This is a genomic window from Sinorhizobium sp. 7-81, assembly GCF_030124405.1.
GTDB lineage: Bacteria > Pseudomonadota > Alphaproteobacteria > Rhizobiales > Rhizobiaceae > Sinorhizobium > Sinorhizobium psoraleae.
The window spans coordinates 1-57,671 of sequence record NZ_JASKLT010000016.1 but is presented as its reverse complement, the minus strand read 5'-3'; the positions used below and the strand labels follow the sequence as shown (position 1 = coordinate 57,671).

Here is a 57,671-nt window from a genome sequence, read left to right as displayed (position 1 = left end):
GTTAAACGCTGCAATGAAGGCGTCCTTGTCGACTTCCGAGGTCGTGGAAGTCCAGGACAACAGCGTTGGCATGGGCCATAGGTCGGGATGGTGGGACATGAATTCGTCCCGTCCAGCCGCACGGCTAGCCGACCTGCTGGCACACCGCCGGCTCCCGCTTCCGAGCAGGGCTCAAAGCGTCGGCGAATTACGTCCTGCAGCATCTCCCCAAGTCCAGCGTCAGTTGACGTCGAGGTCAAAAAACGTCGAAACGCTGAAGCATCTTTTTAAGCTGGACGTTCTGCAGATAAAGCTTTTGGGCCAGCAGGCGTCGCAGCTCGTTAATTTCCTCGTCGAGGATTGCCACTTCATCGAAGAACGGATCCCCGGCGGACGAGGGTTGTACGCTTTGAGACTCATTTGTGGCGACAGCGCTCTGCGCAATCACGTGGGCGCGGGCTTTCTTCGCACGCTCTCGACGCCTCATCCCCGGTTTTCTTTGGGACGGTGTGCTTGCCTCGCCTTTAGCCCCCGATGCATCCGCCTCGACACCCGAATGATGGGCTTCACTGGACGCAGGGGATTGAGCCTTTTCAATATCAATCGGCAGGCCCGTTGCCTCTCGACAGCGGCATCGCCGTTCGCCTTACCCGATACCATTGGTACTTGATCAACAGCGATATCCGCATCGTGATCAGGTGTGCTGGACGCTTCCGTTGGATCATCGGACGGAAGTGCTGAGCTGTTCCGCTTCGCTTTCAAGAGCCTCGGGATCAGTGTCGTGTCCAATCGAATTCTCTTGCACTTTCGTCGGTTTTCGCCGCGACGTCAGTTGAGCAAGGAACTTCCAAGGTGTTTTCATAGTGTTCCCCCCAACCTTGAGCAAAACCTGGACTGCAATCGCGCTGCAGCTATCGTTTCCTCACACGCCCTTCGGGCCGGGCACCATGACGTGACTGCCGGCGAATATCTCCCCTGCTGAGGGTGGACTGAGGACATCCTCTCTACAAGCGCCTTTTCGATGACGGTCGCGTGGCGGTGTCCACGACCGGCTTGCTCTATCGAAGGGTTGAACCAAATGCGGGGGGAGCGAAAGATGTTCGTCAATGCAAGGGAGCGGTTTTTGCCCAAACGGGCCGAGTTCGTCCTGGAGCGGGAACATGCACGATCGGAAACGTCCCGTTTCCGGCCTCATGATCATTCGACGGTGACCCACTTTGCCAGGTTGCGCGGCTGGTCGACATCGGTGCCCATGAACACGGCCGTGTGATAGGCAAGAAGCTGGATCGGCAACGCGAAGATCATCGGCGCGATGATCTCATCGACGTTCGGCAACACGATCGTATGCATCGTGTCGAGCTTCGACGCCGCAGCTCCCGCTTCGTCCGTGATAAGAATGATGCGCCCGCCACGGGCGGCGACTTCCTGCATGTTCGAGACCGTCTTGTCGAAGAAGCGGTCGTGCGGCGCTATGACGATGACGGGCATGTTCTCGTCGATCAACGCGATCGGGCCATGCTTCAGTTCGCCGGCGGCATAGCCTTCCGCGTGGATGTAGGAAATCTCCTTGAGCTTCAGCGCGCCTTCCATCGCCAGCGGAAGCTGGTGCCGCGGCCGAGGTAGAGCACGTCGCGGCACTTCGACAATTCGCGCGACAGGCACTCGATCTTCGGCTGGATGCTGTTCAACACCTGGCCCATGATGCGTGGCATCTCGGCAAGGCTTTTCACCAGCGCCTGTTCTTCCTGCTCGCTGACCGTGCCCCGCGCCCGGCCGGCGCCGACGGCAAGCGCGGCGAGCACGGCAAGCTGGCAGGTGAAGGCCTTGGTCGATGCGACGCCGATCTCCGGACCGGCGAGGATCGGGAAGACAGCGTCGGACTCCCGTGCGATCGTCGATTCGCGGGTGTTGACGACGGCACCGATCTTCAGCCCGTGTTCCCTGCAGTACCTGAGCGACGCCAGCGTATCGGCCGTTTCGCCCGACTGCGAAATGAAGAGAGCGGCCGATTGCGGCGAGAGCGGGATCTCGCGATAGCGGAACTCTGAAGCGACATCGATTTCAACCGGCAAGCGCGCATAGCGCTCGAACCAGTACTTGCCGATCAGCCCGGCGAGGTAGGCGGTGCCGCAGGCCGAAAGCGCAAGGCTCGGCACCTTGGCGAAATCGATGGCATCGGAAACAGCGGTCACGCGGTTTTCGATGAAGTTGATGTAATGGCCGAGCGCGTGAGAGATGACCTCCGGCTGCTCGTAGATTTCCTTCTCCATGAAATGGCGATGGTTGCCCTTGTCGACCAAATAGGCCGCAGCCATCGAAATCTGACGCGGCCGCGTGACGACATTGCCGTCAAGGTCGAAGATGTGTGCGCCGCTCCTGCCGATAACGGCCCAGTCGCCATCGATCAGATAGGTGATTTCATTGGTGAACGGCGCCAAGGCAATCGCATCCGACCCCAGGAACATTTCGCCGTCGCCATGGCCGATCGCGAGCGGCGGCCCATTTCTGGCTGCCATGATCGTCGATGGTTCATCCTCAAAGAGCACGGCAAGCGCATAGGCACCGGTGACGCGCTTCAGCATCGCGTGCATCGCTTCGCGGCGTCCCATACCATCGCGATGGTATTTCGCCAGGAGATGTGCCACGACTTCCGTATCGGTATCAGTGCGGAACTCGACACCCGACGCAGCAAGTTCATCCTTCAGTTCGGCGAAGTTCTCGATAATGCCGTTGTGGACTACCGCAACACCATCGGTGAAATGGGGATGTGCGTTGCGCTCCGTCGGCGCGCCATGCGTCGCCCAACGCGTGTGGGCGATGCCGATGCTGCCGGCCAATGGCTCCTCTTTCAGCTTCGCTTCGAGATTGAAGAGCTTCCCCTCGGCGCGGCGGCGCTTCAACCGGCCCTCATCGATGGTCGCAACGCCGGCCGAATCATAACCGCGATATTCGAGCCGCTTCAGCGCATCGACCAACCGCTCCGATACCGGCTGACTACCCACGATGCCAACAATCCCGCACATAACCCTCTCCGCGCCCCTTCCACGCCGATCGCGGCGTACTCAAATACCGCACGTGAGCAAGGCTACATCAGTAGCTCGCGTATCGCCCCCAGACACGCGATGACTTCTTCGATGCACATCGCCTGCCACCGTCAATCGCGACGCTGGCGAAATGCCGGTGGTAGAATTTTCGTGCCGAGAATCAAGCTACCGGCGATACACTTGATTTCTGACCAGCGCTTTCTAATGGCACTCACCAGGCTGGTGAAAATTGATTCTTTGGATCACACTCATTCGTGCAATTAATGCACCGGGATAACGCGTTTGAAGGGCCTTGATCTCCGACTCTTCGTTTCTATCGACGCATTGATGACTGAACGTCCCCAGGGCGCCATGCAGCCGCTCAGACAGGGAAGCTGCCGCTGAGAAGTAAGATGCGCATCGGCCCCCTCAGCAATCCTGGGCAATTGCTCGAACATATTGATCTGGCCATGAAGGGGCTCTTGTGAAGTTAGCCGGCGTTACGCTTTCAGCCGCTAACCGCTCATCATGAGGCCCGATTCCGGTTGAGCATTCAAACCATCTGTAGCAAACCATTACTACCCATCGGGCTTGCGATTTGTTAAGTTGACGATTGCGGCAAGGCATGTTGCCAGACTTGAGGAGTGATCGAGAGACACTCCGACCAGCGAGATCTTTGGGAGGAGGTTCAATGGTCGAGATCATTTCGAAGCGGGATGGGCCACGCCGTGAAGACGCTGAGATCAAGCAACTGGTCGAGCGTAACCGCGGGGTCATAACACGTATTGCCGACCACATCAGCGGGGGCGCCTATTCGGTCAACAGGATGGCCCGGCCGGAGATCCCAAAAGCGCGAGGACTAATCATCCACCACACGGGCGCGGGCAGTCCCTCTTCCGAGGAGGCCTGTCCCTACATTCGTGTCAGTCTAAACGGCCGCGTGGTGGTAGTGGATAGGAACACCGCGCGACAAATCCAGTATCTCGGTGAGATCAGACGAAGAAATGGCGCGGACGTCTTCGTGCTCGCCACGAAAGAGAATGGCTTCGTCTCCCCATTGGACGCGACCTCTGCCGTCGCACTCGCCGAATTCGACGGCAGGCCCCTTCGGCCGGACTACACCGAAGAGCAACTCGCGGGGGAACTCGGCTCGACGCTCGGGATCGCCGAATAGACTGCCGTTAGCTCCTTCAGAAAGCATTCCGGTAAACATGGAGTCAACGTCAACTCGATCGATTGCAGGTCGGGCCTCAAGCCACCAAGAAATGGAAGGACCAAGCGCGCTCGGATGCCGTCAGGGAAAAAAGTCAGAACATCGCTTTTGCGGGTGGATGGTTACAACGAATATGCGACGATGTCCGCCTGGGAAAATCTGTTGGCCGGAAAAACTGAAGAGACCCGTCTCCGTTTTCCTGTTCGAGGCCTGATACATGATTCCTGGGAGCGCTGCATTTCCGGCGGTACCGACGAGCAGCGGCACGAAGCGCCCCTCAGCAATAGCAAGGATGATATCGAGCACCTGACGCGCAACAGCGGTGAGTTGCTGGCAGCGGCACGACGCTCCTTCGCCGTCGTCGGAAGCCTACTTGATGGCACCGGAGCGATGATGGTACTGGCCGACGAGGATGGGGTGTTGATTGATGTGATCGGCGATAAGCGCACGATCCACAACGGCATGGATATCCACCTGGGCATCGGCGGCAAATGGACGGAAGACGTCGTCGGCACCAATGGCATCGGCACCGCACTTTGGGCCGGAGAACCGGTCTTCGTACACGCTGCGGAACATTTCTGCGCCGGGATCAAGTCGTGGACCTGCGCAGGCGCGCCGATACGCGACCCCTTCGACGGCAAGATCATCGGCGTGGTCGACCTGTCCGGACACCCTGACATTTTCCGGCCGCACAATACCGCGCTGGTCGCGGCCGCTGCGCGGGAGATCGAGAAGGCGCTCGCCGAACATCAGAACGAACAGCGCACCCGTCTTCTTGAGGCCTTTATCGCCGAAGCCCCTTCTTACCGCCGCACGGATGGCCTGATAATCGTCGACCATCTTGGACGGGCTATCTACTGCAGCAAGGTGCCCCCGCCGGGCGTCGACGTATTTTCCGACCCCGCGGCAGGACGGGGCCGCCGACTTCTGCCGGCGTCTGGTCCGCGCAACATCGCCGAGCTTACTGCAGCACTTCCCGATCGGCTACGCGCCTGCCACGTGAGCCCCCTCACGCTGGAAGGTGAGTTTCGGGGCGCAGCCCTTGTTTTTCCGGCCAGCGCGAAAAGTGGGGCCGTCCCTGCCCCTCGCCGGCCGCGATGGCCCTCACGAGAGGCCGCGGACCTGATCGTCGGGCAAAGTGACGCAATGCTCAGCGCCATCGATATAGCCTGTAGGGTAGCCCAGTCGAGCGAAGTCACCTCGCTACTGATCGAGGGCGAGACCGGCGTCGGCAAGGAGCTCTTCGCCCGGTTGGTTCATCTTGGCAGTCGCCGCTCGGAGAATGCACCGTTCATCGCCCTAAACTGCGGCGCAATCACGCGGGAACTTTTCGGTAGCGAGCTTTTCGGCCACGTCGCGGGTGCTTTCACGGGCGCGAGCCGAGATGGCAAGGCAGGCGCGTTCGAGCTGGCCAACGGCGGGGTTCTCTGTCTTGACGAAATCGGCGAGATGCCCCTGGACATCCAGCCCTTCCTGCTTCGGGTTCTGGAAGAACGTGTCGTACATCGCCTTGGAGACAATCGCGGCCGGCCGGTTGATGTGCGTTTGATCGCCTCAACGAACCGCGATTTGAAACAGGAAGTTGCGGCCGGTCGGTTCCGCCGTGATCTTTATTATCGAATAAGCACTGTTGTGGTCAGCGTTCCCCCGCTCCGCGAACGGGAGGGCGATATTCCCCTCCTGCTTGACCATTTCAACCGCAAAATCGCCAAACGGACGGGAGCGCAGCCCCTTGAGTTTTCCGCTGACACCTTCGACATGCTCCTCGCCTATTCGTGGCCTGGCAACGTGCGCGAGTTGAAGAACCTCGTCGAAAGACTGCATGTGCTGGCTGGAGGCGAACGAATATGCGTTGCCGATCTGCCTCGCGAGATCGCGGCCGCCCCAGAGCGCACTCAGTCTGCTTCGGTCGGCGTTCCAGCGGGCAACTTCAGCATCGAGAAACCTTGCAATAGCCCGGGTTCCGAAGAGCGAGCCCTCCGGGCCGCGCTCGAAGTTGAACACGGCAATCTGAGCCGGGTCGCCGTGAGGCTCGGAATCTCCCGCCCCACCCTTTACCGGAAGCTCGATCAATACGGCATCCGACGCAGCTTCACGTAAAGAATGCGTCTTCGGCGAACTGCTTGGCTTTCTTCCCCATATCTCGGCACGCCACATCGCTCCCGTGTCCGGGGATGCGCAGATGTTCGACGGCGGTTCCTGAAACGTCGAAGCGGCTCGAACCCAACCGCGCCCCGACCCAATTTTCCGGACATGCAAGGGCCCCTCGGTCGAGTCCGACGAACGAACCATGCAGGGGCACCCATCAGGCTTGATCAGACGAGGTCGAAGCGATCGGCGTTCATCACCTTGTTCCAGGCGGCCACGAAATCGCGCACGAACTTCTTCTGCGAATCCTCTTGTGCGTAGACTTCCGCGATCGCACGAAGCACGGAGTTCGAACCGAAGACGAGATCGACGCGGGTGCCGGTCCACTTCGCTTCGCCGCTCTTGCGGTCGCGTCCCTCGAAGACGTCCTGGGCTTCCGCAGACGCCTTCCACTCCGTGCCCATATCGAGCAGGTTGACGAAGAACTCGTTGGTGAGTGCCCCGGGGCGCTTGGTGAAGACGCCGTGCTGGGACTGTCCGACATTCGCGTTCAAGACGCGCAAGCCGCCGACGAGGACGGTCATCTCCGGCGCCGTCAGCGTCAGGAGTTGCGCCTTGTCGACCAGCAGCTCCTCGGGCGAAACCGCGTACTGGGCCTTCTGGTAGTTGCGGAAGCCGTCGGCGATAGGCTCGAGGACGGCGAAGGATTCCACATCGGTCTGCTCCTGCGATGCATCGGTGCGGCCCGGCGCGAAGGGAACGTCGACATCGTGCCCGGCGGCCTTTGCGGCCTTTTCGATCGCGGCGGCGCCGCCGAGCACGATCAGGTCGGCGAGGGAAACCTTCTTGCCGCCGGACTGCGCCTCGTTGAAGGCCTTCTGGATGCCTTCAAGGATTTCCAGCACTTCTGCAAGCTGGGCAGGCTGGTTGGCTTCCCATTCCTTCTGCGGCTCAAGGCGGATGCGCGCGCCGTTCGCCCCGCCACGCTTGTCGGAGCCGCGGAAGGTCGAAGCCGACGCCCAGGCCGTCTAGACGAGATCGGAGATCGAGAGACCCGATGCGAGGATCTTGGCCTTGAGGCCGGCAATGTCAGCCGCGTCGACCAGGGGATGATCGACGGCGGGAACCGGATCCTGCCAGATCAGTTCCTCTGCCGGGACCTCCGGGCCGAGATAGCGTGAGCGGGGACCCATGTCGCGGTGCGTCAGCTTGAACCACGCCCGGGCAAAGGCGTCGGCGAACTGATCCGGATTCTCGTAGAAGCGCCTTGCGATCTTCTCGTAGGCAGGGTCGACCCTCAGGGCGAGGTCGGTGGTCAGCATCGATGGCGCGTGACGCTTCGACGGGTCGTGCGCGTCCGGTATGGAATTGGCGCCCGCACCGTGCTTCGGTTTCCACTGATGCGCGCCGGCCGGACTCTTGGTCAGCTCCCACTCATAGCCGAACAGGTTCCAGAAGAAGTTGTTGCTCCACTTCGTCGGCGTCGAAGTCCACGTGACTTCAAGGCCGCTGGTGATGGTATCGCCACCCTTGCCGCTGCCGTAACCGCTCTTCCAGCCGAGACCCTGCTCCTCGATGCCGGCGCCCTCGGGTTCCGGGCCGACAAGTGCGGCATCACCGGCGCCGTGGGTCTTGCCGAAGGTATGGCCGCCGGCGATGAGGGCGACGGTCTCCTCGTCGTTCATCGCCATGCGGGCGAACGTCTCGCGGATGTCGCGGGCGGCCGCGATCGGATCGGGGTCACCGTTCGGTCCTTCCGGATTGACGTAGATCAGACCCATCTGCACGGCGGCAAGGGGATTTTCGAGTTCCCGGTCACCCGTGTAGCGCTTGTCGCCGAGCCACTCGGTCTCCATGCCCCAATAGATGTCTTCCTCCGGCTCCCAGACGTCGGCACGGCCGCCGCCGAAGCCGAAGGTCTTGAAGCCCATCGATTCCAGCGCACAGTTTCCGGCGAGGATCATCAGGTCGGCCCAGGAGATGCTGTTGCCGTATTTCTGCTTGACCGGCCAGAGCAACCGGCGCGCCTTGTCGAGGTTGGCATTGTCCGGCCAGCTGTTGAGCGGCGCAAAGCGCTGCGTGCCGGACGACGCGCCGCCGCGGCCATCGCCGGTGCGGTAGGTGCCGGCGCTATGCCAGGCCATGCGGATGAGAAGCGGGCCATAATGGCCGAAGTCGGCCGGCCACCAGTCTTGGCTGTCCGTCATCAGCGCGTAGAGGTCCTGTTTGACGGCATTCAGGTCAAGCCTCTTGAACGCCTCGGCGTAGCTGAACGCCTCGCCCATGGGATCCGAAAGCGAAGAGTTCTGGTGCAGGATCCTCAGGTTGAGCTGGTTCGGCCACCAGTCGTGGTTCGACGTGCCGGCGGATTGAGCGCTCGTCTGGGCTCCATTCATGAAAGGACATTTACTCGTTTCGTCGATTTTGGCGTCCATTTCTATCTCCCTCTGCGATGATGGGGTTTGTGCCGTTCAAATGAATGGCGTCGTTTGATCTCTGGATGGCGTCCCGGAGCCGTCGCTTGCAAAACTGCGCTGAATGCCCCGGAAACCCTCCTCAAGTTCGGCTCCCCGGCGATCCTTTCTGATAGCTCTGATGTCTTAGACGTTACGAACAACTGCGACTTTCACCCTGTCAGTGATCGGCCGCAGACACCGTCTAAAGTGCCGTCCAGGCCATCGCAAAACCGACAGGCCGAAGGCGAAGGCAACACCCCAGAAGGCTGCCGCGCATGAAGAGCACGGTGGCGCACCCGAGGAAGGCGAGCGCGAAAGTGCCGATGGAGTCGCGGACGTAGTTGTTCATTTCCCTCTCCCAGTGCTGTGGTAACCCTCGCGGGCCGTCGCCCGCGAGGACATGTATTCTCTCGCCTGGGCAGCACATGCGGCCCGGTGACGATTGCGATGAGCTCCGACGGCACAGGCGCCGCTCAAGCTATGGGCATTCCTATAAGTCTTTCCTCTCGCCGGCTCCGCTCGAGGAAACACGAAAATCACGGCTACGGACGGCCGAGCTTTTCCGCGCCCCCGCCGAGCGCCGGCCCTGCGGTTGGGTCTTCGTCCTCGGCGAGATCGCCGACAAGCGTTTCAGTGGTCAAAATAAGCTTTGCCACCGAGGCCGCATTCTTGAGCGCGGTGCAAGTCACCCGTACTGGGTCGATGATGCCCGCCTCGTACATGTTCTGATACTCGCCGAGGGCCGCATTGTAGCCAAAGCCGCCGTTGACACTCGAAACCTTGGCCACCACGGCCTCCGGGTCGCCACCCGCGTTCTCGACAATCCGCCATAGAGGTCGCGACAGCACCGCGTGGACCAGCCGCACACCCTCTGCAACGTCGCCTTTCGCCTCGGCGAGAACGCCGTCCAGAACGGGGGCGATCTGCGCGAGAGCGGTTCCGCCGCCGGCGACCACGCCATCCTCGATGGCAGCCCTGACCGCATGCAACGAATCTTCGATCAGCTGAATCGCCCGCTTCTGCTCGACGGGCGTGACACCACCCGCATAGAGGACGGCCGAGCCGCCCGATAATTTGGCGAGGCGCTCGCGCAGCTTGTCCTGTTCGATGTTGGGTGGAGCGACGTCATATTGCCGTTGCACCTGCGCCCGCCGCGCGGTGATTGACGAGGCGTCGCCGCCGCCGCCAATGATTGCCGTATGCGTCGCACTCACGCGCACGCGCTCCGCGCTCCCAAGATCATCGGCCGTCACATCCTCCAGCCGCCCGCCGAGATCGCGAGCGATTACCCGGCCGCCCGTCAGGATGGCGAGATCCTCCATCATTGCCTTGCGCCAATGACCGTATTCGGGCGGATGGACAACCAGGTATCTGCCCGGGCCCTGCTTGCCCAGCAGCGTGACGACGACATCCGGCGACATTTCCTCGGCAATGATGAGCAGTGGCCGACCAGCTTTATCGGCAAGTGCGCGTACAGTCTCGAGCGCGTCGGGCTCACGGATCTTGAGATCCGTCATCAGGATGAGCGGTCGCTCGAGGACGGCTTCCATCTTCTCCTGGTCCGTGACCATGTGATGCGAGAGATAGCCACGATCAAAGGACATGCCCTCGACGACATCAAGTGTCGTTTCGGTCGTCACGCTGAAGTCGGTGGTAATCACCCCTTCGATACCTACCCGTTCATACGCTTGGGCGACGAGCGCTCCCAGTCTCGGATCGGTGGCAGCAATGTTGGCGACCGCAGCGAGGCTGCCATTGCGGGCAGGTTTGGCGGACTCCTTTAGCGCCTCGACAACTTTCGTTACGGCGAGGTCGATACCCTTGCAAAGATCGACGGATTTCGCACCACGCTCATTGGCCTCGATCCCCTTCTGCACGAGAGCGTTGGCAAGAACAATCGCCGTCGTCGTGCCATCGCCGGCAATCTCATTCGTCTGCATCGATACTTCGCGAACCACTTGCGCGCCCATGTTTTCGAAGCGGTCATGAAGCTCGATTTCCGAGGCAATGCTGACGCCGTCACGCGTGACCATCGGCGTGCCGATGGGACGGTCGATCATCGCATTCATGCCTTTCGGGCCGAGCGTCGGCTCGACCGCGGCTGCGAGTTGGTAGACCCCCCGGGCAAGCGCGCGCCGAGCGTCTGAGTTGTGGATCAAAAGTTTGGGCATATCTCCTCCTTCCGCCCGTGGGCGGCTCCTCCAATGGTCTAGCTTGGCAAGGCTATCGCCTTAAGTTGCGAGCAGGACGGCTTGCGCATTCGCGCGGCGGTACCCGGTCGAGAATAAAATCGACCAAGGTCGGCTCTCCGTCGACGACGTCCATTTCCTTGTATCGCGTGGTTTTGAGGCCGCGACACAGCGCACCGTTGAATTCCATGTTGATGCGCAGCGTTCGCAGTCCCGCGAGGTAGGCTCCCAGCGCCTCCGATGGGATCGTCTCGCCTTCCCAAGTCACGAAGGCCGGATCGCCACCTCTTCTCCCCGGCCAACGCTGCATCACGGCCTCCCGGTACCGCACCTTTTGCACCTCTGTCTCCTCGCCGCCGACGCGAGCGGTATCCAGGGAAGACAGGTCCATGCTCAGAATTTCGCGGTCCGTTAGTCCCTGTCGCCGAAGCCCCAGCAGGACCGCCTCCTGGCGCCGTTTGAAAGCCTTCATGCGAAAGGTTATGCGCAACGTCTCCACATCGTGGTCGCCGGAGAGTTCGTCGAAGATCAAGCTGAACGACTTACCCGCAGCAATGCCACGATTGATTTCTTCGGCGAACATGTGGTCGTGAAGCCGGATCGTATAGGCGGGCGCCCAGGTGAGTGCATCGAGCGCCTCGCGGATGCCATCGAGCATCAGGAAGGCGAAGTTCGGCGAGCACCAGTAGGTTGGCAGGCGGAAGTCCACCTCTACGCTACCCGATTGCAACACCTCGGCGCGCTCCACGAATCCCATTTCTGTCACGGGCTCGTCCAGCTCCGGATCGTTGACCTGCGCGAGGCGAGCCCATAGCTCGCCCCGCCGGTCCACGGTAAGGCTGACCGTGTCCATGACCCCTACTCCGCGGCGACGCTGGAGGGCGAGCCCGCAAACGCTGCCTTCCTGGCAGCGATGTCGATGTCATAGAGCCGCGCCGCATTCAGGCCGAGGATCTTTTCCTTGACTTCCGAGGTCAGCTCGACGCCGCGCTCACGCGCGATATCTTCCGGCAATTCAAACGCCCAGAACTTCTCGACCAGCCAGCGCGGCGTCCAGATCGCATAGTCCGAGCCGAAGAGGAGCTTGTCCGGGCCAAGCCAGAAGAGCAGTTCGGCAATCACTTCGGCGAAATAACGCGGTCGCGAATGAATGAACGGCAGTGCTACTGCCAGCCCGCCATAGACATTCGTCTCCTGGACCGCGATCCAGCAGAAATCGTCCAGCCGCGGCAGGCCGCAATGCTCGATAATCCAGTTGAGGTTCTGGAAATCCGTCGCCGCGTGGTCGACATCGTGAACGTCGAAGGCGTCCTTGCTGAGCGGGATGATCGTCGGACCCTTGTGGACATGGATATTCCGGATGCCGAGCTTCTCGCAAAACTCGAAGCACTTGTAGGCCTGCGGGTCCGTGAGCTTCCATCCCCTGGAGGCGCCATTCCATTCGGCCGTGTACATCTTCACGCCCTTGATGTCGTAAGTCTCCTTCATGAAATGGATGTATTCCAGAGCCTTCTCACCGTCGCGCGGATCGAAGGAACCGTTCACGATGAAACGGTCCGGGTAGCGCTTGGCCATCTCTACGTTGCGCTCAATGGTGTTGAAGCCGTCCTTGTAGAAGTCCTTGAGATACGTGGACTGCACGATGGCCACGTCGTCCGGACCCTCGATGAACAGGTCGCGATAGAGGTCGTCGGCGGTGTATTTCTCGAATTTCTCTTTCGGCCAGAGCTGGTCCTTGGGACTCAGCGCCGTGTGATAGGCGTAAAAACAGTCGACGAACTGCTTGCCATGGATGTTACGCTGGTTTTCGGGGCTGCCGTCCCAGAAATGGGTATGGCCGTCGACTACGAAAATTTCCTTGCCGTCCGGTGTCTTGTACATGATTTCCTCCTCAAAACAGGTGGTGGGTGACAGTGCGTCGCAATCAACGCACTGTCGGACTCCTCCTGGGTCAGATGTATTCGAAGACCTCGTCCATGTCGCCGAACAGGATCACCGTATTGTCGTCGATGCGAACCATCCGGCCGTAGTGGGTGGAAGTGTTCACCTCGAAGATCTCGGCCGTCATCTCCCGACCGAGAAACTCGCTGATCTCATCCATCTTGAAGATCAGTTTGCCGTCGCCGTCGATGCGGATCATCGCAGGCTGGTAGGTGACGGTTACGCCCGGCTTCTGGCCCATGAACTCGGCAATGGCTCGCGCCTCGACGGAATCATTCATGGTGACACCACACTGGTGCGAGATCGTCTGCTCGAATGTGATGTCCTTCATCGATTTAAAGATGTTGGAGTTCGAGGCATCGCGTGCTGCTGTCGACATATCCATTTCTCCTGTTTCAGGCATCAAGGCCGAGTTCACCGACGATCTGCCCGATCCGCTCCTGGGACTGCGCACGCACGTCCTGGAACGAGATCGGCTTGGAATGCGGCATCGACCAGATCGGCTGCAGCCCGAGAGCGGCTTTCTCGGCGAGCGCTCTGTGTTTGGCGAGCCAGCCTCGGAAGAGCTGCCGGTTGTGGGCGCCGTGCTTCTCGTCGTGGGCGAGCAGGTAGATGAGGTCGATCGTGTTCGCGAGATTGCGTTCGTAGTCCGCCTCGGCCGCTGAAATGACCGGCGGAGTGATGAAGTCGTGGTTGGCGGCGGCCGCCTGCATCAGAAAGCCGGAGCGGAAGAGCTCCCCAACCAGCGGTTCGAACACGATGTTGATGGCGAAATACTGCTCGAGATAGTCCGCCGAGCCCATAATGGTCTCGATCGCTTCGCGCGTGCCCTGCCAGGCACCATCCTCCAGCCAGGCCTGCTTGCCCAGGGTGTCGTCCCATCCGGGTATGTCCATGCCGATTTCGGCAAGATAGAGCGTGATGTCCTGGGCAAGCCGCAGTTTGTAGGAAGAGTTGGTCAGCGTGGCATTGTTGATCATCTGCGTATAGCCATAGCGCTGCGCCTGCATCAGCGATGTGCCGAGGCCGAATTCGGCGTGTTTCCAGGCACCGAGATGCACCTGCAGAATCTTCACCCACACCTTGTCGAAGGCCTTTGGCGCCCCGGACTTCCGGCCGTTGGCGATGACGCTCTGCACCATCGTCTCGATCTTCGACTGCCGCTGATAATGGGTGCGTTCCCACTCCTGGTCCGGCGCGCGGAAGGCGTGCCAGTTGGAGCTCAGCGCGGCGGTGTTGTCCTTGACGTAGGCGCCCTTGCCGTTCGGGAAATTGATGATCCAATCCTGGAGCAAATAGCGCTCGGGATCTGGCTGAACGTCAACGGTCACGTCCTCGTAGTGCGTGGCACGCTGACCGCGCGGATCGTAGTACCGGTACTTCCGGCTGTCGGAATCCACGAAAATCGCGGCACCCGCAGCTCCCGAACCGACGGAACTCGAAATTGCTGGCATGTTCTCACTCCCTTGTTGCAGTTGCTCTGAATGTCAGCCACGGGTACTCCTCAATGTCCCGTTGTGGCGCCGGACGACGTAGTGAACTTGTCAAAGAAAATGCGCTCCGACTCGAAGCCGTTCATGAACAGAACGGGCTGCAGCGCGTCGATCATCGGCGGAGGACCGCACGCATACACGTCGCCCTGACCGTCCACTCTCAACTCCTTGAGCGTGGCGTCGACGGCTTCATGCACAAAGCCCCGTGCGCCTTCCCAAGCGGCGTCACCGTTGGCATGCGACAGCACGGGAATGAAGTTCACGCTCGGATGACGCGTAGTAAGATCGGCGATCCGGTCGAGGTGAAAGAGGTCCTCGCGTGTCCGGGCTCCGTAAAAGAAATATACGGGCCGTTCTTCGCCGCTTTTCAGATGATCGTTGAGAATTGACCAGATCGGCGACATGCCGGACCCAGCCCCGACGAGCACCAGGGGTCCATCCCTCCCCTCCCGCCGGAAACAGGTCCCATAGGGCCCGACGATGCTGACCTCGGCTCCAACGCGGATTCCTCCGGAGTCGAGCTCTCCCGAGAACTTGCCTTCGGGGTATTTCTTGATGATGAAGGAGAGTTTTTCGGTTTGGTCCGGCGTATTTGCCATGGAGAACGAGCGCGTAATCGTCTCCCCTTTTTCCGTGGTGACTGTGATGTCGACATATTGACCGGCCCAGAACTTGATCGGCGCTTGGAGTTCGATCTCAATCCCGCGGATGTCGTGTGTCAGCCGCTCGATGTGAGAGATCCGGCCGCTGTACGCCTTGACGGCGATCGATTTGGAGAGGACTTCCTCGTCGTAGTTGAGCAGTTCGACTTCCATGTCAGAGTAGGCGAGCGTCCGACATAAAAGAATGTGACCAGTGTCTTTCTCCATGTCATTGAGCGCGAAGGTTGAATACCTCAGCATGTCGACCTCGCCCTCGAGCAGCACGCATTTGCAGGCTGAACACTGGCCTTCCTTGCAACCATGCGGCAAGGCGATGCCTTGGCGAAATGCCGCGTTCAGAACCGTCTCGCCCTTGTCGACCTCGAATTCCACGCCGACCGGCTCAAGGCGCACTGTGTGAGCATCACTCATGTTATTAGCCTCCCGGTAGTGAATACCTTCGCGCGTATCGGAGGCTTCTGGCCGAGCGCGCCCTTGTAGCCGGCTGTAACCTTCCTCCAGTCGTCAGTCGGCGGTTGTGCTCCGGTGACGGCGAATACAGGCGTGGCAACGGCCGCCCAAACCGCAATTGCGATGGGCAGGATGTATCGAGCGCGTGACATTTGAAGCCACCTAGTGTCGGGAGGGCCGACCGAAGTCGGCCCGCCTGGTCCTTAGTTGAATGGCCGGACCTGGAAGCCCGCCCTGTACTCGGCGAGATGCTTCTCGCGGGCGTCAGGAGTCATCTCACGCAGCAGCGTTAGCGGCGACTGCAGCGTGTGGCCCCGGACATCGTCGAGGGTCCACAATTCCTTGTCGTCGAAACGCAGATGCGGTTGCGGAACGAGCGTCTTGCCGTCGGAGCGAATGAAGTTGAGGTCCTTTATCGCGTCTGCAAGATCCCAACCGTGATAGAGCGTCTCCCACTCGCGCTTGCCGCTGAAGCGGCCCATCGCGGGGGTCGGGCGTCCCTGATACTCGTCGGAGAAGGCTTCCACCGCCGTCCAGCGGTCGAGTTCGTGGGCGAACGTGTGAAGCTGTCCGTCGATCACATCCGTGACGATGTCTTCGCGCACGACGCAAGGCACCAGGCTCGACCAGCAGCGATGCGGATAAACGTAGCCAACATCCTCGTTGAAGGTGATGATCTTCTCGCCGCGATGGCTCAGCTTGTCGTACCACTTCCAGAAGTCGCCGAACTGGGCGTACCAACCCGGATACTTGTGCTCGAACCATTCGAAATCCTGTTCGCGCTGGGCTTCAATGCGCCAGAAATTGACAGGCCAGCCGACTGCGAAGAACTGTGCGATCTTGTGGACGTAGAACTTCTCGGTGATGCGCTTCCAGGCTGTCTGGACGTCGTCGTGGTGGATCTTAATGCCGTACTTCTCAAGCGGCAGCATGTAGGTGCGGTAGTAATCCTCGAAGATCCAGCGATGCCACATCTCCGCGTAAGACTCCTTGGTCTTGTCACGGTTGGTGGTGCCGTATTCGATGAAGGTACCGATGGCGGCGTCGACGATCGCGTGGTTCTGCCAGAAGGCATAACGCATGTCGCGCTCGAGAAGCAGGTGGTTGTCCGGCTCCTTCAGCGCTGCCATAAGCAGCGAGTGGCCATTGCCGATATGACGGCTCTCGTCGGATTGCACCGAAAGGAAGACAGTCGGCAGGGCGTAGTCACCGTTGCGGGCGGCTTCTGACGGCATCGCGACGAAGAGGGTATTGGTGAAAGCGGTCTCGGCGACGACAGTGAGATACATACAGGCGGCCGTCATCGTGTCGCCGGTGATGAAACCTTCGCCGAACTGGCGGCCAATCGTCGTGGCGTAGCATTTGCCGAAGGCTTCCTCGGTTATGTCGAAGCCAGCCGGGTCAATGTAGTTCTCCATGTACCATTTCTTCAGGTTCATCTGAATCGTGGAATGGCGGAACTCGTCGACCATCTGCATGGTAAAGCCAGTTCTGAGATCCTCCCCCGGCGCAAGGCGCGCCACCATCGCCATGGAGCGGGCGGCGGAAATTTCCGGGAAAGGTATGATCGCCAGGAAGAGCTTCATCCACTCCACCCAGCGCGGCTCGACGTTACGGAACATGTCGCCGCGCAATGCCGCGTCGAGAGCGCCGTAGACGCGGTTGTCCTTTTCTTCCTGCATCGGGAAATAGGACCTGAGCACCTGCTTCATCGGATCACGCGGTGCCTTTGTGATCTTGTAGTCCGTCGGGAAAGTCATCGCTTCCTGGACATAGGTCGGGTTCCAGCCCAGATCGGAAATCTTCTTCGTTGCCTCGCCGACAGATATGCCGCGCTGCGAGGTAATCTTGTTGAGCGTCAAGGACGTCATCTTGCTAAGCCTCCACCATTTGCGCCCCAGACCCCCTTGGCCTGGGCGGAAGCGGCACACACTGCCGCGGTTGAGTTCAAGTCGGCAGGGTGCGCCTCCTCAGCGCTGCCGTCCGGCCGTCAGTGGATCGCGGCAAAGGTTTTCGGGGAGAAACACGGGTCTTCACCGGTGCGTCGCGCGGGTAGCCGTCTGACAATCGGCGTCTGTCCCTTTTTCCTCCGTTCCCTTCGTTCTTGTGGCACCGCATCGAGGCGGTGGGCTTCTTATACGAAAGGATGAAGCAAGGGTCGTGCCAAGTTTGAAGACTTCTAGATAACAGGAAGCATTGCCCCAATTCTGAGCGATATTGCAGAACAGGGCGTTCGAGCGTAAAGCTCGCCCGTTACAATTGTAATTTACAAATGTAAATCTTTACACTGAAACTCAATGCCCGGAGCTATACTTTTATATACATAAGCTTCGAAGTTGCAAAACTTCGCTATCCTCGCATACTTACTTTCCGGGGCGCGACTGAGGCGAACCGGGAGGCGAGGATGTCAAAAGACGAGAAAGACCCTAGCAGGCTAGAAGGCCGCGACAACGACGTCACCGGCGATCTGGTGCGGCTGATGCCCCGCGACCCTTTCAGATGCGGTTTCTCGGGGAAAGCCAATATCTGCTTCAGCGCCATTTCCAGACCTTCATGGAAGCCGAGATGGCTGCCTCGGGTTTGACGCGGGAAACGCATCCGATGATTCAGTCCTTCATTGACACCCACGCGGTCCTTCTGCGCGACTTCGTCTTCTCAGGAGTCTCTTTGTCCCACCAGTTTCCCCTCGAGGAGATCGAACGTCTGCTCGGGGATGGCGCAGAGCTCATGCGTGTCGATATCTGGGATCAGTTCAGGAGCCACATCGAAGCAGCCGAAAGACAGTTCCGCGCTCAGCTTCCCAGTTTGCCAGCGCAGCTTTCCGCGTGGGAAAAGCCGAAATCCGAGCCCGGGGCAAAGTGATGATGGTTGCTTCAGCGCTTGATTCCACGCGGCTGCCAGCCTTCGAGAATGGCCGCCGGATTCTGCCTGACCGCGCTGTGTGCATCCGCCATGAGAAGCGCTACCAAGTCGGCGCCGAGAGCATTGAGCGCGTCTTGGACCGCCAATGTCGCATCAGCACCGCCCGTGTCGATGGCGCGGTCGACAACAGAAAGACATGGATGGTCCCTTCCGAGCCGCGTCACCACGGCATCGCGCAGAGCCTGGAAGAACATCTTTCCAGCCGTCTCGAACATGTGCTCCACCTTCTTTCAGCGCAACCCTCTCGGATGTGTCCGAGCTAACGATAGGACGTTCCCTTGACGAAGCAAGGACAATTCAAGGCCGATCTGCTCCAGCGGCGGCTGACGCTTGTGAGCCAGGTCGCCGGGCTCAACACCGAAATCTTGAAGTTGACGCAGATGCTCGGCGGAACGGAGATGGAGGCTTTGCGCCTCGAGCTGGAAATCGGCCGCGAGGGCGCAGAACCACAATTGGTGCGGAACTTGCATGAGGTGGACGAGAGAGCAACGGCGATCCGGTCGCGGCAGAGGATGTACGAGGATCAGATCGCCAGCGCCGAGGAAGCCATCGCGGAAATCGATCGCCTGCTGGAGGAGAGCGCAGGCAGTTGAAGGAGGAGCGAGATGAACCAGCAGAGTGCCCGCAACCTGACAATGTTCGATCTGTTCGCGCGAAGCTGGCAACGATCGGCCGCGGTAATGGACCTGCGCTTCAACGCCGACGGTACCGCGGTCGCTTTCGCCGGCGCTGACGGCAGCTTGGCGATAGCACCGCTTGCCGACGCAGAATCGCCCGAGAAACGCATTCGTGTCAGCGCGGACCTCGGCCAGACGACGATCAGGCCGCGCAAGGCACCAGCGCCGCCGCTGACCGAGACCGCGCCCCTTGCCAAGGGCACGCCCCCGCTTGCCGCCGGGCCGACCGATCGTTTTATCGTCGCGAGCGGCGGGGAGGAACTGCTGAATATTGACGCCAGCGGCGAGATCGAAAACACCGGTATCCGGCTTGGCCGCCCCGTCACGGCGCTCGACCACCAGGCGGCGGATGGGATCACCGCCATAAGCGATGGCACGTTCCTCTATCTTTCCCGCGATCTCGGTCCATTGAACCGACTCGAGCCCGCCGCTGACGGGGGTATCGAAGCGATCGCGCTGTCACCCGACGGGCTGCGCATCGCGGCCTCCTCGGCAGACGGGTTGAGCCTGTGGCAAACGACCGGTACCAATCACGAATGCTTTCACCTTCCCGGCCGTGCGGTCTCAATCCGCTGGACAGCGGACAGCCGCTGGATAGCCTGCGCTCTCGGGAAGGGCGGCGTCGCGTTCGTCGATTCGGCGAGCAAGCGCACCGGAATACTGCCGGACTTTCCCGCCCCTGTGAAGTCGGTCTGCTGGAGCAGACCTGCCAATGCCGTTATCGCCTCTGGCGCATTCCGGATCGCGGCGTGGTCGATGGAGACTCCACCGCTCATCGACAACAGATCGGGCGCACTGACGACCGGACGAGCGGGTCATGTCGCCATCGAACAGGTGGCGGCGCATCCCCTGAAGAACCTGGTTGCCGCCAGCTATTCCGATGGCCAAATCGTCGTCGCTCGGATCGGCAGCGGCGACGAATTGCCGGTCCGCCATGCCGGAGGACCGGTCATGGCGCTCGAATGGTCGGCTGACGGACACCATCTCGCCATCGGAACGGCGGACGGCACTGCGGCAATTGTCACCTTCCCACCGCAAATCTTCAAGTCATGAGGAGGATATCATGCAGACCGAACAGACCCCTGAAGAAAAGAGCAAGGACGACTTTTTTGCACGCCTCGCCAGCCTTTCGGAAGAAATGATCGCTAAGCATGGCAAGGAGTTCAGCTTGGGCGCGCTGGTGCTGGCGGCACGCTGGATCGCGCAGGACCGCATCAACCAGAAACAGACGTCCTGAGTAACTGGCCTGCGCCTTGTGACAGGTGTCGCCAGGCGCGGGGCCGTTAGCCGAATTCGGATGCAGCATTCACCGTCCGCTCTCGTGCAGAAGACAGAGGGTTCGTAGTACTGAGGCGAAATTCGGCAGGTCCTCGTGCATTTGGGCCGCCTCCTCATGCAGGACAGAAATGAGCTTCGGCGTTGACAGACCCTCGGCCGCGGCCATCGCGTCAAGAACCTGCCAGAAGGCGGACTCCAGACAGATGCTCGTCGAATGACCCGCAATCCTCAGCGGCCGGCTGATTTTCCGGAAAGGCTGCGGGTCCCTCGCAGTAAGGGTTTTACACATGCTGTTCCCTTCGGTTTGTGGTAGCGAACGATCAATCCCTGCCCATGGCGGCCGGCGCCCGGACGTCAGGCGTGCAGGCCGAAGGCGGAGCGCTCTTCCGCCCGCACTATACGGCTCAAGGGATGAGCACGGCCCGTCCATGGATGCGACCGCTATTGAGATCCTGCAGCGCCCGGTTCGCGTCGGCGAGACGGTATTCGACCGTTGTCAATTCGACCAGTCCCCGATCCGCGAGCGCCATCAACTCCACCAGTTCAGCCCACGTGCCCACCAAGTTGCCGATGATGTTCTTCTCGGTGATCACCATGTCGACGGTCGGCACGCGGATGTCCTCGCCGTAGCCCACGACGTAGTAGCTGCCCATCGGGCGCGTCATGGCGAGTCCCTTAGTAGTCGTGCCTCTTTCGCCGACAAAGTCGATCACGGCTTCCGCGCCTTGCCCACCGGTCAGGGCCAGCACCGCCTCGACCTCATTGCCATCCGCCTTGACGAGCTTGTCAGCTCCGATCTTGCCCGCAAGCGCAAGGGAGTCATCAGATTTGTCGACGACGATGACATCGGCGGCGCACATCGCCTTCAGGCACTGGATACCAATGTGGCCGAGTCCGCCGGCGCCAATGACGACGCAGTTTTCGCCGGGCAAAAGATGACGCGTTGCCTTCTTAACCGCCCGATAGGCGGTCAATCCCGCGTCGGCATAGGGCGCTACCTCCTTCGGCGCGAGTGTCTTCGGCAGCGGCACAATATTGCGCTCCGACGTGCAAAGATATTCCGCGTAGCCGCCGTTGCAATCGAGACCCGGAAACTTGCCCGGTCCATGCATGTCGAACCCGCGTCTGCAGGCAAGGCAGGTTCCTCCGGAAATCTTCGGATGCACAATGACCGGATCGCCGACTTTGATGCCTTCCACGTCCTTGCCAACCGCCTCAACCCAGCCGGCGTTCTCATGCCCCATGATCAGGGGAAGGAGGTGGTCTCCATCAGGATCCATGTGGGGACGCCAGACGCCCTCGATGATGTGCAAGTCTGTCCGACACACACCTGCGCCACCAACACGGACAATGACATCCGTCGATTTATCGATCTTTGGATCGGGGACCTCCTGCAGCGAGACCCATTGTCCCGCGGTAAGGCTGTGGTCGTATCGGGTAAGCACTTGCGCTTTCATGAGAGCCTCCTCCTTGGCAAACCTAAGAACTGCCAACCGAAAGGAGCAACCTTCATGCCACTCTCTGAAGATTTGGAAAAACAACGACTTGCCCCCGTTTTTTCGCGTGTGGCGCGTTCATCAACTGAACAGTGCGAGCAGCGGACTGTTCAGTTTCTAGCTATTGCTGCGCTGCCGTAGTGGGCCAGGCGTTTCCAGAGGAGGACCATGGGAGCCATGCAACATCTTTCGGGATTGGAGCGGGCGCGAGCCGCTCTCGAACAGGGGAGAAGCTTTCCGGCCGGCGCAGTAGCGCCACTCGTCGCTGACAGCTGGCAACGGTGCCGCGAACTGGGGCTCGATCCGGCCGGGGTGCCGCGCGACGTCGTCGTTCCCTTCAGCGACGTGCGCCACCGACGCGATGTGAATGCCGTGTTGAGATCGCTGGCGCTCGCGGAAATGCAGCTCCTCCACACGCAGATCGCAGGTTCGAACTTCATGATCGCGCTTGCGGACGCGGAGGGCGTGGTGCTCGACACGATCAGCGACCCGCATTTTGCCGAAAGCTCGGTTGGACGCTCCATCATCCCTGGCAGCATGTGGAGGGAAAGCGAGCGCGGCACCAACGCGCTCGGCCTCGTCGCGCGAGAGCGCCAGCCGATCGCCGTGTATGGACGTGAGCACTATTTCAACTGCCATGGGCACCTGAGTTGCATGGCCGCGCCCATCCTTTGCACAAACGGTGAGGTCCTTGGACTGCTCGACGCCTCTTGCTCGAACGACGCACGTCAGCAGCATACACACGCGCTCGTACGGATGGCGGCCGCGCAGATCGAGAATGGGCTCATCTTCCGCGAGAACGCCGGCAGTTTCATCTTCGCCTTCCACCCGCGCGCGGAGTATCTTGACACCCTTTCCGCGGGACTTATTGCGGTTTCGAGCGACGGCACTGTCGCCTTGGTCAACCGGCCGGGCTTGGCACTCCTTGCCGGGTTGCCGACGGCGCAGGGCGTGCATTTCGACCGTCTCTTCGAGGCGGGCTTCGGCGCAGCTTTGGATGGGCTGCTGGGCGGTGGCATCATCCGCGTACGGGACCGGGCCGGTAGCGGTGTGTTCATGGTCTGCCGCCAAATCGGAGAGGGCATGGCGATGCGCCCCCTGACGCGGCCCGCTCCCTCCTTTCCGGCTCTCATCAGCGATCCCGAAAAGCCGGACTTCGTCTGCGAGGATCGGCTGCTCAAGCGCGCCATGGCCGAACTGGCAGATGCCACGGCACTGAGAATGCCGGTCCATATATGCGGAGACACTGGGACTGGCAAGGAGCTAATGGCGCGCCATCTGCACAGGTTGAGCCGGCGCAAGGGTGAATTCGTCGCTCTCAATTGCGGCGCCGTACCGGAGCAGTTGTTCATCGCCGAAATTTTCGGTCACGAGCGCGGCGCCTACACGAATGCACGCGACGACGGTGCGCCGGGGCTCGCGCGCGCCGCCGATGGCGGCACCCTGTTTCTTGACGAGGTGGCCGACATTCCACTTGCCTCCCAGACGGCACTTCTACGCTTTCTCGATTCGATGGAAGTGCGCCCCGTGGGCGGGCAGAAGGTCTACAAAGTCGACGTTCAGATCGTCTCGGCCACAAACCGGAGCCTGCACGATATGGTGAGGGGTCGCGCGTTCCGGGCCGATCTGCTTTACCGGCTCAACGCCATCACGATAAATCTTCCACCGCTGAGCGAGCGATCCGATTTCCCGCTCATCGTCGAGCATTTGATGAAGAAGCTGGCGCCTGGAACGGCAATCACGGACGCCGCTATTACCCGCCTCGCACAGCGATCTTGGCCTGGCAACATCCGCGAACTGAACGCAGCGCTCCAACTCGCGCTCATTCGACGGCATATGGACTATCTCGATGAGGATTCTTTCGATCATGGGGTTGAGGATGCCGTCACCGATTGCTGCAAGGGCTGTCTGAATAATACCTTCAGCAGGCGCCGATGCGCCGAAATCCGCGCGACTTATCGGCAGACCGGCAACAATGCGTCTGAGACTGCACGTTTGCTCGGGCTGTCTCGAACGACGGTCCACAAACACATCCGATGAAAGGATGGTTCCACAAGGCTTGAGTTCTCGCGATCTGCCGAGAGAAGCCGCACTCAGCGTACCAGAGATCGTCCCCGATCGCGTCGTCTAGCGAGCAAAGACCGATCCCCTGCAAAGCTCTTCGAAGTAGCCGATCGGTTTGGCTTCGAGACCATCACGCCCGTCATTGACCGACGACAGCGACTTCGAGGTAGAATTTACGATCAACAAGGAACGCGAAGAGCCCGATGGGGCTCGGCGAGGGATTCGGCCACCTCGCCGTTTCTGTGATGGACCTCGATGCCGAACATGCAGACTATCGCAGGCGGGTGTCGCTCGCAGGAAAACTATCGCGTTCCGAACGCGATCTGGCCTGTTCGCGCGCTTCTTCTTCATCACCGAGCCAAAATGGCTACGAGGTCGAAACCCTACACGGGCGCTTCAAATAATTTGCATCCACACGAGAAGACGGCCAGGGCACAAGCGCGCAGCGCCGCAATTTAGCTCGCAAGAATCGGTCCCTCCCGTGTGGCGATCACGGCAAGGTCCAGGTGCTGGGAAACACCTCGATGGACCAGAATAATGGGTGCACCACGCGCCGCGAGAATGGGCAGGGATTCCGAACATCTTTCACTCCGTCGACGCGTTGTCGGCTGGTGCGTCGTCGAATTGGGGCAACCTGAAACTGTCGCTGAACAGCTGGCCGAGGTCGAGCGTCGAGCGGACGCCAAGGTCGTCGAAATGCTGGTTGAGGAAGCGTTCGGCCCACTCCCGTCCACGCTCCTTGAGATAGAGCAGATAGCTCCATTCAGCCGCGAATTTGCTTGACGCGCTAAGGTGCTGAATCTCCTCGTGGGCATGGATCAGGTGAAGGTAGCTGTCACGATAACGCTCGGCTTCCAGCCCCTCCAACTTGATCAACTCGTGCAGGAGATGGATTGAACGCAATTCCTTCAGGAGCGCTGCATTGAAGGTCACTTCGTTCAGCCGGTTGATGATTGCTCGGCCGGTGGTCGGCAATTCCTCCCGGACAAGCGGGTTGACTTGGACGATCACGATGTCTCGGGTGGCGGGGTCGTCGAAGAGCGGATAGAGCGCGGGATTACCGATGTAGCCGCCATCCCAGTAGGCCTCACCGTCGATCTCGACCGCTTTGAACATGAACGGCAGGCAGGCGGACGCCATGACAGTTTCAACGGAGAGGTCGGGCTGCGTGAACACCTTGGCCCAGCCTGTGCGCACATTTGTAGCGGTGACGTATACCTTGAGCCTGCAGCACCGATTCACTGCGTCGAAGTCGACTGCGCCGGCAATCAGGTCGCGCAACGGATTGATGTCGAACGGGTTCAGTTCATAAGGAGAGAATTGCCGCGTAACCTGTTCAAACCAGAAGTAAGCTGGGGAGTGGTCGAGGCTGAAATTGTCGAACATGCGGTCCCATGGCGTGCGGTGCAGCGGAGACCAGCGCCCGGCGTCGCTCACTGCTTTCCAGAATGCTGCCAGCGCATCGCGTCCACCCTCCGCACCCGCCTTTTCTATGCCGTCCGCCAGCACGACGGCATTCATCGCACCGGCGCTCGTCCCGCTGATGCTGCAGATGTGGATGCGACCGTCTTCCAATAGCCGATCCAGCACCCCCCAAGTCAGAGCGCCGTGGGACCCGCCACCCTGAAGCGCCATATCGACCCGTTTTTGTGTCACTTGGTCGGGCATGAGATTGCCTCGGCTCTCGTGATATCGGTAACCTGAATTCAAGCCGTCTGCGTTTCCGCCAGATAGTCGTGAACAACTGTGCCGAGGCCTAGTGTCAGATCGGCGACGAAATGAGCGGCTGAAACGACCTCCAGAACCGGCAGTTCAGCAACGGGCGCCAGCGCGTGGGGCCGCAAGTCCAAGCCTGCGGGTCCACCCCATGCGCCCTTCAACATCACATCCTCCATCTTAAGGCGTACGAGTTCGCAAACTCGCAGGCTGCCATCTACATGCGGAATAATCTTCAATAGGAATGTCGGCTGGCACAGCGAGGCCAGCATCTCGGTGTGGTCGAGTGCCCAATGTTTAAAACCCATGGTCCCCGTTGCGATCCGGACCGGGCCGTAGTCGAGGGTGCCGACCAGCGTGTCCCTATGGACCTCCAATGCAGGATGCGCATATTTCTTCGGGAATCCCCACAACTCTCGGCCACCAAAAATTGGCGGTCCGTCGTCCAAATACATGGTATGCGAATAGCCGCCGATCATGCCGTTAAACCGTACGGGAATGACCTGACCGGACTCCACATAGCTCCCGAAACCCGCACAGTCGGGCATGCGAATGAACTCAAACTTTACCAAAGGATCATCGAATTCTAGCGGCTGAGGGACCACGCCGCGTAGCCGGTCGGGGTCCGTCCGGTAGGTGATGATAAGGTACTCGCGATTGACGAAGCGATATGGGCCCCTCGGGCAGGCGGGGCTTGTCAGCGGCATCGAATAGGCTTGGGCACGCACATCTTTGGACTTCAAGGCCTCTATCTCCTTGGCTGTGGGCTAATCTCCAACAAGGACACTCGCACAGCAAGGAGCATGCCAACGCGGTAATCAATTGTTTGGATAAGCTTTCAGGCTTCCCGCGACGGCCGCTCAGCTATCGGATCGGCATGATTTGTTTTCGTTTGTAAGAATCCCGTCACTGGCGCCATCGCCGACCGGCTAGCTTCTGAGATCAAGATGGACCTTCATTTCAGCTAACGATTTGACTGGCAGCTTGTAGTTACAATTGCATAAAACGGACCAGAAGCGCCGATCTCTCGGACTTCTTGATGCTTGGGATTTAGGGTCTTTCTCAATTTGTGTGGTTCATTCGCGGTTAGCGACGATGCCGCGCTGCGTAGGCATGCGAACGAACGCGAATTGGCCACCTGGTCCGGCGCAGGTGTTTGCTCCGATTGCGGACGGCGGACCCGAAATCGGGACGGCTGTTCAGCCGCAACATTCTGGTGTGCATATCGAATTACGACAAAACATCCACCGAGCCATTGCCAGCGGTTGCTGCTCCCTATGCGCCGGACAAAAAGGGTCATCGAGATTGTCGGTCTGCTCGGACACAGCGCCGGCGGGCGTCCTGCAGTCTGATGAAGCGTCTTGGCATGCCGGTCAGCGACGATACGATCCTGCGGCAATTCCAACGACATGCGCCACGCAACGGGCCAAGCTCGCCCCGGACGGTATCGATAACTGGAGTTGGCGCCCTGCTGGCGTTATATGGTCCATCATCGTGAGCTGGAAAACCGCGAGGTTGACCTGTCCCATGAAATCGGACTACGCGGCGTATACCCGCAGCTTCTCTAACCTGGAGCGGCTTCTTGCCAGTTGGCGGCGCACCAACAAGGCCGACAGCACGGTTGCTCGGCTGCGCCCAACTTCTCTGCGTGCCACCCGCAGCCTGGATCCAGCGGAGGGGCCAGGTAATCTCGTGTCATGGCTGCCGCCTTGTGCATCAAGTCGAGGTGAATACTCTCCGGAGACCAGGCTAGGAAGGTGACATCCTTGATGGTGAGTTCGACCTCGAATTCGCACTCATCATTGCTCATGTAGACGAGCGTGAAGGTGTCGAAGTCCGGTCGGTCGGCCACCTTGAGTTCGAAGGCCTTGTCATAGAAATCGATCGAAAGCGCTTCGTCGAGAACGCGAATCATCGAATGTATTGCCTTTGCCAACGTCGTGCCTCCCTTTATGAGGGGATGCTAGTTCGCGATCGAAACGCGTTGGTAGCAACGGATTACCGCAGGCAAAAAAGACCGTCAAAATGCGATAGCTGGGCGTGAACGGGGCGATCTCCCCCACGGCCGAGGTTTGACATCAACTACCGGCGAGCCATACTGGAATCACAAGAATAAAGGGAGGAACCATGTGCGAGATCTATGCGGGCCAGAACCCTGAGCGGTACCGCCCGATAAACCGTTCCGTCCACATTGGCGGCCATTCCACGAGTATCCAGCTCGAAGCGGCCTTCTGGGTGCTGATCGACGAGATTGCCGAGAAACAGGGCCTTTCGACTGCCCGGTTTCTATCGACCCTTTATGACGAAGCGTTGGAGCTGAACGCCTCGATTTCGAATTTCAGCTCGCTGCTTCGCACGAGCTGTCTGATCTACCTGATGAATGGCGACAATTCGCAGGCATTCCGGGTCGTCGCCGCCGAATAGGCTTCCCCATTTCTACCGCGACGCCTGTTCGCAATGGCTTCGTTCGTTCAGCACCAGCGCAACCGTTTCGAGCTCTGGCCGATATGCGGGTTGAAACAGTTGCACGGGTCGAGTTCGCGTTAGTGGGCCACCACGGCATCCTCGGCTTTGTAGAGATGACCGACATTGTGCTCGGGCGGCTAGCGCGCATTGCGCCGGTCCAGGAGTTCGATGATCTTCCGCTTCCAACCAGTCGACTCCCCGCTCGACGATATAATCCTGATGGAAGACGAAGAAGTGCCATAGTAGAGTTTTTTCAGGATCAGTTGCTCGATTTTGTCGGGGAGCGTTTCCATCCGATCGGTTTCATTCCTTGGCAATGCGATGTCCAGAGCGACGATACCCCTAGCCGTCGCGGTGTGGATTGCGCGGTAGCGCACGGCTGCCCCGGCCGTTGGGAAACGGTGAAGGAACGCGGCATGCCTCTTGCGGGGTGCATTCGAAGAAATCGCCGGCTTCGGAAGCGAAGAGGGCCGCAAGAAGGATCCACGTTTCGTCCACCACTGAACCTGCTACCTTGATCATCAGATAATGCTGGAACCGTGCGCGAAATTCCTTGAGCCGCAGAGCAAGGTGAGACGGAAAAAGACCGCTGAGAGCCTGCATGACCCGGTCACTCAAGTACGCCGGCAGGAATGAAAGCCGTTCCCCAGATGCATCGATCCGGCTCTTTATGGCAAAGCGCTTCGGCAGGCGTCCGGTCCCTAACACCCAAGATCAATACCAAGGTGATTGATAAGGCTAGCCCTCCGTCCGCATCAAATCGGGCGTAGAGCGCGAGCTCAGTGTAGGCGAGACCTCTTTGGACGAGGGATCCGCCGGAGTATCGCAGATGCCGCCAATTACGGAGGCGCAAGTCAGGATGATCCGATAAAATACGGCTCGCGTCCGAGCGGCTTCAGCGCCCATTCCAGTTCGTCCAGAGTCGTTTCAGGAAACGCGATAACCTGTCGACCCTCTGCCAGGAGATGAAATGACTTGATCCGCCTCGTGTTGATGATGACCACGTCGCGGCGTAGCGTCGAGCCTCCGGTCAGCCCGTGTTCGCCGCCTGAGCGATAACGGCGTTGCCGCCGTTCATGCAGGCCTCGAGCACTTTCCAAAACTGCGCAAGGTCCCCTGTAGGACAACTGCAATCGCCTTTCCATCGCCGAGGCGGTAGCCGCGTGTGAACCGCCGCATTCGCTCAAGAGAGGGGGCGTTCCATTTCATGTGGCAGTCATGTTGAAATGTCCGCGGTTGCGAAAAGGTGGAGGGACGGGAATGACAGTGAACTTCAGCGAGCTTCGGGATGCGTTCGAATTCGTGAGCTCCGGTGGAAGCGGCGAAAACACCGCCTATCTGTGCAAGGAGACAGGCAAGATCTACTGGGAGGACTGGTTGGATGACGTCGAGGAACTGCCAGACGATATCGAGGACAGCGCGAAATACATCACCATTCCGGACAAGAGAGAGCTCGATCTCGGCATGCCGCTGGTGCTGAGCTTCGCGCGCCGCCAACTGCCAGCTGATTACGATAAGGTTCGGCAGATTTTCAGTCGCGGGGGTGCCTATGGCCGCTTCAAGGACCTGTTGGAGCACCGGCACGCCTTGGATCGGTGGTACGACTTCGAGCAAAAAGCAACGGAAGAAGCGTTGAAGGCCTGGTGCGACGATAATGACATCGAGGTCAACTGACGCAGGCGCCGCCTCCCGCCCGACCCGCTGCGAGTTCGTCGAGCCCGACCGTTATCAGCTTCCTCGACGTCTGCTTAGGCGCCGACGGCCGCGAGTTCAATCGCTGGCTTGTCGATAACGGCAATGTCGATCGGTCACGGTGCAGCAAGGGCACCTATGCAGATGCGCAGGACGCTGCGCGATCAAAGGCTGCGGCGTCTGGCGCGGCAGGTATCAGTAGCCTTGCCAGGCGCCGCGCCGAACGTGCAAAGCGTCAGCCATCTTGCTGAACAGAGGCGCCATGCGGACGCACACTGCAGAAAGACGGCGACAGGTCGATGGACCACGAAATCGGCGGGCGGACGGGCGCGGTCATTGTAGTCAGCCACCAACTGCTGGCAACGGAAGTCGACGTCACATTCCAGCAGATCCAGAAATACGAAAAAGGGCATCAATCGCGTCTCCGCGGCGATGCTCGTGAAGATCTGCCAGGCCCTGAACGCCAGTCCCATGGAGATGATCGGCGCCTACTTCCCGCAGAAGCTGGTTGGATTGGCTACAGGAAAAAGCTCCTGAGCGGAGAAAACTGGCCGGAATACGGCGTGCGCTGCGGGACGGATAGTCAGCACGTCGCGAGCGCCCGCCATTGCGAGTGGCTGGGCCGGCAATTGCCGGCCCAGCGATCGCTCCTACCACCAGGCTGTGTAGAAGACGACAAGTCCCGCCGCGACCGCTTCGCGCGCCTTGGCGATGAAGGCGAGGTCATCGTCCAGTTCGCTGCCATCGGAGACGCCGAAGAAGAAACCTTCGGTGTGCGGCAGACGCCGATTGCGGATCGCAACCTCCAGGCGGTCGAGGTCCTCGGCCGAAAGCTGAAGATTGACGCAATTGAAATCCGCCTGGGTGCCGCCCTTTTCGCGATAAAGCGCTTCCATCCAGCCGTGCAGGTTCGGGTGCTTGCGCCAATAATGAAGCGCCACCGCATCGCCGACGTCGAAATCCACCGGCACGGCGGGCGATTGGCGAAGAGTGCAGGCGTACATGTCGAGTCCCATGATTTTCTCCTTTCGTTGCTCGGTCCCGAAGGACGCTGCGCGAAAGGCCGGACGGCCGCAGCCGCAGCCGTCATGGCCAACACGGGTGCGCCGGCATCATTGCCGGCGCAGGCTGGCGCGGGCGGGCCATTGACGGCGAGGCGTCGTCCGGCAGGAGTGCAAAAACCGAAGGGACGGCAGCGAAAGGGCGAGAGGGCCGACATCGTCCTGCGCAGACAGCAAGACCGCGCGCGGAATTCTGACCGTGGGCGGCTACAAGGCGATTTCTGAAGTTAACAATGCTCTCTCGTCGCGAAAGGCTGGCGCGAGAAGGCGTGAACGGCGCGACGCTGCGGAGCAAATTCGGCGAGCGCTGCCACTGGTTGGACCTGCAGAAGGACACCGCCGCCGGCAGGCGATCAAGGAGGCGCATCGGGGACTAGCCCGCCTGGTGATCGGTTCTTGCTGAGCGCCATCTACAACCGCAATGGCGCGGTCGAGGGAACGACACCTGCTCGATGCAGTCGCGCCGCTCGGCTACCTGGCGTATCCTCGAAACCGCCCGCGATCCCGGCTGAAATACGGCATCAGCCTGAGGCTGATGTTCCAGTCGAATGGGCCAGATGAGCGAGGCCTAGCGGCTGTGATGCAACGAGCAAATGGTTTGAATCGGCGTCATGATCTCGCTTGCCGCGATCAACGATCGGGAGACGGCCAACTATATCTCGAAACCTTGCGGCGACATGACGGTCGAGGTCGACCAGGCAAACCGCTCAACGGGGATAGAAGGATCGTCACAGTCGCGCCGAAGCAGCTCAGCCGCCGATTGCTGATCATGCCGCACGAGGTGCTGCGCATGCTCAGCGGCGAGCAGATCGTCTTCATGGCCGGCAATCCACCGCTCAGATGCGGACGCGCTGTCTGGTTCCGGCCCGCGGACATGAAGGCATGCCTAAAGCCCGATGCAGACTTCCGGGACAGCGCGGAGAAGCAGTGGAGCTTCTTGCTTAAGGCGCGTCATGGTCTTCGGGAATTCCTTCCTGCAGCCCGTCATGAACTTCGAGCAAAACGTTCGTGATCGCCTGACCCAGAGCATTGCCGGCTGCCCGGACGTCGTCTTCCGTGCCGTCACGCGCCCCCTTGGCGAGCTCAAAACGCTGTTCGCCGACAATTTGCTTGGCAATTTTCAATCGCCAAGCGGCCGAAATCGCCACGGCTTCCGACTTGAACCGTTTCTTCCGTGATGAAGCTTCGAACATGTTTCACGCGCCATACATCCTTGCCGCGGTAAATGCCAGTGCGTGAGTCTTGCCGCAAAGCGGAATACAGCCTTGTGATACACAAAGCATTCCCGAAGGCGCGCGCGACAAGGCAACAGCTTTCGAACAGATGCTTTAACCCGCCACCAAGTTGTGGAAATAGATGCGATTGTGCGGGCGGCGCGCCCGCGTCGCGTGACAAGGGATGAATCCGGTGAAAATGTTGCCGTGGGAGATAACGAGGACTCAATCATGACCACCACCAATGAAATCGCTGACAAGATCGCCGCCGACCATGGCCTGACGAAAGCTCAGGGCAAGACGATCGTTGAGGCGGTCTTCGCCGCTGTTGCTGCGGCGGCAACGGCAGGCGCCGAGACGGCTATTCCCGGATTCGGAAAATTCAAGGTCAAGGACACGCCGGAGCGCGATGCGCGTAATCCCGCAACCGGCGCGACGATCAAAGTGGCTGCCGCGAAGAAGTTGACCTTCCAGCCGGCGAAGGCGCTTAAGGACGCGATGAACAAGTAATCCGCGCCTGAGCGGAAGCGCCCGGTTCGACCGTCATCGAACCGGGCGACCTCGGTTTGGCGCACGTCGCTCGGATCGGCGAACAATCCGACGCGCTTGGCACAGATGCTGTGATCCCTGATGACGACGCCGCTTGCGAAAGAGCGGAGAATGGATTTGACGTCTGCGTTGTTCTCGAACTGGATGGGCTGCTTCTGGATATGGAACGGCTGCAGGCGGAAACAGGTCCAGAGATCCTTCGGGAATTCCGGTACGACCTCGCGCAAGACTTCTTCTACCGGCTTGCTGGCCTCGACCACAGCAAAGCAACGCGTCTCATCAATATTCAGAGTTGCGCTGACGCTCTCCATGTCCTGGGCCTTAGTCCAGGCGATGCTCTAGCGGCGGCATCAAGATTGCCATCAGTGTGATCGCGACCGCACAGCCGGAGACCGTTTGCGGACTCCGGTCGCATCGCGACGAGAGCTGTGCGCCTGAGCCATCTCGCTCAATCCGCCTGACGGCTCCGCACTCATCACGATCATGAATCGTTTGACGCAGACCGATTCATAAGTCTTGTTGGACGCCGACGACGAAATTTCCGACTCTGTCGGCATGATCGCGCAGCCGTATCAGCTCTATGTCGAACGAACGGATCCCTCGAGGAACATGGCCCGTTATTACGCCATGTCGATCGAGCCGACCTTGTTCGGCGATGCCTGTTTAACGCGGCGGTGGGGACGCATCGGCTCCACGGGCCAGCAGAAGACCCATCATTTCGACCGGGAAGAAGAAGCGGTCCGGCTGTTTCTCGATCTGCTCCGACAGAAAAGAAAGCGCGGTTATCTTCCGCGCACTTCGGTGCTGAGATGAACGAGGTGCGGCGGACACCCGGCCGGCAAAGCCTCCACTTAAAGGAGGCTCGGCAGTGATGGGCCGTCCTGGTCGGCCATGATGAGCTCGCGCTCGGCCAGCGCGAGCTCTAGCTCCGCGGGAATTTGGCGGCGCTCGTCCATGTCGCAAGCATTGTTCATCTCGGCCGAAGCTCTTCGACTTGCTGTTCGAGGGAAATCGTCATCGTCGTCTGCATGATTTTTGTGAAAGAGGGCGGCTCCGGTCATGGCGGACCGGAGGGGTGGGGAAGCGAGGAAGGCGACCGTCGGAGCCGGCGAGTAGGGAAACCGAAATGCGCCAGCATTTTGGGGTCTAACCGCTCGTCCTCGAGGCCTTCGGTCTGGGCGCCCGTTGGAGGATCTGAGCAGACCCACCCGGCTCCGTATGGCACCCGAAACGCGGGAGGCTCCGGCTTTCTCATGCGTGAAGAGGGAGCCCCGCCTTGCGGCGGCGCCCCTGGCGGGAACCTCAATCCCGGTTCGGCCGGGACCAGATCAGCTGCAGGCCTTCCTCGCCTTCCACCTCGATCAGTGTGGCGTAGATCGGCGCGGGGAAGCTCGGGTCGTCCAGCTTGACCGAGAGGTAGTCGCGACCCTCGTTGGAGACCTTCTGCCAGGCGGCTCCGAGTTCCACATTCGCCGCTGCGAAGATGCGGAAGTGCGGGCCCTTGTCGGAGGGGTTCTCGATGCGGACCAGCTTGACCTTGACATTGAGGTTGAGGGTTTTGATGACGCCGGAAAAGGAGCTGCCGTTTGAAGTGAAAGTGCCGATGGTAGCCATCTGTCGTCTCCGTGAGTTTCTCGGGCCGCGACCATCGCGACCTCGATGGTGGTGGATGGACCGGAGGCGGTCGGCCCGCACCCCGGAGGGGCCGAAACGGTAGTGTAGAGCAGCCAGGGCGAGACTTTCTTGGTCCGCGAGGAATGGTGGCGAAGCCAGCAGGGGAAGAAAGTCGCGAACGGCTGTTGAGGGCTTGAGAACGAGGCGGAGCAAAGCGAAGGCGGCCTTCGGTCAGACCAGCCACATCGAAGACGCGAGGTGCGCGCCCTTCCGTGAAACACCGGGCCAGACGAAAAGGCGGCCTCCCGTCGGCATGATGATCGCAACCTCGGTAACGGTCAGGCACCATCAAACTCGGCTGCCCCCGTCATCTGTGATCGCATAACGACAAACATCCTCAGTCGGGAAACGGACCCAACCGCCTCCTCATATCGAAAGACGACGGGCCGACCGCTGAAACTCCAGGAGCCGCGCGGCTGCAATCAAGAAGGAACGGCCGCTCCACGATCATGAAATATATCCATTAAGGGCTAGGCGCCGGCACTGGCCGCCTTGGTGTGGTTCGGCCCCAAGGTTGTCGGCCGAACATGGGTCGGCCGCAAGGCGGCGGCTTCGCCCCGCTGCGCAGCGCTTAGGTGCTGAAGTCAACGATCCTTGCCTGGTGGACGATCACACGCCACACATCCCATCGCATTCGTTCGGCCACAGGTCGAGCTGGCCGCGTTCGGCCGCTGTCGAAAAGTCGACTTCATCAAGGGGAACGCCGGATCGATCTAGAAAGAGCTCGCCGCGGGTACTGCGCAGGCACGTGCGGATCGCCCGGTCAACCGCGACAGCATCGGACCATGCCTCGGCGTCATTGTCCCCGCATGGATTGCCAAAGGCTGTTGGCGTGGAAGGGACAGCGGATGCAGGCGCTTTTGGGCGGATCGGGGTGGCCGTGGCTCCTGAGCCCGTCGAGGCAATCCTCCCAGCTCATCCGCCTCTCGATGAGAGGAAACCGGTTGACCTGCCGGGCCTCACGACTCGGCTTCGTCCGCAGAACTCGTCCATGGAAAGCCAAGCCATTGCGTGACGACGGGATGCGACGGAGCGCCGGCCGGTGAGGCCGCCAGTTCCTGCACCTTGCGCCGCATCTGCTCGATCGTGGCGGTTTGCACTGCGTTCGGATCATTCCGATGGAGACAGTGCACGCCGGTCGACGGTGCGGGTAAAAGTGGGAGCCGATGCCCCGCCCTTGACGGTGTTGAGCAAGATGATCAGAGACGGCAGCCGGCTCCACAGCACGTGTCGGCGAATATCGCGCAATCCAATGGCTTCGCTATCATGTTGCCTTCCTTCGGACTGAATACCTGTCAGTTACGGATTCGATTTAATAGGCCACGGAGAAGACGATTGACGGAAGCGCATTCGGAAATAACTCAACGCAGACTTGAGCTCACCACCCGCATCGTGTCCGCCTATTTGGCCCACAATGTCGTTCCCACCAGTGAGCTTCCGGATCTAATTCAGCAAACCTACGACTCCTTGGACGGGACGTCTCGAGCAGTGCAAGCCGAGCCCGTTACCGAGGAGCGACGCCCCGCGGTCGCTATTAAGAAATCGGTTACAGAGGACTTCATCATCTGCCTGGAGGACGGCGGGAAATTCAAATCTCTGAGGCGGCACCTGATGGCAAAGTACGGTCTCACGCCGCAACAATATCGGGAGAAATGGAAGCTTCCGGCCGACTATCCGATGACAGCGCCGAGTTATACTCGACAGCGCTCTGCACTTGCACGAGCAACAGGCCTGGGAAAGAAAGCTGTACCGGCACCCGAACCCCGTGCTCCCGTTCGCAAAAAGTTAGGACTGACGTTCAGCTGATGCCGCCGTCCGCTGAGCCGTCGCAAGTGAGAATGCTTTCAAGCTGCGTATTCCGAAACAGGACAATGGTTCCGAAACGAAACCGGTCTCCCGCCTAAATACCGGACGGCTTTCCGAGGCGAAGCTGACGGGTGCGGCCTCAGTCATGAGAACGTTGAAGATCGCGCTTGCTGAGGGGACTCGGGTTAGCGAGCGCGCGCAGCCACAGAGCGCGGATCGACCTTGACGTCTTCTGTAATCTCGGTGGCTGGTGCTGCATTTCTGGCATCCGCACGACGATCAATCTCGGTGCGCAGCGTCACGAGATCGATGAAGTGGTCCGCTTGACGACGAAGTTCATCCGCAACCATCGGCGGCTGAGTGGCCATAGTCGAGACGACGGAAACCTTGCGTCCCTTGCGTTGCAGCGCTTTTACGAGTCTTGTGAAATCGCCGTCGCCGGAGAAAATGACGAGGTGATCCGCAGCCTGGCTTTGCTCCAGAGCGTCGATTGTCAGTTCAATGTCCATGCTGCCCTTGATCTTGCGCCGGCCAAGCGAGTCGGTGAACTCCTTCGCCGCCTTAGTGACGACGATATAGCCGTTATAGTCGAGCCAGTCGACCAGTGGGCGGATCGAGGAAAAGTCCAGCTCCTCTACGAGGGCCGTGTAATAATACGCGCGCAAAACATACGCGCGCTTTTGGAATGCACTTAACAATTTGCGGTAATCGACATCGAAGCCCAAGCTCCTTGAGGCCGCATAAAGATTGGGGCCATCGATAAAAAGGGCGATTTTTTCTCGGGAATCGAACATTTGTGCTCCTAGACAGTGCAACCGTTGGCAGCGATGCTGCGGATGCCGGCATCTATTCGTTCCCTCCCCGGCTGCACTCTTCGACTATTGGGAAATGTCACTATCGATCGGCTTGGACATGTCGCTCTCGTGACGGATCTTCCTGGCTCCCAACCGCATAGGCAGTACTTGAGATCGGCACCGGCGTGGCTACCGCTATGCTGAGTCGCCCGGTCTTCCGGCCTGCCCGCACCCGGATGCGGGCAGGCTGCCGACATAGTGGCGCTCGGACGTTAGGCGTTGAAAATGGTCACGGCGCATAGATCGCTCCACCGGAAGTCCGCCTCTCGCAGGAGGAGTCCGCTTGGACCGCGGGCGTTGAAAGCGCCCGCAGCAACGCCTGCCAGCGCTGCTGGTGCGAGGGGACGCCCTCCCGTGTCCAGCCAAGGACCTTTGCGGCATCCTCCGGATCGTCGAAGACCTGCGCCGTATTGTCGTGCAGGGCGACGACGAGCTTCTTCACATCGTCAGCGGACAGGGTGACGCGATCGCCCGTTTTCGGGTCCGTGAAGGTCAGCGATCCGGGAAGGAGCCAGTGGGTGCCGATGCCTCCGTTGCGCAGCACCGCGGGCATGGCGATCTCGTGGACCCCAATCGTCGAACCCCGTCTGCAGTAGATGTCCTTGAGATCGGCCAGGAGCTCGCCTTCTAGCGCCAGGCCGAGCTGACCGCCGGCGCCGAGCACGGAATTGAAACCGAAGCTTTCGGTGTAGTGATCATCGGACGCGGACACGTCGGCGACGACGACGTGCAATGGCGCCAGCCTTACGGCCGCCGGCGGGGGCCGCATCGTCTCTCGGACGGCAAAATAGAGGGTTATCGCACCGCGGTTCTCCACCGCGCCGCCGTCGGTCACCCAATATCGCCGCGCTGCCGATCCGGGCGCCGCTTGAAGGTCAATGGCGGCATCGGGAAAGACCGGCGGAAAGTTGGCGCTGAGCGCGGCCGCGCGCGCGATCGAAAGACTGGCGTCGTTCAGCGTGACGATCTCCATTCCCTCGCCGGCACTCGGGCCCGCCTCCGGCTTCCGCAGGTTCGTCAGCACCACACGTCCCCCCGCGCCGGCGGCATTGCCTTCGGCCCGGCATTTCCGGGCCTGTTCCGGCAACGGCAGACCGTCGTTCGCGCAGCGACCACTTGCGGCATCGAAGGAGCCAAGCATCGCCGTATTCAGAATGAGGCCGAAGGACGGGTCCGCCATGACGCCGGCGCCCAAGCGACAGACGAAGGACTCGGCCAGGATGCTGCCGAGCCGGCTGCGCGCCGGCATCCATTCCACGACCTGCTCGTTACGGGAGAACGCCTCGCCGCAGGCAGCACTTCGCCACCGCCAGCGGCCGAAGACGATCCGCATGTCGCTGGCGCCGTCTAAGACGTATTCGATGAATGGCAAGGCCATCGTGTCGGAGAAGCGCTGCCATGCCGCTGCATTGGGCGGCCCCGGTCGGCGGAGCTCGTCTTCGTGCAGGGCGAAATAGGCGAGAGCGGCACTGCCGCCGGAGACGCCGCTTGCGGCGACAACCTCGCAAATGCGCCCCTGTTTCGCGAGTCCGTGCAGAAGCGACGCGGTGTAGATTGCCGCGCGCGTTCCGCCGCCGGAGGCAACGACCGCGATCCGGGGCGTGTCCGGGCCGAGTGCCGGGCAGGCGCCGGCAGGCCCAGTTTCGGTTTGCAGCAGGGACAAGAGATCGAGATCCGCCGGTGGCGCCCGATTGACGGCCATTTCCGGCGGCTGCACGGCGCCGAAGAGGCTCACCACCCATGGTATGCCGATCAGTCCGAATGCAAATGCCCCGGTGATCGCGGGATAGACGAAGGCCGAACGTTGCAGGTTGCGGACGCTCGCCAGCGGATGGGAGGTGTCGGTTCTCTCTGTAGACATGCGCTCGAGCTGGGTTCGAAACGCGGTGAGCACTTCCGCTGCGGTGAGGAATTGCAACGCTGGCCCCGAGGCCTCGTAGCTGTCCTCGTATTCGCCCGCGATCTTCAGCCGTCCCGCGCCATGCAAGGCGATGCTGCGTCCCTCGTTCTTGACCTTGCTGAGATCCGAGCCGCCTTTGTAGGGGTAGTCAATGCTAAGTGGCGTGAACTCACTGCCTGTGCCCGCAAGCAACCGGATCAGGCGTCGCGCCAAGAAGTGGTCGCTCCAGAAGGCGTAGTACCAGGCAACCGCATAGGCGAGCGCCACGTATTTCATGATGGTGGTGTTGCCGTAGCCGCTGCTACCGGCGTTGAACAGATAGGTGATGTAGTGGACCTCCGCGAGGCGCAGCACGGCAACGACGATCACAAGCACACTGATCACGAATTGCGGGCCGACGAAGAAGAGTCGGCCAACCGTCTTCAAGACCTCCATCAGCCGATCGAAGAGAATTCCGAGGAAAAGGGCGAGCCAGGCCGCGGCGCCGACGATGATGAAGCCGGGCCAGAGGTAATGGTCCGGAATGAAGAGCACGAGAAGCGAGCCGGGCAACAGCAATTCCACCGGATGGCTGATCGGCGCAATGAAGAACGCCGAAACGAGGGCCGCGAGGGGCCCCTTCTCGTAGCGATCCTTCGGTGCGAAGAGCTCGACATTCGGGAGCGCGTGCGCAAGTGTCCCGTTCGTGCCCGTACGAAACAGAGCGTGGGCGATCGTCCACACCGCGCCGAGCGACACCGCCAGCATCGCCGCGATCGCGACGCCCACATGCAGCCGCAGGGCCTGCGTGTCGGTTCCGAAGGCTTCCGGCGGGGCAAGAACGAGATGGATGGCCGCCAGCAGGACGAGGATGAAAAGCTGCCCTGCGAGGAGATAGGCATGAAGCAATCGACTGCGTTCAGCGAGGATATGAAGAAGAGCCAAAAGCCCCAGGCCGAAAACCAGCATCGCGACGTTCCTGACCTCGGTCCGCAACGTCGGCCCGAGCGCCATGGCGGTGATCAGCACAAGCCCGAGTGTCGGCACGTACCACGGGTAACCGTCAGGTGCCAACCATGTCCAGAACCGGCCCCGCCCCGCGGGCAAGGGCTGGTTCACCCGCGCGTCGAACCTTCGCCACCAGCGAACGAACCGCCTCACCCTGGCGCCGAGCCAGTTGTAAAGGCTGGCATCGTTTTCGTCGCTGTTCTTCAGGGGGCGCGTCATGGCCGACCTCCTATCGTTCAGGGCGCCGCATCCGCCAGGATGACGTCGGCCGCTTTTTCCGCAACCATGTAGACTGCGGTGGCGAGGAAGTAGCCGGGGATGCGCGGAAATACCGACGCGTCGACCACGCGCAATCCGCTGACGCCGTGGACGCGAAAGGCGCTGTCGACGACGCCGCCAAGCTCGCGCGGACCGATGGCACAGGTGCCGCAGGCATGATGTCCCCAGGCGTTTTCACGCACATAGGTGCGAAGTGCTTCGTCGCTCGTGATGTTGCGCCCGGGCTCCTCTTCGTCGGCGACCAGATCGTCCATGCCGTCGACTGCCTTGCGCACGAAGCGTATGCCTTCGACGACAGCGTCGAGATCGACATTGTAATCGCCCGTGCCTTCCTGGAAGGAGTGGAACTGGATCTCCGGCGCTATGCCTATGTCTGCACTCCGCAGCCGGACGTATCCGCCCCGGTTCTGCGAATAGGCCTTGAGCACCACCCAGCTCAGGAAGTCCGGCGCGCGAATCCGCTCCGAATAGCCGCGATAATAGCCCCGGAAGTCAGCGAGTAGCGAGAAACAGTGGAGATCGGGCTGGGTCAGGCTTTCACGCGACTTCAAGGCCAGCGAGAACAACACACCGTTGCTCGTGTAGTTGCCGACGCGGAACCACTGCCACCAGCGATAATACCGATCATGACGGGTGTAGGTGGCGCCTTTCAGCATTTTCCACGGCCGTTTCACGCGATTGACGACCGAAACCTCGTAGCGGTCCTGCAGATTCCGGCCGACCCCCGGCAGCGGAGCGACAACCGCAATGCCGTGCGCATCCAAGTGCTGCGGGTCGCCGATGCCCGACAGCATCAGGATTTGCGGCGATGCAAAGGTGCCGGCAGCAACGATCACTTCGCGCCGCGCCCGGATCAGATACTGCTTGCCGTCCTCCGACCGGCACCAGACGCCGACTGCTCTGCCGTCCTCGATCGCGATGCGGGTCACCGCGGCTTTCAGGCGAATTGTCAGACGATCGGGATGGCGCCTTTGCACGTCCAGCAGCCGCTCGCGCGGTCCTGAGCGAGCATGACGCCGGGTCGAAAGCGGCGTCAGGCGGACGCCGCAGGCGCCCGGATTCCACCACCGCCGGTCGTTGGGGTCGACTTCAGTCGTCTCCCAACCCAGGCCCGGCCGGCCATAGCTGTCCGCCGCCGCCCTCACCGAATTGAGCAGCGCGCGCCGCAAGGGCCGATCGATCAATGCTCTAAGCGGCAAGGAGCGCTCCGTCGTCATCCAGCCCCACCAGCCGTGACCGGTCGGATTGAGGCCGGTGACGAACGCAAGCCAGCGCCATAGGAAGAAGCGATACCGGCACCGCTCGATCCGCTCGAAATAGGCCTGCATGCGCGAGGCCTTCCAGCTCTCGTCGCCGGTCAGTTCCGTGATATGGTTCCAGTCGGCGTCGTTCGGTCGCACGATAATCATCGCGTGATGGGCGCTGCAGCCGCCGAGGCCACTCGCCCGCGGGTAGAGTACCCCGTCTTCCTCGGCCGAATAACGCCAATCGCGACGCTGAAGATCGAGGTCGGCATAGTGCCGAACCCAATAGTCCTTCGCCATGCCCGGGTGCTCGGATGCGAAGGCATGAAAGGCCGGGACGCGATAGGCGTCGGCGAGCGGCATGTCCTTATCCCGGTCGAGGCCGGGGGCGAGCGGGTCCGAGCCGGCCTCCAGCACCAGGACGTCCCTGCCCTCCTCCGCCAGTCGCGCAGCGACGACGGCGCCGCCGGCGCCGGCGCCTATGACGATGTAGTCGTGAACCGCTTGCTCGGGCATGATTAGAGCTGCTTCAGAAAGGCGATCAGGGCCTCTTTGTCCGAACTGGACAGGTCGGCGCCGAACAGATGACCGCGATTGACCACGTAGTCCGGGCATTTGCTCAGGCCCACCAGCGCGTCGATCAGACCGGTTTCGCGGATAACTTGTTCTGCATGGGCCTGGACCGTCGGGTTGGAAAGCTCCTGGGGCGAGCATTGGCCGCCGAGCTTGGCAAAGGCGCCGATCAGCGTCGGGCTCGCCGAGATCAGGCGTTTGTAATGGGCGAGCATGTCGTCCTCGTCATTGTCGGGAAGAAGCTTGGTGTTTGCGAGCGCATTCACCGGAAAGCCCTTCGGGAACGGCCCGAGATGCAGCGAACCGTCCGGACCGAACGCCCAGCCCGCCAATCGATTGAGCGGACCCGCGAAGCGGCGCACGCCATCCGGCATGTAGCCCGCCGGTACGATGAAGCAGGACGGCGCGGAGGTACGATAGATGTAGCCCGATACCGGCGCCGTCGTCATGTCATCGGTGCGGCGCGTTGCCGGCGACAGCAATTGCCGGATCGAGCGGTCGAACACGACGAGCCGGTTCTCGACACAGGGCAGATAGGGATCGTTCGGATCGGCGGCCGGGCAGCTCGCGCCGTAGGCAGGCCCCGTCGCGCCATTGGCAGCGACGTCATATGTCCCCTGGTAATGGCTGTCCTCGTGGCCGAGCGAATTATTGAGGAAGAAGGGGCCGGTCGACCAGAGGCTGACGAGCGACGGCGGCCGCAGATAACCTCTGCCGTTGCCGAGCGACTTCAGCGGCATGGTTGCGCCCGAAACCGGGTGATTGACGGCAAGCTCACGCGGGGGCGGCAAGGACTTGTAGGTCGAGGACGTGAAATTGTCCCAGATGTCGCCGGAAAGGCCATTGGTGGCAAGCGCGCTGCAGGCATTGGTGCCGACCACGTCGATCGGCACGCGCCGCTCGGTCGAGAGATAATTGCCGTCGAGGAACGTTTCACGCCCACTGGCATCGCGCGCTGTCACGAGTTCGACCATGCCTTTCTTGAACTCGGCCGATTGCGCCCATGCCCAATAGCGGTCCCAACACTCGCGATAGTGCGGTCCGGCCCCGCCGCCCGCGCAGATCCCCGCATCCACACCGGATTCGACGGGCGGCACGGGCTGCTTGCTCGAATGGCAGGCGGCACAATTTTCCGCAAAGACCATCTTGCCACGCTCCACCGCACGCGGATCGCGTGCAGCGAGGTATGCCGCGCCTCCGGGAGCGTCTGCGAGCCGGTCGGCGCGCGCGGTAACGAGAAAGAAGATCGCCATGTCGGCGGTCATGTCCTCGGTCGCACCCCAATAGGCGGAATTCTTCTGCGCGTCGGCAATGCGGATCGGCGATATCTTCTGACCGCCGAGGAACGGGCGGAAGTGCAGGAGCCATTCCTCACTGAAGAGCCCGATGTTCAGATAGACGCGGTTGAGTGCGCCGAGAGTCCCGACTGAGTCGGCACCGTCCTTCAGCACGCGCATCGAGGCGGCATTGCCGCTGCCTTCATCGTAAAGTGAGCTGAAGGCGCTGGTCTGCGGGTAATCCTGGAACTGCTTGTTGTCCTGTTCGTCTCCCTCGAGCCGCTCCTGTCCCTGCCCCGCCGCGATCCGGAGCCGCGCAGCTACCTCATAGACCGCATTCATGGTCCGTGGATTGTTCATGTAGTCGGTGGAGACCAGCGAGGTGTCGAGCGATCCGGGAGGATTGGTGTGGAAGAGCTGGAACAGGAAGTTCCCTTCGTTCCGCGCGGGCTCACCTGCCCTTTTGCGCGGCGCCGTGTTCCAGAAGAAGATGCGCTCCACCCAGAAATACTGCGCACCGGGATTTGAAGAAAGCTCGGTCCAGTCCGGTTGCTCCGGATCCTTTGGCGGATTGATCGGGTTCGGCCCGACGTGACAGAAAGCGCAGGACATGCCGACGCGGTAGGGACGCACGAGATCCTTGTCGTTGTAATAGGTGGCGTCGTTATAGTAGCGCACCGGGTCCCATTTCTTCGCGGCCTCCGCGTCGAAGTCGGGATTGGGGAAGAGGCGGAGCCCGACGACCCCGCTCGGCTTTCCGTAATAGGAACCTGCCGGCATGGTCTCGCCCTTGAGCCATTCGCTCTTGCCACGCGCGCCGATGACCACCCCCGGATAGCGGGCGTCCGCGGCGGCGTTGCCACCGAAGGGATCGGTCGTGCAGTCTTCGAGGCGTTCGTCGAGCCAGAGGCCGTGCTTGTCCGGTTCCTTTGCCTGACGGAAACAGGGTTCGTTGACGAGGCCGAGATAGCGCCAGCGGTTCCACCGGCCATAGGCCTGTTTCGGAGGGGAAGAGATGAGCTTCAGGAGATCGAAGGAGCCAATCGCCGTGCGTGCCGCAAAATCCCAGAAACGGTCGTTGCCGCCGGTCCAGACGATCCAGGCGTTCTGACCACGGATCGCAGCTTGGCGCACCACCTCGGGTTCGAGGCCGGTCGCCTTGGCGATTTGCCTGATCTCCGGCCGATAGTCGGCACCCGGCGTCGGCGGCAGGAGCAGGCCTTTGTCCATGGCAGCGAAGTAAGGCTCCGGCGCCGCGCGAAAGTCGCCGCGGCTGAGGCCAGCGCGCTTGGCTTCGTCCTCGACGGTGCCGAACGCCTCGGCATCGGGCTCGACGAGCGCGCGCACAATCAGAACCGCGCCGACGACAGCCACCACGCCCAGCCCGACGACAGCCGTCACCGTATAGACCAAAAGGCGCTTGATTCGTTTCCTGAGCGTCATCGCTTGCCTCCCCCGTTGCATCGGTCAAAGCGTCTTGAGATAAGCAAGGAGATCTTCCTTCGCCCTTGCAGGCAGGTCCGTGCCCCAGAGATGTCCCGTATTGCCGTTGCCCGGCTGCGCGGTGTCGTAGAGCGAGCCGTAGCGCTCGCCGTCCGTGCCGGCAGCGCTGACGAACCCGCCATTTGCCGGATCGATCAGATCATAACCCCGATAGAACTGGCGCGGGCGCTGCGCCGGCGGATCGAGCAGCGCCTTCAACGTCGGAACGCTGCCGTTGTGCAGGTAGGGGCCGCGCAGCCAGAGTCCCCTGAGACCAGTGGCGACATATCCTTCGGTCTTGTGAAAGTTCGCAAAGCCCCACTTGTAATCGGATTCGTAGTCCGCATAGCGCTGTCGCGCGGCCGGGGTCCACATGTCGAGGCGATGCCGATCGGTGCCAACGTCGACGATCGAAATCGGCGTGCGGTAGCGCGCACCGCCGGGCTCATGACAAGTGGCGCACTCGGCCTGGTAGATCGCACGCCCTGCGTCGATTGCCGCCGGGTCGGCGCGATACGGGTCGCCGATCGGCCGTGCGCTCGAGAACGGCGACGGCGGCGGTGGCTGCAGACGGATGAAGTCGCTCATCCGGTCGAGTGCCTCCTCTGTTCTCGGGAAGGACTTGTAGGTCATTCCGTCGCCGATCGCTCCCGAAAGCACAGTCTCGCGCAGATCCGTCTGTAGGCCGTCCCAATGGAGAGAGAAGCGGCGTTCGTTGGTCGCTTCAAGCTCGCCGAGGGACCACAACGGCATCATGTCAGAGTTGCCGATGGTGCCGTCGTCGGGGAGACGGAGATTCTGGAACTTCACCGGATTGAAGGGGTCGATGCGTCCGGGTCCCCAATCAGGGCGGCTCTGCATCCAGGTAAATGTCCGGCCCTGCTCCCTAAGCGCCGCCCGCGTTGCCGGTATCAGAAGGAAACGATAGAGCGCGCGCTCCCAGAGCGGCATGTCATAGATCGCAGTGATCTCGGGCATGATCGCGTCGGCGGTAAAGCGCGGATCGGCGCCGGCGGCAATCAGGAAGCGGATATAGGCTTGCGGGTTGACCCGGCCCCCGGCCCCGGCAGTGACGAGCGTCGGCGGGTCGTATGCCGACAGCCGGTAGCTTCCCTGGTGACAGAACGCACAGTTCGGCGCGACGCGCGGGATGACGCCGAGCGTACTCATGGACAGGCCGACCGGCACCGGCTCGCCCCGCGCCCAAAAGAGGCCAAAGGCGCTGTAGCCGTCCTTGTTTGCCGGCAGATGCTCGGGAAAGAGCTGCGGCAGCACGCGCCAGATCCAGTAGGGCAGACCTTGCGTCTCCTCGTTGCCGATCGAGCCGTGATTGAAGACCTGCGCGAGGTCGTTCGTCCCTGGCTGCGCCACGGGCCGCAATAAGAGCAGGTACGCTGCTGAGGCCACAGCAACGAGGGTGATCAGCACGCCCAGCAGAACCTTCCAGAAACGCCGCCGTCTCTGCCTCATATTCCCCTCCCGCTGGCTAGATCCTGCTCCAAGCTGACGATGCGCAGCAGGCATATGAGGGTGGCGATCCCGATCGAACCGTCGAGCAGCACGCCGGCCAGGAAACCGACCGGCTGCCCGAAGGCAAAGACCGCAAGGAAGAAGAACACCGCCCCGAAGGTGCGCGACGGGAAGACCGCGAGCCAGGCGAAGATGCGATAGCGATCGATATCGAACGTCGCAGGGATGTAAAAGGTCGACAGGATACCGAGGAGCAAGCCGGAAAAGCGCGGCCAAATCAGTTGCTGCGCCGGAACATCGAAAAGATCGAGGATCCAGTGCGGCCAGAAGACGAGCGGCACCACGAATGCGAAGTTCAGCAGGATGCCGACCCAGACGAGGATCGCGTGCCGTGTCTTCCACTTGGCGAGTGATTGAACGTGGATCATAGCGTTTTCATGTACTCGATGAGCGCGTCCTTGGCCGACGCGGGCAGATCGGTCCCGTAGCGCGGGCCCTCATGACCGGTATTGGCGTTTCCGGGACGGGACGTGTCATAGCGGAAGAGCGATCCGCCCGGCGTGGCCGCGTCCGTGCGATAACCGACCCGCCGGAGGTCGAGCTCGTCGCTGCCGCGGTACCAGACAACGGGGCGCCGACTGCTCGGCTCGAGCAGATCGCGCAGCGTCGGGACCGAACCGTTATGAAGATAGGGAGAGCGCGCCCAGATGCCGTCGAGCGGATGGTTCGCGTAGCCTTCCGTCTTATGGAACCGCTGGAAGCGCCAGGGATAGCCGGCATAGAGGAGGCTCTGCGCGGCGACGAAATTGTCGGTATAGGAAGCCCAGCGGCCGGGGTCCGTGCCGATTTCCGCGAGCGGTTCCACCTTGCCGAGCCGCGGATAGCGGTTGGTGTCGTAGTCATATCCATTGGGCCCGCGCTGGCCGTGGCACTCGGCGCAATAGCGGGTGAAGAGATGCTCGCCTTCAGCGGCCCTGGTCCGGTCGATCTGGTCGGCGGCAGGAAACCTTGGCGGCTGCAGATCCCGCATCCATCGCTCGATCCGTCCGATCGATCGCCTGTCGACCGTCACCGGCGTCACACCGGCGCCAAGTGCAGCGCTCAAGTTGCGCTCGGCCACGGAGTCGTTGTTGCCGTCCCAGTGGAGGTTCATCCCCTCGCGCGGGCGCTGCTGCCAAATCGCGGGATAGTCCGACGATCCGTTAAGCGCCGCACCGCTGATATTCTCGGGCCCCATCGGAAAATTGAACTGGATCGCCTTGTAGGGATTGAAGGTGTCCACCCGACCCGGCCCCCACGGCTCCTGGCGGGAGACGAAAGTGAGCCGCCTGCCGAGATCGAGGAAGGCATTCTTCACGCGCGGGAAGACGACGTGGCGATAGATGGCCCGTTCGAATACGTTCAGGTCGCCCCCGACTTCGTCGCCGTTGATCGCCGCGATCAAGGCGTCGGCGTTGAAACCCGGATCCCGCCCGACGTCGATCAGAAATGTGATCAACTCCTGCAGCCTGAGATTGTTGGAAGGTGCACCGGGTATCATGTGCCGTTCGCTCTCGCCTGGCAGGCGATAGGTGCCGACATGGCAGACCGAACAGTTCAGCCAGACCCGTTCCACGCCCGAAACGACGCGCCGCGACACGCCGATAGGAAGATCTGCATCCGGCGTCTGGTAGAGAAAGCCGAAGCGGCGATAGCCTTCGCCGCCAAGTCGGTCCTTGTACATGACCGGAAGCGCCTTGAAGACCCAGTATGGTGGGCCGGTGGCGACCTCGCTGCCGATCGATCCGTGCAGGAAGTGTTCCGTCTCATTCTCGAACGCGAGCACGTACTGGTTGACGAACAGGAGGTAGTAGCCGATTCCCAGCACCAGCAGCGCCAGGATCAATAGCCTCCGGCGCCGCGCGCGTGACACCGCGACTTCTACCGGGGTCAGGCGATCGTCGTCACTGCTCATCTTGCAAGCTCCAGCGGTCGCCGCACGAAGGCGGCGGTTCAATGAAAGGCGGGCGGCTCGAATACGGACATGACCTCAGCGATCATCCGCTGGTGACGCTCTTCGAAGCTGTCGCCGTCGAAGCGGCTGAGTTCGTAGCAGCCGAGCGGATTTTCGAGGTCGTTGATGAGACACTTGTTGCAATAGGTGCATTCGCGCCTGGGCTCGGGACCGTTCTCCCGGGCAAGGATCTTCGGCAGGTCGTTGTTCGCGATCAACGGCCGGGCCATGCTGACGGCGTCGCAGGCGCCCGAACGGATCGCTCCGGCGATCTTGTCGGCGTGCTGAAATCCGCCGGTACAGAGGACCTTGATGCTCGGATCTATTTCGGCAATGGCGTCGGCGATCGCACGCGCATAGTCGAGATTGATGCCCTCGATGACCTTTCCGCGCCGCCATCGCCACCAATGCCGGAAGAGACGCGAACCCAAGGAATTAGTGAAGATCGCGTAGTTGAACCGTGTCCGCGTGCCCTGCGAGATCATCCCGTCGTAGCAGCGCTCCAGGTCGCGCATCGGCAGGTCGCCCGGCGGATTTCGGGGATGCGGGAAGGTCGAGCCGCTGGAGACATGAAATGCGTCAACGCCCTTGCCGCCGTCCAGCAGAAGCGTACAGATCTTGATCGTTTCATCGAGGGTATTGCCCTTGGGGATCCAGGGGTAAAGCCAGTCATTATGGTCAACGCCGTTGATCTTCATCTGCAGATGGAAATCCTGCCCCACCTCCCGGCGGATGGCGCGAACGATCTCCAGCACGAATCTGGCGCGGCCCTCCCAATTGCCACCATATTCGTCGGTGCGATCATTGATGCCCGAACTCAGGAATTGGGTGATCAGGTAGCCGTTGGCGCCGTGCAGTTCGACACCGTCGAGGCCGGCCTCGCGCGCCCTGCGCGCGCCCTGGGCGAATTGCTCGATGACTTCCGCGATTTCCGGCTTCGTCATCGCCTGTGACAGCAGGCCGTGGAAATAGTCGCTCTTGCTCGTCGAACTCAGCCCCTTGTTGTAGAGGTTCTCGACCCCGCCGAAATCCTGCTGCCGTCCCGAGTGACTGAGTTGCATGATGAAGCGGCAGTCGTGCGCGTGCACGCGCTCGCCGACGGCCCGCCAGAACGGAATCTTGTTGTCATCATCGATCATCGCGTAGCGCACGAGGATCCGGCCCCGAACGGCAACCGGGGTGAAGGAGGAGATGATGCAGCCCACGCCTCCGCGCGCGAACTTTTCCTCCCAGTTCAGCCGCGCGTTGCCGCCATGTCCGTTGTACTCGTCGAACATGCCGGAAATATTGGAACGAAACAGCCTGTTCTTGACTTCGAGCACGCGAAACTTCAGCGGCCTGAAGATGACGTTCGCGTTATCCTCGTGGCTATACTCACCGTCCGGATACATTGTCTATTCCCGCCCGAGTTTAGTTAAAGCATAAAGTACTATTGCGGCGCACAGGCGCGCTTTCACCAGAAGCAAGACTATGGACTTCGTTATTTTGACTCACGGTATAATACTTTAACGTGCAAATCAATGCACATTCTCTCACTTCCAAGGAATGTCAAAATAATAGTACTAATTAATTCTCCTTTTGATGCTTTTCACTTAATTTATATGGGTATTTTTGCTTTGACTTACGAAATATTCTGCAGCATCACGTGACTTTTTGGGGCGATGGGCATGGGAAAGAACATACTGATCTTTTCAGACGGCACTGGCCAAGCCGGCGGCCTCATGCCGGACGAGCGGCGCAGCAATGTTTATAAGCTCTTCAGGGCAACGCGCTGCGGGCCGGATTCACGGGTCAATCCCGAAAGGCAAATGGCCTTCTATGATCCTGGATTGGGGTCGGCGTCGGACGGCGATTATGTCAGGATCGGTTTTATCCGGAAGATCTACAATGTCCTGGCGCAGGCAACCGGACTCGGAATTACCCGCAACATCATCGACTGCTACGCAGCGATTCTTGAGGTCTGGGAACCCGGAGACCGGATCTTCCTCTTCGGATTTAGCCGTGGCGCCTATACCGCCAGATGCGTCGGTGGCGTGCTGTCGCTTTGCGGCATGCCAACGACAATGGCCGACGAGAACCCGCTCAAGCGCGACGCGAGATCTGCCCGGGCAATCGCCACGGAAGCGGTCCGGTCCGTCTACCAGCATGGAGCGACGAGACAGAGCGATCGCCTCGCACAGCAGCGAAAGGAGCTCGCGGCCCGGTTCAGGGCGCGCTATGGCTCAAGCAACCCGGACGGGCGATCGAACACGGTGCCCTATTTCATCGGTGTCTGGGACACGGTCGGCGCACTCGGCATAAACCGGTTTCAGCAGGTTCTCGTGTTGAGCGGCCTGGCAATTTCGCTCGCCTTCGTGTCCTGGTTCACCTGGTTGGTTCTGCCGATATCAATGAATCTTGGACGTTGGCTTGCGCTCTCATTGTGTGCGGTCGGCTTGACCGGCATCATATGGTACCTGCACGCGCATCTGAAATGGGCGACGGGACTGCCGGTTCCGTGGTGGCAAACGGTCCATCTGACCGGATGGCGCATGCGGTTTTACGACACTGTTCTCAACCCACGCGTTTCCTATGCCAAGCATGCGCTGTCGATCGATGAGAACCGTGCCACATTCGCACGTGTGCCGTGGACGAACCAGGACGATTTAGTCGAGCCGGGCAAGCAAGATGGCTGGTTCGAACAACTATGGTTCGCCGGCGTCCATTCGGACATCGGCGGCAGCTATCCCGAGAACCAGTCGAGACTATCCGACGTTGCGCTCGCCTGGATGGTGGAGCGGGCAACGAGCATTCCTCATCCCATTCTGATCGAGCCGAACTGGCTGAACCTCTTTCCGCTCAGCGGTGGCGCGCAGCACGATGAATGCAAGAGCGGCCGTTTGAAGTGGCGACGGGGCTTACGGGAGATACCGGTCGACGCGCCGCTGCATCCGTCGGTCGTCGAGCGTTTCAAGTTGCGCGGCGTCGTGCAGTACGACGCATGGCGGGTCTACAGGCCCGAAAATCTGAGAAACCATCGGGAGGTCTCATCGCTTTATGACCCGCTCACCCGGGAAGAGCTGACACCATCCTGGCCTGTGCGGCTGCGGACAGCGCTGGGCAGTTGGGTGCCATCGATATTGCGGGGGAAATAATGTCGAAGACGTTCAATTTTGCTGCCAGTCGCCGATTTCTCGCGGGGGTGCTTGTTGGTGCACTCGCGCATTTTCCGGCGCGACCTTCAAGCGCTGAAGACCGTATCCTGAACGAGAAGCCGTTCGAGATCACCGGCGTCGCCATCGCCAAGAGCGGCAGCGTGCAACTCGCCGACCTGTCAGCAAATTCCTACGACCTTTTGGACCAGAGCAGATATATTCCTGCCGGCACGCCTCTTCTTCTCCCGAACCAGCAGAAGAAAGACAGAAGGGGCGCGGTTTGAGCCTTGCCGTCACCTTGACAGGCCTACTCGTCTATGTCCGCGTCGATGGAACGCATTCCATTCCGATCGAGGATATAGAGCGTCGAATGGGCGAGAACCGGGCGGTCGCGATCGCTCAATCGAAATTCGAATTCTCGACCCAGCATTACGGCGGAATCACGATTACGCCGACCGAAACCTATGCTTTTAGGTACGCGCCGTGCAACGACATCGAAATCCGGGTCGGCAAGGAGAAGATGATGGGTGATCTCTGGAGCGAGGACGAGGACGTCAAGGTCAACGTCAACGCCCTTGCCATCGTTGACACAGACCAGGTCCGGTCCGACTCAATCTCCGAACCCTTCCAGGTTTATGATGCGATCAGGGACCTGAAGAGCATCCTGGAGACGGCCGCAAGCTTGAGCAACGAAGAGCGCAGCAAATTTGTGCGTGTACTTCAGAATGGACGCCTGGTTCACGATAAGGCCTGCAATGACGAGATCGAGATCAAGGCCGAGGCTGACGCAGGTGTTGCTTTCGACACCGACAGCCTATTCTCGCCATGGAAGGCGAAACTCGACGCTTCGGGCAAATACAGCCAGACTACCAAATTCCCGGCTGGCACCGAGTTCACAGTCAGAAGATACAAGCGCGCCGGCGAGGTCGTCGAATTCAAGCGGGAACAATCTACAAGGACGGTGTGCCGCAATCCGCTCGCGCGCCAAAACTGATGATCGCTCAGCGCAACGAGCGGCGCATACTGAAAACCTCTTGGTTCTGCCGGTCAGCGACACGGCCGAGACTTCCAGTTAGTCCCGTCAAAGAGAAAGACTTTCGATGAACAGCAGACGAAGGAAGACCGCACTCGTCACCGGCGCATCCTCCGGGATGGGTAAGGAAATTGCCAAGCGCCTGATTTCTGAGGGTTACCAAGTCTATGCGGCCGCGCGCCAGATGGAGAAAATGCAAGATCTGGCAAGCCTCGGAGCGACGCCGCTACGCATGGATATCTCCAGGGATGACGAGATCAGAGATGCGGTCGGAATCATTCTCAAAGAAGCCGGTGGCGTCGACGTCCTGGTAAACAATGCCGGTTTCGGCCTTTACGGCGCAATCGAAGAGGTCGGCATCGACGAGGCTCGCTACCAGTTCGAGGTGAATGTCTTTGGCACCGCCCGCCTAACGCAGCTTCTGCTGCCAGCAATGAGAAGAAACGGAGCCGGAACGATCGTCAATATTACCTCGATGGGTGGCAAGATCTACACCCTGCTGGGAGGATGGTATCACGCCACAAAGTATGCCCTCGAAGGGTGGTCGGACTGCCTGAGACTTGAACTTGCACCATTGGGCATCAAGATTGTGATCATCGAGCCGGGCCTGATTGAGACGGGCTTCGGCGACGTGATGGCAGAAGGTCTCGTGAAAAGATCGAGCAATGGTCCTTATGCTGAGCTCGCAAAGGACGTGGCCAGGTCTACAAAGGAGGCCTATGGACACGGTCGTGGCACCGATCCGAGCGTGGTCGCCGATGTCGTGTCAAAGGCCATCAAGGCGCGAAAGCCGCGCACGCGCTATGCCGTCGGAAAATATGCCAGAGCGATGATCATGCTACGAAAATGGCTGGGAGATCGCATGTTTGATCGGATCGTCATGAGTGTCATGCGGTAGGACATGCGGCGAACTAGGTGAATACCGAGACGAGAACGGACAGCCAGATCAAGACGACTCCCGACGCCAACGCTCGTCTGGCGGCTATGACCTTCTCCTCGCCGTCCTCTGCAATGGGGGTCGTCACAATCCAGGGCACCGAGCCAAGCGCTGCAAATCCGACGAGCGCCAAAATCACAATAACAAAATCGGCGCTGCGCCAGCCGCCGGGCTCATACAATCCCCAGTAGCCAAGGAACGCCATTCCCACTGCGAACATGGTGGCGGAGGCAGAGCAAAGTCCCGCAACAGCACCTGATGGCGCACGCATGTAGCATCCTTTTCGTATGCTCAAACCGCCGTTGTGCACATATGTAGCAGCGCGCCGTCTCATCCTGATCGGGTTCTTCCGCACACTTGGCACGAGGATTCACGCGCTCCGTGGATAGGTTCATTGATTCGGAATCGAAGTTCAACACTCTTCTCGATCAGGCGTGCCTAGAAAGATAGACCCCCAGCGCCACTGGCGTACTCACGTCGCTTGATGTTGTGGCCATCCTCGGTTCCAGTGGCATGTACGCGACGATAGCCTTACCGCGCCCTCGCACGGATAGCCGCTTCCAGGAGGTCGATGTCTTCCGACGTGAGCTGAACATTCACGCAGTTGAAGCTGTCAGCGGCGCCGCCATCGCCGCGATAGAGGCCATCCAGCCGTGGAGGTTCGGATGCTTAGAAGATACTTGCGCACGCTGAGCGTCGGTCGTGCAGCGCTCTACTGCATGTCTCCTTAAATCGACCTCGATTTAAGGAGACATGCAGCAATTCAAAGTGCTACAGCGACCTTTGCGCGTCTGATAAGACGTGCGGCGCTGTAGGTCGCCGTCTCGGCCTTCTGCTCGCCGGCAACGGAGTCCGCCTTTACGACTTTCTCCACCTCGGCCGACAGAGCCGTAGAAATGGGTCGCCAGTACCCCGTCTTCCGGCAGGTCTACACCGGATTTCATAGCGGTTACGTTACTCTCCGCTTTTCTCACGTCGGCGCTCCCATTGATCCATTATGCGATGTAGCACGAACGGGACATCATTCTCGGTTGGGCGAGGCGCCTTCAACAGGTCGAGGGAGATTCATGAAGCGGCCTAGATTCTATCAATTTGACTTGAGCCTGAGCTAATGTTACTTATGGGTAATCGTTAACCCTCGGTGAAGCCATGAACGTCTCCCTCAACGACATCGCCGAACGCGCGGGCGTCTCTATTAAGACGGTTTCCGGCGCGCTGCATGGCGGCTCGGCCCGCATGTCGGAACAGACCCGGCTGCGCATCAAGGCGATCGCTGAGGAACTCGGCTATGTGACGAATTTCGCCGCGCGCAGCATGCGGCAGGGCTGGATGCCGCTGATCGGCGTCGTTGCCGACGAGTTGATCACCTCCCCTTTCGCGACGGAAATCATCCGCGGGCTCGATGGTGCGGCGCGAGCCTCTGACATGGCCGTCTTTGCGATGACCTTGAACGGGAGCCGCGACGTAGGCGCGGTGATCGAGGAAGTGCGCCGCTTCCGCCCGCGGGCGATCGCTTATGCCGCCATGTACCACAAGACAGTCGCGCTGCCGGAGGAGTTTGCTGAGACAGTCGGGGTGATGATCAATTGCCGCGAAGCGAGCGACCGGGTGACCGCACTGGTACCCGATGAGTTTGGCGCCGCGCGTGACATCACAAGTTATCTGATCAAGGCCGGGCGCAGGAATATCGCCTTCATCAACCTGCCCGGCCTGCTTGCCGGCGAATTGCGCGAAGCGGGGTTCCGACAGGCGATCACTGAGGCCGGCTTTGATGGCGGCGGCGCCCGCGTGTTGCCGGCTGTTCGCAGAGCGATTTACAGCGACAGGGCGCACAGCCTCGTGCTTTCCCACATTACCGAGCTGATGAGGGGGCCTGACCGGCCGGATGCGATCCTGTGCGGCAATGACCGTGTGGCGATGGAGGTCTATGCGGCGCTGCGCCGGGTTGGGGCGCAAATCCCCGACGACGTGGCTGTCGCCAGCTTCGACAATCAGGTCGATATTGCATCGCGTCTCGATCCGCCATTGACGACCATGGCCCTGCCGCATCGGGCGATGGGCCGCCTGGCCGCGGAGATCCTGCTTGCCGGCGACACGGCACCAGGCGAGCTTCACAAGCTTCCGTTCCAAATGGTGGAGCGGTCATCCGTATAAATCAGTAGCACTTAAAGCCTGTTGAGGAGGAGAAATAGTGATGGGTAAACGTTTACTTTCGTTCCTAATGGCGTCTGTTGCGCTCGGAGGCTTCGCCGAGGCAAAAACCGTCATTCACGTGATGCACCAGGGCGATCCCGGCTGGGTCTCGACCTATGGCGAGGTCGCCAAGCGGTTCGAGGAAGCCAACCCGGACGTCGACATCGAGCTCATCTACGCTCCGCACGACGCATACAACGAGAAGTTCAGCGCGGCGGTGATGTCCAAGCAACTGCCCGACGTCATGGAACTTGACGCGCCCTTCCTCGCCAACTACGTCTGGTCGGGCTACCTGCAGCCGATCAGGCCGTTGATCGCGCAGGATGTCATCGACGACATGACCGAGTCGAACATCGCGCAGGGCACCTACCCCGTCGACAAGGAGCTTTACGCCGTCGGGCTGACCGACTCTTCGGTCGTTCTCTACGGCAACAGGAAATATCTGGAAGCGATCGGCGCCCGCATCCCGAAATCGGTGGACGACGCCTGGACACGCGAGGAATTCGAAGGCTACCTCGAGAAGCTGTCGAAGCTCGATGGCGTCAAATGGCCGATCGACACGTTCCGTGGCTACGGCATCAAGACCGAATGGATCACCTATGCCTATGGTCCCATCCTGCAATCGGCGGGCTGCGACCTCATCGACCGCAAGGCTTGGAAATCCGTGGGCACGCTCGACAGCGATGCTTGCGTCGATGCGCTGACGATGATGCAGAAATGGGTGAAGAACGGCTGGGTCGTGCCGCAATCGTCCGGCACCAATCAGTTCTTCGCGAAGGGACATCCGGCGGCGCTCGCGCTCGGCGGTCACTGGTTCTATGCGGAAGCCGCCGCCACGATGAAGGATGACATCGTCGTCATGCCGCTGCCGACGTTCGGGCCGAAGGGCGCGAGCCCCAACGGCACCTGGATCTGGGGCATCACCACGGCGTCCGAACATCCGGAAATCGCCGGCAAGTTCGTCAGCTTCATGCTCAAGGACAAGGCATTCCGGGATTATGCGAAGAAGGATTCCGCCTATCCCGGTTTGAAGAGCTTCGCCGCAGAGTCACCGCTCTACGCCGACGGCGGTCCGATGACGGTGGCTTTCGAGCAGGCATCCAAGACGGCGGTCGCACGACCCCCGCATCCGGCTTATCCGATCATCACTTCGGCCTTCATGGGAGCGGTGGACGAGATCTTCAATGGCGGTGACGTAAAGGCTGCACTCACCGCGGCAGCCGAGAAGATCGACGAAGATATCGAAGAAAACGACGGCTATCCGCCCTTCGACGAACAACAATAACGCCCGTGTGCGGCCGCGTGGCGCCCATACCGCGCGGCCGCAGCAGCCGATCGAACAAGCGACGCATTTTCAGATGAGGAGGAGATCATGACCTTGCAGCAACCGGCGCTGCCAGCGACCGCTGTCGCGACACGTCCAGCACGGCTTAGGGACAGGGGCCGTGTGTTCCAGGAAGTTGGCATGCTCGCCCCTGCAGTGGCCTTGCTGACGATCTTCCTCGTCGTGCCATTTCTTTTGTCGTTCTGGACGGCGATGACCAACCAGCCACTGGTACCGCGCCCGACCCCCGTCCGTTTCATCGGCCTCACCAACTTCCTGCGCATCTTCAAGGACGATCTCTTCTGGACGTCACTCTGGAACGTCTCGCGCTTCACCTTCTGGATTCTGCCGGTGCAGTGCGGTCTGGCTTTTGCCACCGCCCTGTTGCTCCACCAGAAGCTGCCGTTGCGCAATTTCTTCCGGGGCCTGTTCTTCCTGCCGGCGATCACGTCGATGGTCGTCGTCTGTGTGATCTGGGGCACGCTCTTTCAGTATCCGACCGGCCCCCTCAATCAGGCGATCGGCTTCCTCTCCGGTGGCCGCATCCAGCCGATCGACTGGCTCGGCGACCCGAACTGGGCGATGTTCTCGATCGTGCTGCTGTCGGCCTGGCAGGCGTACGGCTTCCAGATGATCATCTATCTCGCGGGCCTGCAGGGCATTCCCGATGAGCTCTATGACGCGGCCAGGATTGACGGCGCCAATGCCTTGCAGCGCTTCTGGCACGTCACCATGCCGGGCCTCAGGCCGACACACGTCTTCGTGCTGGTGATCACCACCATTCAGGCCTTCAAGCTCTATACCCAGGTTGCGATCCTGACCCAGGGCGGCCCGAGGAGCAGCACCGAAACAGTCGTGCACTACATGGTGCGCACCGGTTTC

The 57,671-nt window shown here is 60.7% G+C and carries 49 protein-coding genes and 6 pseudogenes; 22 read left to right on the top strand and 33 right to left on the bottom strand.

All coding sequences use genetic code 11. The annotated features are described in order from the left end of the window. Positions 1–235 precede the first annotated feature (235 nt). Both QN224_RS29085 and glmS read right to left on the bottom strand, forming a co-directional pair. Positions 236–841, bottom strand: a pseudogene (locus QN224_RS29085) (hypothetical protein). Positions 842–1,176: 335 nt separating this feature from the next. Next, positions 1,177–3,002, bottom strand: a pseudogene (glmS, locus tag QN224_RS29080) (glutamine--fructose-6-phosphate transaminase (isomerizing)). 691 nt (positions 3,003–3,693) lie between these two features. Here glmS and QN224_RS29075 point away from each other — a divergent pair. Beyond that, a complete protein-coding gene (locus QN224_RS29075; protein ID WP_283979490.1) occupies positions 3,694–4,176 on the top strand; it encodes a hypothetical protein in 483 nt (160 codons plus the stop codon). Positions 4,177–4,290: 114 nt separating this feature from the next. Beyond that, entirely contained in the window at positions 4,291–6,315 is a 2,025-nt protein-coding gene (locus QN224_RS29070) for a sigma-54-dependent Fis family transcriptional regulator (protein WP_283979489.1), read from the top strand. 215 nt (positions 6,316–6,530) lie between these two features. On the opposite strand, the pseudogene katG reads toward QN224_RS29070, so the two are convergent. From katG to QN224_RS29025, 9 genes and pseudogenes are all read right to left on the bottom strand, one after another. Next, positions 6,531–8,738, bottom strand: a pseudogene (gene katG, locus QN224_RS29065) (catalase/peroxidase HPI). Between the two features lie 223 nt (positions 8,739–8,961). Then, entirely contained in the window at positions 8,962–9,108 is a 147-nt protein-coding gene (locus tag QN224_RS29060; protein WP_283979488.1) for a hypothetical protein, read from the bottom strand. Positions 9,109–9,301: 193 nt separating this feature from the next. Continuing rightward, positions 9,302–10,930 (bottom strand): molecular chaperone GroEL, encoded by a 1,629-nt coding sequence (locus QN224_RS29055; protein ID WP_283979487.1) that lies wholly within the window; start codon positions 10,928–10,930, stop codon positions 9,302–9,304. 52 nt (positions 10,931–10,982) lie between these two features. Continuing rightward, the gene (locus tag QN224_RS29050) at positions 10,983–11,801 is read right to left on the bottom strand and encodes an iron-sulfur cluster assembly protein (RefSeq protein ID WP_283979486.1); all 819 of its coding nucleotides are present in this window, start codon (positions 11,799–11,801) and stop codon (positions 10,983–10,985) included. Positions 11,802–11,806: 5 nt separating this feature from the next. Beyond that, positions 11,807–12,829, bottom strand: a complete 1,023-nt coding sequence (locus tag QN224_RS29045) for an amidohydrolase family protein (protein WP_283979485.1) — start codon at positions 12,827–12,829, stop codon at positions 11,807–11,809. 70 nt (positions 12,830–12,899) lie between these two features. Next, complete coding sequence (locus tag QN224_RS29040) at positions 12,900–13,268, bottom strand: MmoB/DmpM family protein (RefSeq protein ID WP_283979484.1); 369 nt, start codon at positions 13,266–13,268, stop codon at positions 12,900–12,902. Positions 13,269–13,284: 16 nt separating this feature from the next. Further along, a complete protein-coding gene (locus tag QN224_RS29035; protein WP_283979483.1) occupies positions 13,285–14,343 on the bottom strand; it encodes an aromatic/alkene monooxygenase hydroxylase subunit beta in 1,059 nt (352 codons plus the stop codon). A 50-nt stretch (positions 14,344–14,393) separates the two neighbouring features. After that, positions 14,394–15,455, bottom strand: coding sequence for a 2Fe-2S iron-sulfur cluster binding domain-containing protein (locus tag QN224_RS29030; RefSeq protein WP_283979482.1), 1,062 nt, complete (start codon positions 15,453–15,455; stop codon positions 14,394–14,396). Positions 15,456–15,697: 242 nt separating this feature from the next. After that, entirely contained in the window at positions 15,698–17,365 is a 1,668-nt protein-coding gene (locus tag QN224_RS29025) for an aromatic/alkene/methane monooxygenase hydroxylase/oxygenase subunit alpha (protein WP_283979481.1), read from the bottom strand. 628 nt (positions 17,366–17,993) lie between these two features. Here QN224_RS29025 and QN224_RS29020 point away from each other — a divergent pair. Beyond that, positions 17,994–18,356 carry a hypothetical protein gene (locus tag QN224_RS29020; protein WP_283979480.1) on the top strand — a complete coding sequence of 121 codons (363 nt, stop codon included), beginning with the start codon at positions 17,994–17,996 and terminating at the stop codon, positions 18,354–18,356. A gap of 11 nt (positions 18,357–18,367) precedes the next feature. Here the strand turns inward: QN224_RS29020 and QN224_RS29015 are convergent, their stop codons facing one another. Further along, on the bottom strand, positions 18,368–18,631 hold the full coding sequence (locus tag QN224_RS29015; protein WP_283979479.1) for a hypothetical protein: 264 nt from the start codon (positions 18,629–18,631) through the stop codon (positions 18,368–18,370). A 63-nt stretch (positions 18,632–18,694) separates the two neighbouring features. On the opposite strand from QN224_RS29015, the gene QN224_RS29010 reads away from it, so the two are divergent. From QN224_RS29010 to QN224_RS29000, 3 genes are read left to right on the top strand one after another with little or no spacing between them, the layout of a single operon-like run. Further along, positions 18,695–19,009 carry a hypothetical protein gene (locus tag QN224_RS29010; protein ID WP_283979478.1) on the top strand — a complete coding sequence of 105 codons (315 nt, stop codon included), beginning with the start codon at positions 18,695–18,697 and terminating at the stop codon, positions 19,007–19,009. Between the two features lie 12 nt (positions 19,010–19,021). Further along, positions 19,022–20,146, top strand: coding sequence for a hypothetical protein (locus tag QN224_RS29005; protein ID WP_283979477.1), 1,125 nt, complete (start codon positions 19,022–19,024; stop codon positions 20,144–20,146). A gap of 10 nt (positions 20,147–20,156) precedes the next feature. Next, on the top strand, positions 20,157–20,330 hold the full coding sequence (locus QN224_RS29000) for a hypothetical protein (RefSeq protein ID WP_283979476.1): 174 nt from the start codon (positions 20,157–20,159) through the stop codon (positions 20,328–20,330). 69 nt (positions 20,331–20,399) lie between these two features. On the opposite strand, the gene QN224_RS28995 is transcribed toward QN224_RS29000, so the two are convergent. Further along, complete coding sequence (locus QN224_RS28995) at positions 20,400–20,660, bottom strand: ribbon-helix-helix domain-containing protein (RefSeq protein WP_283979475.1); 261 nt, start codon at positions 20,658–20,660, stop codon at positions 20,400–20,402. Positions 20,661–20,775: 115 nt separating this feature from the next. After that, the gene (locus tag QN224_RS28990; RefSeq protein ID WP_283979474.1) at positions 20,776–21,828 is read right to left on the bottom strand and encodes an NAD(P)-dependent alcohol dehydrogenase; all 1,053 of its coding nucleotides are present in this window, start codon (positions 21,826–21,828) and stop codon (positions 20,776–20,778) included. A 216-nt stretch (positions 21,829–22,044) separates the two neighbouring features. Here QN224_RS28990 and QN224_RS28985 point away from each other — a divergent pair, with 216 nt between their 5' ends. Further along, on the top strand, positions 22,045–23,907 hold the full coding sequence (locus QN224_RS28985) for a sigma-54-dependent Fis family transcriptional regulator (RefSeq protein ID WP_283979473.1): 1,863 nt from the start codon (positions 22,045–22,047) through the stop codon (positions 23,905–23,907). Positions 23,908–24,134: 227 nt separating this feature from the next. Beyond that, the gene (locus QN224_RS28980) at positions 24,135–24,335 is read left to right on the top strand and encodes a hypothetical protein (RefSeq protein WP_283979472.1); all 201 of its coding nucleotides are present in this window, start codon (positions 24,135–24,137) and stop codon (positions 24,333–24,335) included. A 181-nt stretch (positions 24,336–24,516) separates the two neighbouring features. On the opposite strand, the gene QN224_RS28975 is transcribed toward QN224_RS28980, so the two are convergent. The 3 genes from QN224_RS28975 to QN224_RS28965 form a co-directional block, all read right to left on the bottom strand. Next, positions 24,517–25,599: a patatin-like phospholipase family protein gene (locus QN224_RS28975; protein ID WP_283979471.1), complete on the bottom strand. Its 1,083-nt coding sequence runs from the start codon at positions 25,597–25,599 to the stop codon at positions 24,517–24,519. Positions 25,600–25,637: 38 nt separating this feature from the next. Continuing rightward, the gene (locus QN224_RS28970; RefSeq protein WP_283979470.1) at positions 25,638–26,390 is read right to left on the bottom strand and encodes an acetoacetate decarboxylase; all 753 of its coding nucleotides are present in this window, start codon (positions 26,388–26,390) and stop codon (positions 25,638–25,640) included. Between the two features lie 821 nt (positions 26,391–27,211). Continuing rightward, positions 27,212–27,583: a hypothetical protein gene (locus tag QN224_RS28965; protein ID WP_283979469.1), complete on the bottom strand. Its 372-nt coding sequence runs from the start codon at positions 27,581–27,583 to the stop codon at positions 27,212–27,214. A 191-nt stretch (positions 27,584–27,774) separates the two neighbouring features. On the opposite strand from QN224_RS28965, the gene QN224_RS28960 reads away from it, so the two are divergent. Continuing rightward, on the top strand, positions 27,775–28,071 hold the full coding sequence (locus QN224_RS28960) for a ribbon-helix-helix domain-containing protein (RefSeq protein ID WP_283979468.1): 297 nt from the start codon (positions 27,775–27,777) through the stop codon (positions 28,069–28,071). Positions 28,072–28,250: 179 nt separating this feature from the next. Here QN224_RS28960 and QN224_RS34120 read toward each other — a convergent pair. Next, a pseudogene (locus QN224_RS34120) lies at positions 28,251–28,821 on the bottom strand (hypothetical protein). Between the two features lie 552 nt (positions 28,822–29,373). Here QN224_RS34120 and QN224_RS28950 point away from each other — a divergent pair. Next, positions 29,374–29,787: a hypothetical protein gene (locus tag QN224_RS28950; protein ID WP_283979466.1), complete on the top strand. Its 414-nt coding sequence runs from the start codon at positions 29,374–29,376 to the stop codon at positions 29,785–29,787. A 182-nt stretch (positions 29,788–29,969) separates the two neighbouring features. Here the strand turns inward: QN224_RS28950 and QN224_RS28945 are convergent, their stop codons facing one another. Together QN224_RS28945 and QN224_RS28940 are read right to left on the bottom strand one after the other, a co-directional pair. Further along, complete coding sequence (locus QN224_RS28945) at positions 29,970–30,278, bottom strand: hypothetical protein (protein ID WP_283979465.1); 309 nt, start codon at positions 30,276–30,278, stop codon at positions 29,970–29,972. 177 nt (positions 30,279–30,455) lie between these two features. Then, complete coding sequence (locus QN224_RS28940; RefSeq protein ID WP_283979464.1) at positions 30,456–30,821, bottom strand: phosphoglycerate kinase; 366 nt, start codon at positions 30,819–30,821, stop codon at positions 30,456–30,458. Positions 30,822–31,218: 397 nt separating this feature from the next. Between QN224_RS28940 and QN224_RS28935 the strand changes: the two are divergent. Then, positions 31,219–31,878 (top strand): annotated as a pseudogene (locus QN224_RS28935) (type IV secretory system conjugative DNA transfer family protein); the annotation flags it as partial. Here QN224_RS28935 and QN224_RS28930 read toward each other — a convergent pair. Further along, positions 31,808–32,045 (bottom strand): annotated as a pseudogene (locus QN224_RS28930) (hypothetical protein). The pseudogenes QN224_RS28935 and QN224_RS28930 sit on opposite strands and share 71 nt — an antisense overlap. A gap of 266 nt (positions 32,046–32,311) precedes the next feature. Between QN224_RS28930 and QN224_RS28925 the strand changes: the two are divergent. The 3 genes from QN224_RS28925 (at position 32,312) to QN224_RS28915 (ending at position 33,442) form a co-directional block, all read left to right on the top strand. Further along, on the top strand, positions 32,312–32,590 hold the full coding sequence (locus QN224_RS28925) for an HU family DNA-binding protein (protein WP_283979463.1): 279 nt from the start codon (positions 32,312–32,314) through the stop codon (positions 32,588–32,590). Between the two features lie 56 nt (positions 32,591–32,646). Further along, a complete protein-coding gene (locus QN224_RS28920) occupies positions 32,647–33,000 on the top strand; it encodes a hypothetical protein (protein ID WP_283979462.1) in 354 nt (117 codons plus the stop codon). Positions 33,001–33,148: 148 nt separating this feature from the next. Next, entirely contained in the window at positions 33,149–33,442 is a 294-nt protein-coding gene (locus QN224_RS28915; protein ID WP_283979506.1) for a WGR domain-containing protein, read from the top strand. 38 nt (positions 33,443–33,480) lie between these two features. On the opposite strand, the gene QN224_RS28910 is transcribed toward QN224_RS28915, so the two are convergent. The 3 genes from QN224_RS28910 to QN224_RS28900 form a co-directional block, all read right to left on the bottom strand. Further along, positions 33,481–33,603, bottom strand: coding sequence for a hypothetical protein (locus QN224_RS28910; protein WP_283979461.1), 123 nt, complete (start codon positions 33,601–33,603; stop codon positions 33,481–33,483). A gap of 328 nt (positions 33,604–33,931) precedes the next feature. Then, positions 33,932–34,243: a DUF736 domain-containing protein gene (locus tag QN224_RS28905; protein ID WP_283979460.1), complete on the bottom strand. Its 312-nt coding sequence runs from the start codon at positions 34,241–34,243 to the stop codon at positions 33,932–33,934. Positions 34,244–35,262: 1,019 nt separating this feature from the next. Further along, complete coding sequence (locus QN224_RS28900; RefSeq protein WP_283979459.1) at positions 35,263–35,403, bottom strand: hypothetical protein; 141 nt, start codon at positions 35,401–35,403, stop codon at positions 35,263–35,265. A 235-nt stretch (positions 35,404–35,638) separates the two neighbouring features. Here QN224_RS28900 and QN224_RS28895 point away from each other — a divergent pair, with 235 nt between their 5' ends. After that, positions 35,639–36,109 carry a MucR family transcriptional regulator gene (locus tag QN224_RS28895; protein WP_283979458.1) on the top strand — a complete coding sequence of 157 codons (471 nt, stop codon included), beginning with the start codon at positions 35,639–35,641 and terminating at the stop codon, positions 36,107–36,109. A 185-nt stretch (positions 36,110–36,294) separates the two neighbouring features. On the opposite strand, the gene QN224_RS28890 is transcribed toward QN224_RS28895, so the two are convergent. From QN224_RS28890 to QN224_RS28855, 8 genes are all read right to left on the bottom strand, one after another. Continuing rightward, the gene (locus QN224_RS28890; protein ID WP_283979457.1) at positions 36,295–36,903 is read right to left on the bottom strand and encodes an NYN domain-containing protein; all 609 of its coding nucleotides are present in this window, start codon (positions 36,901–36,903) and stop codon (positions 36,295–36,297) included. A 289-nt stretch (positions 36,904–37,192) separates the two neighbouring features. Then, a complete protein-coding gene (locus QN224_RS28885; protein WP_283979456.1) occupies positions 37,193–40,069 on the bottom strand; it encodes a hypothetical protein in 2,877 nt (958 codons plus the stop codon). 17 nt (positions 40,070–40,086) lie between these two features. Continuing rightward, positions 40,087–41,889, bottom strand: coding sequence for a GMC oxidoreductase (locus QN224_RS28880; RefSeq protein ID WP_283979455.1), 1,803 nt, complete (start codon positions 41,887–41,889; stop codon positions 40,087–40,089). 2 nt (positions 41,890–41,891) lie between these two features. Next, entirely contained in the window at positions 41,892–44,666 is a 2,775-nt protein-coding gene (locus QN224_RS28875) for a hypothetical protein (protein WP_283979454.1), read from the bottom strand. A 24-nt stretch (positions 44,667–44,690) separates the two neighbouring features. Continuing rightward, positions 44,691–46,175: a c-type cytochrome gene (locus QN224_RS28870; protein ID WP_283979453.1), complete on the bottom strand. Its 1,485-nt coding sequence runs from the start codon at positions 46,173–46,175 to the stop codon at positions 44,691–44,693. Next, positions 46,172–46,603 (bottom strand): hypothetical protein, encoded by a 432-nt coding sequence (locus tag QN224_RS28865; RefSeq protein ID WP_283979452.1) that lies wholly within the window; start codon positions 46,601–46,603, stop codon positions 46,172–46,174. The genes QN224_RS28870 and QN224_RS28865 overlap by 4 nt, the downstream gene beginning before the upstream one ends. After that, a complete protein-coding gene (locus tag QN224_RS28860; RefSeq protein ID WP_283979451.1) occupies positions 46,600–48,129 on the bottom strand; it encodes a cytochrome c in 1,530 nt (509 codons plus the stop codon). The genes QN224_RS28865 and QN224_RS28860 overlap by 4 nt, the downstream gene beginning before the upstream one ends. A 38-nt stretch (positions 48,130–48,167) precedes the next feature. Next, entirely contained in the window at positions 48,168–49,559 is a 1,392-nt protein-coding gene (locus QN224_RS28855; RefSeq protein ID WP_283979450.1) for an NADH:flavin oxidoreductase, read from the bottom strand. 276 nt (positions 49,560–49,835) lie between these two features. Between QN224_RS28855 and QN224_RS28850 the strand changes: the two genes are divergently transcribed. The 4 genes from QN224_RS28850 to QN224_RS28835 all read left to right on the top strand — a co-directional run bounded on the left by QN224_RS28850 (position 49,836) and on the right by QN224_RS28835 (position 53,233). Further along, complete coding sequence (locus QN224_RS28850) at positions 49,836–51,302, top strand: DUF2235 domain-containing protein (protein ID WP_283979449.1); 1,467 nt, start codon at positions 49,836–49,838, stop codon at positions 51,300–51,302. After that, positions 51,272–51,586 (top strand): hypothetical protein, encoded by a 315-nt coding sequence (locus QN224_RS28845; protein ID WP_283979448.1) that lies wholly within the window; start codon positions 51,272–51,274, stop codon positions 51,584–51,586. Before QN224_RS28850 ends, QN224_RS28845 begins: the two co-directional genes overlap by 31 nt. Further along, positions 51,583–52,296 (top strand): hypothetical protein, encoded by a 714-nt coding sequence (locus QN224_RS28840; protein WP_283979447.1) that lies wholly within the window; start codon positions 51,583–51,585, stop codon positions 52,294–52,296. Before QN224_RS28845 ends, QN224_RS28840 begins: the two co-directional genes overlap by 4 nt. 106 nt (positions 52,297–52,402) lie before the next feature. Next, the gene (locus tag QN224_RS28835) at positions 52,403–53,233 is read left to right on the top strand and encodes an oxidoreductase (protein WP_283979446.1); all 831 of its coding nucleotides are present in this window, start codon (positions 52,403–52,405) and stop codon (positions 53,231–53,233) included. A gap of 13 nt (positions 53,234–53,246) precedes the next feature. Here the strand turns inward: QN224_RS28835 and QN224_RS28830 are convergent, their stop codons facing one another. Further along, positions 53,247–53,543: a hypothetical protein gene (locus tag QN224_RS28830; protein WP_283979445.1), complete on the bottom strand. Its 297-nt coding sequence runs from the start codon at positions 53,541–53,543 to the stop codon at positions 53,247–53,249. An 878-nt stretch (positions 53,544–54,421) separates the two neighbouring features. On the opposite strand from QN224_RS28830, the gene QN224_RS28825 reads away from it, so the two are divergent. The 3 genes from QN224_RS28825 to QN224_RS28815 all read left to right on the top strand — a co-directional run. Further along, the gene (locus QN224_RS28825) at positions 54,422–55,426 is read left to right on the top strand and encodes a LacI family DNA-binding transcriptional regulator (protein ID WP_283979444.1); all 1,005 of its coding nucleotides are present in this window, start codon (positions 54,422–54,424) and stop codon (positions 55,424–55,426) included. 40 nt (positions 55,427–55,466) lie between these two features. Beyond that, positions 55,467–56,750 carry a sugar ABC transporter substrate-binding protein gene (locus QN224_RS28820; RefSeq protein WP_283979443.1) on the top strand — a complete coding sequence of 428 codons (1,284 nt, stop codon included), beginning with the start codon at positions 55,467–55,469 and terminating at the stop codon, positions 56,748–56,750. 87 nt (positions 56,751–56,837) lie between these two features. Next, positions 56,838–57,671: sugar ABC transporter permease (locus tag QN224_RS28815; protein ID WP_283979442.1), on the top strand; the 834-nt coding region annotated here is incomplete at its 3' end.

What these genes read in the sequence shown, in the direction of transcription:
- QN224_RS29075 (WP_283979490.1), top strand. Translation starts at nt 3,694, where the DNA reads ATGGTCGAGATCATTTCGAAGCGGGATGGGCCACGCCGTGAAGACGCT.
- QN224_RS29070 (WP_283979489.1), top strand. Translation starts at nt 4,291, where the DNA reads ATGCCGTCAGGGAAAAAAGTCAGAACATCGCTTTTGCGGGTGGATGGT.
- QN224_RS29060 (WP_283979488.1), bottom strand. Translation starts at nt 9,108, where the DNA reads ATGAACAACTACGTCCGCGACTCCATCGGCACTTTCGCGCTCGCCTTC.
- QN224_RS29055 (WP_283979487.1), bottom strand. Translation starts at nt 10,930, where the DNA reads ATGCCCAAACTTTTGATCCACAACTCAGACGCTCGGCGCGCGCTTGCC.
- QN224_RS29050 (WP_283979486.1), bottom strand. Translation starts at nt 11,801, where the DNA reads ATGGACACGGTCAGCCTTACCGTGGACCGGCGGGGCGAGCTATGGGCT.
- QN224_RS29045 (WP_283979485.1), bottom strand. Translation starts at nt 12,829, where the DNA reads ATGTACAAGACACCGGACGGCAAGGAAATTTTCGTAGTCGACGGCCAT.
- QN224_RS29040 (WP_283979484.1), bottom strand. Translation starts at nt 13,268, where the DNA reads ATGTCGACAGCAGCACGCGATGCCTCGAACTCCAACATCTTTAAATCG.
- QN224_RS29035 (WP_283979483.1), bottom strand. Translation starts at nt 14,343, where the DNA reads ATGCCAGCAATTTCGAGTTCCGTCGGTTCGGGAGCTGCGGGTGCCGCG.
- QN224_RS29030 (WP_283979482.1), bottom strand. Translation starts at nt 15,455, where the DNA reads ATGAGTGATGCTCACACAGTGCGCCTTGAGCCGGTCGGCGTGGAATTC.
- QN224_RS29025 (WP_283979481.1), bottom strand. Translation starts at nt 17,365, where the DNA reads ATGACGTCCTTGACGCTCAACAAGATTACCTCGCAGCGCGGCATATCT.
- QN224_RS29020 (WP_283979480.1), top strand. Translation starts at nt 17,994, where the DNA reads ATGCGGTTTCTCGGGGAAAGCCAATATCTGCTTCAGCGCCATTTCCAG.
- QN224_RS29015 (WP_283979479.1), bottom strand. Translation starts at nt 18,631, where the DNA reads ATGTTCGAGACGGCTGGAAAGATGTTCTTCCAGGCTCTGCGCGATGCC.
- QN224_RS29005 (WP_283979477.1), top strand. Translation starts at nt 19,022, where the DNA reads ATGAACCAGCAGAGTGCCCGCAACCTGACAATGTTCGATCTGTTCGCG.
- QN224_RS29000 (WP_283979476.1), top strand. Translation starts at nt 20,157, where the DNA reads ATGCAGACCGAACAGACCCCTGAAGAAAAGAGCAAGGACGACTTTTTT.
- QN224_RS28995 (WP_283979475.1), bottom strand. Translation starts at nt 20,660, where the DNA reads ATGTGTAAAACCCTTACTGCGAGGGACCCGCAGCCTTTCCGGAAAATC.
- QN224_RS28990 (WP_283979474.1), bottom strand. Translation starts at nt 21,828, where the DNA reads ATGAAAGCGCAAGTGCTTACCCGATACGACCACAGCCTTACCGCGGGA.
- QN224_RS28985 (WP_283979473.1), top strand. Translation starts at nt 22,045, where the DNA reads ATGCAACATCTTTCGGGATTGGAGCGGGCGCGAGCCGCTCTCGAACAG.
- QN224_RS28980 (WP_283979472.1), top strand. Translation starts at nt 24,135, where the DNA reads ATGGGGCTCGGCGAGGGATTCGGCCACCTCGCCGTTTCTGTGATGGAC.
- QN224_RS28975 (WP_283979471.1), bottom strand. Translation starts at nt 25,599, where the DNA reads ATGCCCGACCAAGTGACACAAAAACGGGTCGATATGGCGCTTCAGGGT.
- QN224_RS28960 (WP_283979468.1), top strand. Translation starts at nt 27,775, where the DNA reads ATGTGCGAGATCTATGCGGGCCAGAACCCTGAGCGGTACCGCCCGATA.
- QN224_RS28950 (WP_283979466.1), top strand. Translation starts at nt 29,374, where the DNA reads ATGACAGTGAACTTCAGCGAGCTTCGGGATGCGTTCGAATTCGTGAGC.
- QN224_RS28945 (WP_283979465.1), bottom strand. Translation starts at nt 30,278, where the DNA reads ATGGGACTGGCGTTCAGGGCCTGGCAGATCTTCACGAGCATCGCCGCG.
- QN224_RS28940 (WP_283979464.1), bottom strand. Translation starts at nt 30,821, where the DNA reads ATGGGACTCGACATGTACGCCTGCACTCTTCGCCAATCGCCCGCCGTG.
- QN224_RS28925 (WP_283979463.1), top strand. Translation starts at nt 32,312, where the DNA reads ATGACCACCACCAATGAAATCGCTGACAAGATCGCCGCCGACCATGGC.
- QN224_RS28910 (WP_283979461.1), bottom strand. Translation starts at nt 33,603, where the DNA reads ATGAACAATGCTTGCGACATGGACGAGCGCCGCCAAATTCCCGCGGAG.
- QN224_RS28905 (WP_283979460.1), bottom strand. Translation starts at nt 34,243, where the DNA reads ATGGCTACCATCGGCACTTTCACTTCAAACGGCAGCTCCTTTTCCGGC.
- QN224_RS28890 (WP_283979457.1), bottom strand. Translation starts at nt 36,903, where the DNA reads ATGTTCGATTCCCGAGAAAAAATCGCCCTTTTTATCGATGGCCCCAAT.
- QN224_RS28885 (WP_283979456.1), bottom strand. Translation starts at nt 40,069, where the DNA reads ATGACGCGCCCCCTGAAGAACAGCGACGAAAACGATGCCAGCCTTTAC.
- QN224_RS28880 (WP_283979455.1), bottom strand. Translation starts at nt 41,889, where the DNA reads ATGCCCGAGCAAGCGGTTCACGACTACATCGTCATAGGCGCCGGCGCC.
- QN224_RS28875 (WP_283979454.1), bottom strand. Translation starts at nt 44,666, where the DNA reads ATGACGCTCAGGAAACGAATCAAGCGCCTTTTGGTCTATACGGTGACG.
- QN224_RS28870 (WP_283979453.1), bottom strand. Translation starts at nt 46,175, where the DNA reads ATGAGGCAGAGACGGCGGCGTTTCTGGAAGGTTCTGCTGGGCGTGCTG.
- QN224_RS28865 (WP_283979452.1), bottom strand. Translation starts at nt 46,603, where the DNA reads ATGATCCACGTTCAATCACTCGCCAAGTGGAAGACACGGCACGCGATC.
- QN224_RS28860 (WP_283979451.1), bottom strand. Translation starts at nt 48,129, where the DNA reads ATGAGCAGTGACGACGATCGCCTGACCCCGGTAGAAGTCGCGGTGTCA.
- QN224_RS28855 (WP_283979450.1), bottom strand. Translation starts at nt 49,559, where the DNA reads ATGTATCCGGACGGTGAGTATAGCCACGAGGATAACGCGAACGTCATC.
- QN224_RS28850 (WP_283979449.1), top strand. Translation starts at nt 49,836, where the DNA reads ATGGGAAAGAACATACTGATCTTTTCAGACGGCACTGGCCAAGCCGGC.
- QN224_RS28835 (WP_283979446.1), top strand. Translation starts at nt 52,403, where the DNA reads ATGAACAGCAGACGAAGGAAGACCGCACTCGTCACCGGCGCATCCTCC.
- QN224_RS28830 (WP_283979445.1), bottom strand. Translation starts at nt 53,543, where the DNA reads ATGCGTGCGCCATCAGGTGCTGTTGCGGGACTTTGCTCTGCCTCCGCC.
- QN224_RS28825 (WP_283979444.1), top strand. Translation starts at nt 54,422, where the DNA reads ATGAACGTCTCCCTCAACGACATCGCCGAACGCGCGGGCGTCTCTATT.
- QN224_RS28820 (WP_283979443.1), top strand. Translation starts at nt 55,467, where the DNA reads ATGGGTAAACGTTTACTTTCGTTCCTAATGGCGTCTGTTGCGCTCGGA.